The organism is Azohydromonas lata NBRC 102462 (assembly GCF_001571085.1).
GTDB classification, from domain to species: Bacteria; Pseudomonadota; Gammaproteobacteria; order Burkholderiales; family Burkholderiaceae_C; genus Azohydromonas; species Azohydromonas lata.
Genome location: NZ_BCTC01000011.1, coordinates 1 through 55,003, shown reverse-complemented (window position 1 = coordinate 55,003; position 55,003 = coordinate 1). Strand labels below are relative to the sequence as shown.

At 70.1% G+C, this 55,003-nt stretch carries 57 protein-coding genes (1 of these 57 cut by a window edge); 33 read left to right on the top strand and 24 right to left on the bottom strand.

What is annotated here, in order from left to right; translation table 11 throughout:
- The 18 genes from ALA01S_RS06380 to ahpF form a co-directional block, all read left to right on the top strand.
- Window positions 1-739, top strand: partial view of a response regulator transcription factor gene (locus tag ALA01S_RS06380; protein ID WP_066333649.1) — the 3' portion only. 11 nt of this gene lie to the left of the window's left edge; 739 of the gene's 750 nt are visible here — the last part of the coding sequence; the start codon falls outside the window, past its left edge; the stop codon is at window positions 737-739.
- A gap of 93 nt (window positions 740-832) precedes the next feature.
- Window positions 833-1,258 carry a response regulator gene (locus ALA01S_RS06375; RefSeq protein WP_066333646.1) on the top strand — a complete coding sequence of 142 codons (426 nt, stop codon included), beginning with the start codon at window positions 833-835 and terminating at the stop codon, window positions 1,256-1,258.
- Window positions 1,259-1,715: 457 nt separating this feature from the next.
- Entirely contained in the window at window positions 1,716-1,895 is a 180-nt protein-coding gene (locus ALA01S_RS06370) for a Flp family type IVb pilin (RefSeq protein ID WP_066333644.1), read from the top strand.
- A 175-nt stretch (window positions 1,896-2,070) separates the two neighbouring features.
- Window positions 2,071-2,622: an A24 family peptidase gene (locus tag ALA01S_RS06365; RefSeq protein ID WP_066333636.1), complete on the top strand. Its 552-nt coding sequence runs from the start codon at window positions 2,071-2,073 to the stop codon at window positions 2,620-2,622.
- 22 nt (window positions 2,623-2,644) lie between these two features.
- On the top strand, window positions 2,645-3,505 hold the full coding sequence (gene cpaB, locus ALA01S_RS06360) for a Flp pilus assembly protein CpaB (RefSeq protein WP_066333633.1): 861 nt from the start codon (window positions 2,645-2,647) through the stop codon (window positions 3,503-3,505).
- Window positions 3,506-3,525: 20 nt separating this feature from the next.
- Window positions 3,526-5,292 carry a type II and III secretion system protein family protein gene (locus ALA01S_RS06355; protein ID WP_238455708.1) on the top strand — a complete coding sequence of 589 codons (1,767 nt, stop codon included), beginning with the start codon at window positions 3,526-3,528 and terminating at the stop codon, window positions 5,290-5,292.
- Between the two features lie 11 nt (window positions 5,293-5,303).
- A complete protein-coding gene (locus tag ALA01S_RS06350; protein WP_157118790.1) occupies window positions 5,304-5,594 on the top strand; it encodes a hypothetical protein in 291 nt (96 codons plus the stop codon).
- A gap of 16 nt (window positions 5,595-5,610) precedes the next feature.
- Complete coding sequence (locus ALA01S_RS06345; protein ID WP_157118789.1) at window positions 5,611-6,165, top strand: pilus assembly protein TadG-related protein; 555 nt, start codon at window positions 5,611-5,613, stop codon at window positions 6,163-6,165.
- 12 nt (window positions 6,166-6,177) lie between these two features.
- Entirely contained in the window at window positions 6,178-6,759 is a 582-nt protein-coding gene (locus tag ALA01S_RS06340; protein WP_169805857.1) for a TadE/TadG family type IV pilus assembly protein, read from the top strand.
- 32 nt (window positions 6,760-6,791) lie between these two features.
- Window positions 6,792-7,190, top strand: a complete 399-nt coding sequence (locus tag ALA01S_RS33885; RefSeq protein WP_066333618.1) for a hypothetical protein — start codon at window positions 6,792-6,794, stop codon at window positions 7,188-7,190.
- A gap of 23 nt (window positions 7,191-7,213) precedes the next feature.
- Window positions 7,214-8,368, top strand: a complete 1,155-nt coding sequence (locus ALA01S_RS06330) for a CpaE/TadZ family protein (RefSeq protein WP_066333617.1) — start codon at window positions 7,214-7,216, stop codon at window positions 8,366-8,368.
- 29 nt (window positions 8,369-8,397) lie between these two features.
- Window positions 8,398-9,774, top strand: coding sequence for a TadA family conjugal transfer-associated ATPase (locus ALA01S_RS06325; protein WP_066333615.1), 1,377 nt, complete (start codon window positions 8,398-8,400; stop codon window positions 9,772-9,774).
- A 5-nt stretch (window positions 9,775-9,779) separates the two neighbouring features.
- Window positions 9,780-10,754, top strand: a complete 975-nt coding sequence (locus ALA01S_RS06320; protein ID WP_066333613.1) for a type II secretion system F family protein — start codon at window positions 9,780-9,782, stop codon at window positions 10,752-10,754.
- A gap of 9 nt (window positions 10,755-10,763) precedes the next feature.
- Window positions 10,764-11,693 (top strand): type II secretion system F family protein, encoded by a 930-nt coding sequence (locus tag ALA01S_RS06315; protein ID WP_066333606.1) that lies wholly within the window; start codon window positions 10,764-10,766, stop codon window positions 11,691-11,693.
- Between the two features lie 10 nt (window positions 11,694-11,703).
- Window positions 11,704-12,792, top strand: a complete 1,089-nt coding sequence (locus ALA01S_RS06310) for a LytR C-terminal domain-containing protein (protein ID WP_066333603.1) — start codon at window positions 11,704-11,706, stop codon at window positions 12,790-12,792.
- A gap of 54 nt (window positions 12,793-12,846) precedes the next feature.
- Complete coding sequence (locus tag ALA01S_RS06305) at window positions 12,847-13,227, top strand: COG4315 family predicted lipoprotein (protein WP_066333601.1); 381 nt, start codon at window positions 12,847-12,849, stop codon at window positions 13,225-13,227.
- A 420-nt stretch (window positions 13,228-13,647) separates the two neighbouring features.
- Window positions 13,648-14,211 carry an alkyl hydroperoxide reductase subunit C gene (gene ahpC, locus ALA01S_RS06300; RefSeq protein ID WP_066333600.1) on the top strand — a complete coding sequence of 188 codons (564 nt, stop codon included), beginning with the start codon at window positions 13,648-13,650 and terminating at the stop codon, window positions 14,209-14,211.
- 187 nt (window positions 14,212-14,398) lie between these two features.
- Window positions 14,399-15,970 (top strand): alkyl hydroperoxide reductase subunit F, encoded by a 1,572-nt coding sequence (gene ahpF / locus ALA01S_RS06295; RefSeq protein ID WP_066333599.1) that lies wholly within the window; start codon window positions 14,399-14,401, stop codon window positions 15,968-15,970.
- Between the two features lie 94 nt (window positions 15,971-16,064).
- Here ahpF and ALA01S_RS06290 read toward each other — a convergent pair whose 3' ends face one another.
- The 7 genes from ALA01S_RS06290 to ALA01S_RS06260 form a co-directional block, all read right to left on the bottom strand.
- The gene (locus ALA01S_RS06290) at window positions 16,065-16,736 is read right to left on the bottom strand and encodes a 3'-5' exonuclease (RefSeq protein WP_084267266.1); all 672 of its coding nucleotides are present in this window, start codon (window positions 16,734-16,736) and stop codon (window positions 16,065-16,067) included.
- A complete protein-coding gene (locus tag ALA01S_RS06285; RefSeq protein WP_066333598.1) occupies window positions 16,733-18,568 on the bottom strand; it encodes a DUF294 nucleotidyltransferase-like domain-containing protein in 1,836 nt (611 codons plus the stop codon). The genes ALA01S_RS06290 and ALA01S_RS06285 overlap by 4 nt, the downstream gene beginning before the upstream one ends.
- A gap of 127 nt (window positions 18,569-18,695) precedes the next feature.
- Complete coding sequence (locus tag ALA01S_RS06280; RefSeq protein WP_066333596.1) at window positions 18,696-19,337, bottom strand: 2-hydroxychromene-2-carboxylate isomerase; 642 nt, start codon at window positions 19,335-19,337, stop codon at window positions 18,696-18,698.
- Window positions 19,334-19,609: a DUF1289 domain-containing protein gene (locus ALA01S_RS31495; protein ID WP_238455707.1), complete on the bottom strand. Its 276-nt coding sequence runs from the start codon at window positions 19,607-19,609 to the stop codon at window positions 19,334-19,336. Before ALA01S_RS31495 ends, ALA01S_RS06280 begins: the two co-directional genes overlap by 4 nt.
- A gap of 11 nt (window positions 19,610-19,620) precedes the next feature.
- Window positions 19,621-20,115, bottom strand: a complete 495-nt coding sequence (locus tag ALA01S_RS06270) for a YbaK/EbsC family protein (protein WP_066333592.1) — start codon at window positions 20,113-20,115, stop codon at window positions 19,621-19,623.
- Window positions 20,116-20,180: 65 nt separating this feature from the next.
- Window positions 20,181-20,576, bottom strand: a complete 396-nt coding sequence (locus ALA01S_RS06265; RefSeq protein WP_066333589.1) for a rhodanese-like domain-containing protein — start codon at window positions 20,574-20,576, stop codon at window positions 20,181-20,183.
- A 25-nt stretch (window positions 20,577-20,601) separates the two neighbouring features.
- Window positions 20,602-21,207, bottom strand: coding sequence for a 2-hydroxychromene-2-carboxylate isomerase (locus tag ALA01S_RS06260; RefSeq protein WP_066333587.1), 606 nt, complete (start codon window positions 21,205-21,207; stop codon window positions 20,602-20,604).
- Window positions 21,208-21,314: 107 nt separating this feature from the next.
- Here ALA01S_RS06260 and ALA01S_RS06255 point away from each other — a divergent pair, with 107 nt between their 5' ends.
- Window positions 21,315-21,938, top strand: a complete 624-nt coding sequence (locus tag ALA01S_RS06255; RefSeq protein WP_157118788.1) for an energy-coupling factor ABC transporter permease — start codon at window positions 21,315-21,317, stop codon at window positions 21,936-21,938.
- A 79-nt stretch (window positions 21,939-22,017) separates the two neighbouring features.
- On the opposite strand, the gene ALA01S_RS06250 is transcribed toward ALA01S_RS06255, so the two are convergent.
- The 5 genes from ALA01S_RS06250 to ALA01S_RS06230 all read right to left on the bottom strand — a co-directional run bounded on the left by ALA01S_RS06250 (window position 22,018) and on the right by ALA01S_RS06230 (window position 27,209).
- Window positions 22,018-22,683 carry an SDR family oxidoreductase gene (locus ALA01S_RS06250; RefSeq protein ID WP_066333582.1) on the bottom strand — a complete coding sequence of 222 codons (666 nt, stop codon included), beginning with the start codon at window positions 22,681-22,683 and terminating at the stop codon, window positions 22,018-22,020.
- 44 nt (window positions 22,684-22,727) lie between these two features.
- A complete protein-coding gene (locus ALA01S_RS06245) occupies window positions 22,728-23,906 on the bottom strand; it encodes an acetyl-CoA C-acyltransferase (protein WP_066333575.1) in 1,179 nt (392 codons plus the stop codon).
- Window positions 23,907-23,968: 62 nt separating this feature from the next.
- Entirely contained in the window at window positions 23,969-25,816 is a 1,848-nt protein-coding gene (gene aceK, locus ALA01S_RS06240; protein ID WP_066333572.1) for a bifunctional isocitrate dehydrogenase kinase/phosphatase, read from the bottom strand.
- Window positions 25,817-25,884: 68 nt separating this feature from the next.
- Window positions 25,885-26,649, bottom strand: a complete 765-nt coding sequence (gene can / locus ALA01S_RS06235) for a carbonate dehydratase (protein ID WP_084267264.1) — start codon at window positions 26,647-26,649, stop codon at window positions 25,885-25,887.
- A gap of 104 nt (window positions 26,650-26,753) precedes the next feature.
- Window positions 26,754-27,209: a PaaI family thioesterase gene (locus tag ALA01S_RS06230; protein WP_066333570.1), complete on the bottom strand. Its 456-nt coding sequence runs from the start codon at window positions 27,207-27,209 to the stop codon at window positions 26,754-26,756.
- A gap of 67 nt (window positions 27,210-27,276) precedes the next feature.
- Between ALA01S_RS06230 and ALA01S_RS06225 the strand changes: the two genes are divergently transcribed.
- The gene (locus tag ALA01S_RS06225) at window positions 27,277-28,347 is read left to right on the top strand and encodes an MBL fold metallo-hydrolase (RefSeq protein ID WP_066333567.1); all 1,071 of its coding nucleotides are present in this window, start codon (window positions 27,277-27,279) and stop codon (window positions 28,345-28,347) included.
- Between the two features lie 386 nt (window positions 28,348-28,733).
- On the opposite strand, the gene ALA01S_RS06220 is transcribed toward ALA01S_RS06225, so the two are convergent.
- The 7 genes from ALA01S_RS06220 to ALA01S_RS06190 all read right to left on the bottom strand — a co-directional run bounded on the left by ALA01S_RS06220 (window position 28,734) and on the right by ALA01S_RS06190 (window position 36,549).
- Window positions 28,734-29,519 (bottom strand): M48 family metallopeptidase, encoded by a 786-nt coding sequence (locus ALA01S_RS06220; RefSeq protein WP_066333565.1) that lies wholly within the window; start codon window positions 29,517-29,519, stop codon window positions 28,734-28,736.
- Between the two features lie 2 nt (window positions 29,520-29,521).
- Window positions 29,522-30,307 carry a lysophospholipid acyltransferase family protein gene (locus ALA01S_RS06215; RefSeq protein ID WP_066333563.1) on the bottom strand — a complete coding sequence of 262 codons (786 nt, stop codon included), beginning with the start codon at window positions 30,305-30,307 and terminating at the stop codon, window positions 29,522-29,524.
- Window positions 30,308-30,309: 2 nt separating this feature from the next.
- Window positions 30,310-30,918, bottom strand: coding sequence for a D-glycero-beta-D-manno-heptose 1,7-bisphosphate 7-phosphatase (gmhB, locus tag ALA01S_RS06210; protein ID WP_066333561.1), 609 nt, complete (start codon window positions 30,916-30,918; stop codon window positions 30,310-30,312).
- Window positions 30,915-33,056, bottom strand: a complete 2,142-nt coding sequence (gene glyS / locus ALA01S_RS06205) for a glycine--tRNA ligase subunit beta (RefSeq protein ID WP_084267270.1) — start codon at window positions 33,054-33,056, stop codon at window positions 30,915-30,917. Before glyS ends, gmhB begins: the two co-directional genes overlap by 4 nt.
- 14 nt (window positions 33,057-33,070) lie before the next feature.
- A complete protein-coding gene (glyQ, locus tag ALA01S_RS06200) occupies window positions 33,071-34,000 on the bottom strand; it encodes a glycine--tRNA ligase subunit alpha (RefSeq protein ID WP_066333557.1) in 930 nt (309 codons plus the stop codon).
- Between the two features lie 120 nt (window positions 34,001-34,120).
- Window positions 34,121-35,656, bottom strand: coding sequence for an apolipoprotein N-acyltransferase (gene lnt, locus ALA01S_RS06195; RefSeq protein ID WP_066333555.1), 1,536 nt, complete (start codon window positions 35,654-35,656; stop codon window positions 34,121-34,123).
- Complete coding sequence (locus ALA01S_RS06190) at window positions 35,653-36,549, bottom strand: CorC family transporter (RefSeq protein WP_084267263.1); 897 nt, start codon at window positions 36,547-36,549, stop codon at window positions 35,653-35,655. Before ALA01S_RS06190 ends, lnt begins: the two co-directional genes overlap by 4 nt.
- 123 nt (window positions 36,550-36,672) lie before the next feature.
- Between ALA01S_RS06190 and ALA01S_RS06185 the strand changes: the two genes are divergently transcribed.
- From ALA01S_RS06185 to ALA01S_RS06155, 7 genes are all read left to right on the top strand, one after another.
- On the top strand, window positions 36,673-37,707 hold the full coding sequence (locus tag ALA01S_RS06185; RefSeq protein WP_066333552.1) for a CobW family GTP-binding protein: 1,035 nt from the start codon (window positions 36,673-36,675) through the stop codon (window positions 37,705-37,707).
- An 82-nt stretch (window positions 37,708-37,789) separates the two neighbouring features.
- The gene (dksA, locus tag ALA01S_RS06180) at window positions 37,790-38,425 is read left to right on the top strand and encodes an RNA polymerase-binding protein DksA (RefSeq protein ID WP_238455706.1); all 636 of its coding nucleotides are present in this window, start codon (window positions 37,790-37,792) and stop codon (window positions 38,423-38,425) included.
- A gap of 26 nt (window positions 38,426-38,451) precedes the next feature.
- On the top strand, window positions 38,452-39,966 hold the full coding sequence (locus ALA01S_RS06175) for an STAS domain-containing protein (protein WP_066333547.1): 1,515 nt from the start codon (window positions 38,452-38,454) through the stop codon (window positions 39,964-39,966).
- Between the two features lie 66 nt (window positions 39,967-40,032).
- Window positions 40,033-40,575 carry an ATP-dependent protease subunit HslV gene (hslV, locus tag ALA01S_RS06170; RefSeq protein ID WP_066333544.1) on the top strand — a complete coding sequence of 181 codons (543 nt, stop codon included), beginning with the start codon at window positions 40,033-40,035 and terminating at the stop codon, window positions 40,573-40,575.
- 59 nt (window positions 40,576-40,634) lie between these two features.
- Complete coding sequence (gene hslU / locus ALA01S_RS06165) at window positions 40,635-41,972, top strand: ATP-dependent protease ATPase subunit HslU (protein ID WP_066333540.1); 1,338 nt, start codon at window positions 40,635-40,637, stop codon at window positions 41,970-41,972.
- Between the two features lie 196 nt (window positions 41,973-42,168).
- Window positions 42,169-43,455, top strand: a complete 1,287-nt coding sequence (egtB, locus tag ALA01S_RS06160; protein ID WP_066333537.1) for an ergothioneine biosynthesis protein EgtB — start codon at window positions 42,169-42,171, stop codon at window positions 43,453-43,455.
- A 56-nt stretch (window positions 43,456-43,511) separates the two neighbouring features.
- Complete coding sequence (locus ALA01S_RS06155) at window positions 43,512-43,793, top strand: DUF427 domain-containing protein (RefSeq protein ID WP_066333535.1); 282 nt, start codon at window positions 43,512-43,514, stop codon at window positions 43,791-43,793.
- Window positions 43,794-43,847: 54 nt separating this feature from the next.
- On the opposite strand, the gene ALA01S_RS06150 is transcribed toward ALA01S_RS06155, so the two are convergent.
- The 4 genes from ALA01S_RS06150 to minC form a co-directional block, all read right to left on the bottom strand.
- Window positions 43,848-44,615 (bottom strand): type III pantothenate kinase, encoded by a 768-nt coding sequence (locus ALA01S_RS06150; protein WP_066333533.1) that lies wholly within the window; start codon window positions 44,613-44,615, stop codon window positions 43,848-43,850.
- A 112-nt stretch (window positions 44,616-44,727) separates the two neighbouring features.
- Window positions 44,728-44,988, bottom strand: a complete 261-nt coding sequence (gene minE, locus ALA01S_RS06145; RefSeq protein WP_066333531.1) for a cell division topological specificity factor MinE — start codon at window positions 44,986-44,988, stop codon at window positions 44,728-44,730.
- Window positions 44,989-44,994: 6 nt separating this feature from the next.
- A complete protein-coding gene (minD, locus tag ALA01S_RS06140) occupies window positions 44,995-45,810 on the bottom strand; it encodes a septum site-determining protein MinD (RefSeq protein WP_066333529.1) in 816 nt (271 codons plus the stop codon).
- Between the two features lie 62 nt (window positions 45,811-45,872).
- Window positions 45,873-46,607, bottom strand: coding sequence for a septum site-determining protein MinC (minC, locus tag ALA01S_RS06135; RefSeq protein ID WP_066333525.1), 735 nt, complete (start codon window positions 46,605-46,607; stop codon window positions 45,873-45,875).
- 126 nt (window positions 46,608-46,733) lie between these two features.
- Here minC and ALA01S_RS06130 point away from each other — a divergent pair, with 126 nt between their 5' ends.
- From ALA01S_RS06130 to fusA, 6 genes are all read left to right on the top strand, one after another.
- On the top strand, window positions 46,734-48,221 hold the full coding sequence (locus ALA01S_RS06130; RefSeq protein WP_066333732.1) for an AMP nucleosidase: 1,488 nt from the start codon (window positions 46,734-46,736) through the stop codon (window positions 48,219-48,221).
- 142 nt (window positions 48,222-48,363) lie between these two features.
- Window positions 48,364-48,531, top strand: coding sequence for a hypothetical protein (locus tag ALA01S_RS32605; RefSeq protein WP_157118787.1), 168 nt, complete (start codon window positions 48,364-48,366; stop codon window positions 48,529-48,531).
- A gap of 14 nt (window positions 48,532-48,545) precedes the next feature.
- On the top strand, window positions 48,546-49,427 hold the full coding sequence (locus ALA01S_RS06125; protein ID WP_066333522.1) for an endonuclease/exonuclease/phosphatase family protein: 882 nt from the start codon (window positions 48,546-48,548) through the stop codon (window positions 49,425-49,427).
- Window positions 49,424-50,674 (top strand): cardiolipin synthase ClsB, encoded by a 1,251-nt coding sequence (gene clsB / locus ALA01S_RS06120; RefSeq protein WP_066333519.1) that lies wholly within the window; start codon window positions 49,424-49,426, stop codon window positions 50,672-50,674. Before ALA01S_RS06125 ends, clsB begins: the two co-directional genes overlap by 4 nt.
- Window positions 50,674-51,681 carry a lysylphosphatidylglycerol synthase transmembrane domain-containing protein gene (locus tag ALA01S_RS06115; protein ID WP_084267262.1) on the top strand — a complete coding sequence of 336 codons (1,008 nt, stop codon included), beginning with the start codon at window positions 50,674-50,676 and terminating at the stop codon, window positions 51,679-51,681. The genes clsB and ALA01S_RS06115 overlap by 1 nt, the downstream gene beginning before the upstream one ends.
- A 269-nt stretch (window positions 51,682-51,950) precedes the next feature.
- Entirely contained in the window at window positions 51,951-53,999 is a 2,049-nt protein-coding gene (gene fusA, locus ALA01S_RS06110; protein WP_066333517.1) for an elongation factor G, read from the top strand.
- 1 nt (window position 54,000) lies between these two features.
- Here the strand turns inward: fusA and ALA01S_RS06105 are convergent, their stop codons facing one another.
- Window positions 54,001-54,948 (bottom strand): esterase/lipase family protein, encoded by a 948-nt coding sequence (locus ALA01S_RS06105; protein ID WP_066333515.1) that lies wholly within the window; start codon window positions 54,946-54,948, stop codon window positions 54,001-54,003.
- Window positions 54,949-55,003: the final 55 nt, after the last annotated feature.

The window sequence follows — 55,003 nt, the reverse complement described above, 5'->3', positions numbered from 1 at the left end:
CAACAACACCGGGCCCATTCGCGTGCTATTGGCCGATGACCACACCGTCGTCCTGTGGGGGCTGCGCCAACTCATAGACAGCAACCAGCCGCTCATGCGCGTGTGCGGCACCGCCTCCAACCGGCGCGAGCTGCTGGCGCACCCGGCATTGGCCGAGACCGACGTGCTGCTGCTGGACCTGGGCCTGGCTGACGGCGACGCGCTGGACTGCATACGCCAGGTCAGCGCCGCGGGGGTCAAGGTGATCGTGCTCACCGGCAACCTCAACGCCGCGCAGCACCTGCAGGCGGTGATGCAGGGCGCGCGCGGGGTGGTGCTCAAGTCCCATCCCACCGACATGCTGCTGCGCGCCATAGAGCGCGTGCACGCCGGCGAGGTGTGGGTGGAGCGCGCGCTGATGGCGCAGGTGCTGGGCAACGTCTCCGGCCTGGCCGCCAACGGTACGGCCGCGCACGCCCCGGCCGTGCCCAGCGAACACGCGCAGCGCATTGCCTCGCTCACGCCCAAGGAGCGCCAGGTGGTGCAGGCCGTGGTGCAGCACCGCGGCGCCAAGGGGCTGGTGGTGGCCGAGACGCTGGGAATGAGCGAGCACACGCTGCGCAACCACCTCACGGTCATCTACAGCAAGCTCAACCTGCACGGGCGGCTGGACCTCTATGCCTTCGCGCTGGAGCACGGACTGGCCACGCTGAGCACCAGCACCTCGCGGCAGTCGCTCAAGGATTTCGACCCGGCCTGAGCCTGCTTGCGGCGGCTCAAGGACAAACATCCCACGCCATTACGGGCACTTCCGCTCTGTGCAAGCCCGCGGGCGCGGCCTAGCCTGCAACGCATGGAAACCATTGCATCCGCCCCCGCAAATGCCAGCAAATCCGTGCCGGCACGCTTCGTATCGGTGCTGGTGGTGGACGACCAACCCGGGCTGCGCCTGGGGCTGACGCTGCTCATAGACGCCGAGCGGCCACGGCTGCGCAGCGTCGGCTCCGCGGCCAACGGCGAGCAGGCGCTGGCCCTGGCCCGCCAGTTGCAGCCCGACGTGGTGCTGCTGGACGTGAACCTGGGCCACGAGGACGGCCTGGCGCTCATCCCGCTGCTGCAAGGCATCGCGCCCTGCTGCCGCGTGCTCGTCCTCACCTCCATGGCCGACGAGCAGGTGGCGCAGCGTGCGCGCCGCCTGGGTGCCCACGGCTTCATGCTCAAGACTGCGCCCGCCACAGAGTTGCTTGAGCAACTTGTCAGCCTCGCCCGTAGGGGCTGAGCGCCCCGCACCGGCGCCCTGGCCGGCCGTCCCACGCGCCCAGGCCACGCCCTCGCTCCACGTCTTCCCCAGCCTCGCCGGCCCACGCGGCCTTGGCGGCTCGCCCAGCTCGCCAACAGCCAAAAGTCCACGCTCACTGCGCGTCAAGACGGCACAGGCCTTGAGCGTCCCCTGAGCTGCGGGGGGCTGTTTTGTACCGGCCGCCTAGGGATAGGACACCCACTGCGACTAGTTCAAGGGTCCGATGGCGCCCCCTGGGGTGGCTGCCTACATTGATACCCATGGCAACGCAACACACACACCGCAAAGCTCCCCGCTGCCATGGGGTGCTCAACGGCCGGGGCGTTGTCCATGAGGCCCGTCATCCCGGCACTTCACAAAGCGCCGTGGACCCACAAAGACAGGCCTGACCCGCGCCGGCAACGGCATCTGTCTTGTTCACCAGAGAGGAAAGACCATGAACTTCATCAACTCCATCAAGCGTTTCGTTCGTGACGAAGACGGCATCTCCACCGTCGAATACGGCCTCGTGCTGGCGCTGGTCGGTGTGGTGGTGGCCGCTGGCCTCAAGACTTTGGGCGGCAATATCAACGGCGGCATCGAAGCGCTGGCCGAAACCGTGAGCACCCTCTTTTAAGCAGAGACAGGCGACGGCCACGCCGCCAGGGCGCATGAAGCTCGCATGCCGGCGGACTCTGCCTGCCGGCATGCTTGATGCCGCAACCATGTGTCCATGATCCGCTTGGAACCTTGAGGCCTCACGCTTGGCCGCTGCTCCCTGCCGCACAACGCCACGTCCACGGACCCGCACCATGAGCCTGCAACTGCTGTCGCTGTCCTTTCTCGCCGCACTGCTGCTGGCGGCAGTGGCTTGCGACCTGCACCAGCGCCGCATTCCCAATGCGCTGGTGCTGTACGGCATGGCGCTGGGCCTGGCGTTCCAGGCCTTTGCTGCCGCAGGCCAGGGGCTGCTGCAGGATGGCAGCCAGGGTGTGGCGGCGGCGCTGCTGGGCGGCGTGGCCGGCCTGGCGTTGTTCCTGCCTTTCTACGCCCTGCGCATGCTCGGCGCCGGCGACGTCAAGCTGCTGGCCATGGTGGGCGTGTGGCTGGGCGCCACGGCCGTGCTGCAAGTTGCTTTGTGGACGGTGCTTGCCGGCGCGCTGCTGTCGCTGGGCGTGATGCTGGCCACCGGTTCGCTGCGCACGGTGGGCCGCAACCTACGCACCCTTTTCACTCTCGCGTCCTTGCGTTGTGCAAGCGGCGCAACGCCGCAGGGCACGGCCGCTACCGGCCGGCTGCCCTACGGCTTGGCCATCGCCGCGGGCAGCGGCGTAGAGATGGCCCGCCTGCTGCTGTCAGCCTGAACCAGGCCAGGAGTTTTTCACCATGACCAAGCGCACCCGCGGAATTCTCGTGCTCTTGCTGGCGCTGCTGGTCGGCCTGGCCTCGGTACTGGTCGCGGCGCGGTGGATGAACGGACGGGCCGCGGTCAGCCATCGCATCGCCGTGGTCCGTGCCGACATGGACACCGGCGCCAAGCTTTCGGCCGAGGCCGTGGAACTGGTGGACTGGCCCCGCACCAGCGTGCCCCCGGGGGCGTTCACGGACGTCAAGGCCTTGGAAGGCCGCGTGACCCGCACGGCCCTGGCGCACGGCGAGCCCGTTCTTGAAGCCCGGCTGGCGCCCGTCGGCACCAAGGGCGGTCTCTCCGCCGTGGTGGGCGAAGGCAAGCGCGCCATGACCGTGCGCGTCAACGACGTCATCGGCGTGGCCGGCTTCGCGCTGCCGGGCACTTACGTGGACATCATGGTCAACACCCGCAGCCCGGGCGCGCGGCACGAGGACGACCAGGACCGCTCCATCAGCAAGATCGTGCTGGAGCGCATCCTGGTGCTGGCCGTGGCCCAGGAAGCCAACCGTGACGAAACCAAGCCCAAGGTCGTCAACGCCGTGACGCTGGAGCTCTCGCCCGCGCAGGCCGAGGCGCTGGACCTGGCCCGCAGCGTCGGCACCCTGTCGCTGGTGTTGCGCAACCAAGTCGATCCGCAACCCAGCAGCACCGCCGGCGCCACCAAGGGCAGCTTGCTGGGCGTGCAGGTGCAGCCCGTGTCCACGGCAGCGCCCATTGCCGCTGCGGCGCCGGTGCGGCGCATGGCGGCAGCCCCCGCCGCGCAGCCCACGCCCGCTCCCAAGCAGGACTGCGTGGACGTGATCCGGGGCGTCACCAAGACCCGCGAATGCTTTTGATGACGGCGCAGTACACCCCCATGAGTACCCTCACGCACACCTGCCGCAGCCGCCGGCACGCCGTACTGCACCAGGCAGCCTTGGCCGGCATGGTGCTGACGCTGCTGTCAGGGCAGGCCGCCGCGGCGTCCGGCGCGGCAACGGCAGCGAGCACGGCCGCACCGGCGCGCTGCAGCCGGCTGGAGATCGCACCGCCGGTGCAGATCAGCGTGGGCAAGTCCACCGTGCTGCGCCCGGCCGGCCCCATCAGCCGCATCCTGCTGGGCAATGCCGAAGGCTCGCGCGGCGGCGCCCCGCGCGAGACCGCCGCCGACACCAGCCATGAGGCCAAGCCTGCGGCGGGCATGACCCCAGCCCAGGAGCGCCAGCGCCCGGGCGTGGCCGATGTGGACGTGCTGCTGCTGGGTCCCACCGAGGTGTTCCTGCTGGGCAAGACGCTGGGCTCGACCAACGTGGTGCTGCAGGAACAGTCGGGCCGCTGCACGGCGGTGGACGTGGTGGTGAGCCTGGATGTCACGGGACTGCAGTCGTTGCTGGCTCAACTAATGCCCGAAGAGAAGGACGTGCGCGTGACCGCGGCCTTCGAATCCCTTGTGCTCTCGGGCACCGCCAGCACCGCCGCCGCGGCCGCGCGCATCTACGAGCTGGCCAACGCCTACGTGCGCGGCCCGGGCCACGGCACGGCGCCGCCGCCCAGCCTCTACGGCGTCAACCCTCGCATCATCAACCTGATGGGCACGGGCGCGCCGCAGCAGGTGATGCTGGAAGTGAAGGTGGCCGAAGTGTCCAAGTCGATACTGGACCAGTTCGGCATCGACTTCTCGCGCGCCTACGCCAGCGCCGACGGCTCCACGATCCGCTTTCTCTCAGGCCTGCTGGGCGGGGGCGCCGCCACGCTGGGCCAGATCGCCGGTGCCGGTGGCACCGGCACGCCGCTGAGCTCGGTAGGCTCGGTGGTGGGCGGCTCCATCCCGTCGAGCATCGGCAGCGCAGGCAACGTCACGCAGACGCTGACCACCATCAACGGCCAGGTCGTCCCGGTCTACACCACCACCTACGGCACCGTGCCCGCGCGCGGCGTGACCAACCTGAGCGTCAATGCCCAGAAGACCGACGGCGTGGTCAAGATCCTGGCCGAGCCCACGGTGATGGCCATCAGCGGCCAGAAGGGCAGCTTCCTGGCCGGGGGCAAGATCTTCATTCCCGTGGCCGTGGACAACGGAAGCGGCGGCCGCACCGTGACGCTGGAGGAAAAGGAGTTCGGCGTCTCGGTGGGCTTTCTGCCCACGGTGCTGGACGGCGGGCGCATCAACCTGGAAGTGGCCTCGGAAGTCTCGGAGCTCAACCGCGAGGGCGTGGGCCTGACCGTGCCGGGCGCGTCGGGCCTGGCCGTGCTGCCCTCGTTCACCTCGCGCCGGGCCAAGACGACGGTGCAGTTGGCCGACGGCCAGAGCTTCGCCATCGGCGGCCTGATCAAGAACAACATGACCACCAACGTGCGCGCCTTCCCGGTGCTGGGCGAGCTGCCGGTGATCGGTGCGCTGTTTCGCAGCACCGACTACCAGACCGACAAGTCGGAGCTGGTGTTCGTGATCACGCCGCGCCTGGTCAAGCCGCTGCCGCCGGACTACGCGCTGCCCACCGACCGCTACGTCCCCCCCAGCCGCACCGACGTGCACCTGCACGGCCGCCTGGAAGGCAGCCGCCGCGAGGAGGAAGCGCCAGGCACGGCGGCCCCGTCCGAGCCCGCCGCCGCCACGCCTGCCGCCGGCTTCCAGCTCAAGTGAGGACACCCGCCATGAAAAGCCCCGCGATGCTGCTGCCGCCCCTGCTGGCCGTCCTGGCCGGCTGCGCACAGACCACACCCGGCTGGGACGAGCGCTTTGGCGACAGCGTGCGCCAGGCACGCGCCCAACAAACCATAGACCCGGCCGCCGGCCAGCGCGCCGCCGCGCTGGCCGGCCTGGACGGCAAGGCCAGCGTGGGCGTGATGCGCGCGCTGGGCATCTCCTACGGCTACTCGCTGCGCGAACCGGCACCGCCCGCGCCGGTCATCACCCTGGTGCCCGGCGCCCCCGGGGGCCAATGAACGCGGGAGAGCGCTGGTGCGACGGCATCCATCCCTTGCAGTGCGCCGCCAGGCGCAGCGCGGCGGCATTGCGCTGCTGTTCGCGTTGCTGATGGTGCCGATCATGGGTTTCATGGGGCTGGCGCTGGACCTGAGCCGCATCTACATCAACAAGACCGAGCTGCAGGGCGCCGCCGATGCCTGTGCGCTGTCGGCAGCCTGGCACCTGCAGACCACCCCCGTCACCGCTGCGGCCTTCACCGGCGCCACCAACGGCGGCAGGTGGATTGCCGCCATCAACAAGTCCAATCTGCAGGCCACGGCCATCCCCACGAGCAGCGTGACCGTTGAGTTCGGAACGTCTCTTTCGAGTGGCGTCTGGAACACCGCGGCGTCGGCCGTTCCCGGCGCCTCGCTCGTGCGCTGCAAGATCAGGCGAGCAAACATCGAAAGCTGGTTCCTGCAAGTCGTGGGTGGGCTCGACCATTTCCAGATCAGCGCAGAAGCCACGGCCGCCATCCCGGCTGCCGGCTCCACCAACTGCGGCGCATCCACAGGCAACTGCAACCAGGCTCCCAGCCTGGTGTTCTAGAAGGCCATGGCCATGCATCGTGTTGCAAGCCCCCGCTCCAGCCAGCGACATTGGCGCGGCAGTGCCCTGCTGGAGCTCGTGGCCGTGGTGCCGATACTGGCACTTCTGGCGGGCCTGTCGGTGGAGTTCGGCCGTGTGCTCTACACCTACAACACGATCACCAAGGCCGTGCGCAGCGCCACGCGGCACCTGGCCCTGACCGACAGCAGCAACGCCTCCAGCGCTGCGTGGACGCAGGCCCGGCAGGAAGCCTGCCAGCTGGCGCTGTTCGGCACCCTTGCCGGCGGCAGCACGCCGCTGCTGACCGGGCTGACCAGTTCCATGGTGCAGATCGACACCAGCGGCAGGCTGGTCAGCACCGTCTACGGCAACAGCGGCAGCGGCTGCGGCACCAACTGCGGCATCAGCTGGGTGAGGGTCACCATCAGCGGCTACCGCTACACACCCCTGTTGGGCAGCGTGTTGCCCGCCTCGGTACTGCAAGGCGGCCAACTGGCGCTGGAGCCCATCAGGCTCACGATGCGCGGCTGGCCTTTTGCGACCGCAACGCCCACCTTTGCGTCAACGAGCACATCATGCGCCGCGCTCATCTGAAACCTTCGTCAAATCGCACTGGCACCCGTGGCATGGCCGCGCTGGAACTGGCCGCGGCCATGGTGCCCTTCATGGTGCTGGTGCTGGCGCTGCCCGAGTTCTGCAAGCTGGCCTGGGCATGGAATGCCGCCAGCGAGGCCACGCTGTTGGGCGCGCGCAAGGCGGCCGTCTGCGGCCTCAATTCCGCGGCCATCAAGACGCGCATGCGCGAAGTCATGCCCTGGCTGCAGGACGACAACATCGTGATCGCCTACGAGCGTCCCGGCGCCACGAGCTGCACCGCCAGCGGCGCCACCGCGTGCCGCGTGGTGCAAGTGTCGCTGTCGGGTTACCAGCAGACGGTGGCGCTGCCGATGCTGCCAGCGCTGACCGTGCCCTTGCCTTCCTTCACGACCTCGCTGCCGCGCGAGTTCATGGACAGCAGTTGCTGAACCCTCTCACACCGGCCACACCCATGAAGATCCAGGTCATCTCCCCGGACCCCAAGCGCACGGCCCAGGCTGTGCAGATGCTCAACGGCATGGATTTGCTGGAGGTTCAAGGCAGCACGGCAGCGCTGCACGCCCTGCCCCAAGCCGTCAACGCCAGCATGGCTTCGTTGCTGGTGCTGGACGGCGTGGACGCCTCGGCGTTGGGCGCCGTGAGCCGCTTCACGCACGAGCACCCGCAGGTGGACACGCTGGTGTTGTCGGCCGAGATATCGCCGGACTTCCTGCTGCAGGCCATGCAGGCCGGCGTACGCGAAGTGCTGCCCGCCACGGCCGACGCCGCGGCACTGCGCGCGGCGGTGCAGCGCGCCCTGCACCGCCGCGCGCCGCCTGCGGCTTCCTCGACGACGCCGGCGCAGGTGCTGTCCTTTCTCGGCTGCAAGGGCGGCAACGGCACCAGCGTGCTGGCGGCCAACCTGGCGTACCGACTGGCCGGCAACGGCGCGCGCCGCGTGGCCCTCATAGACCTGGACCTGCAAAGCGGCAACTCGCTGCTGCTGCTGAGCGACCAGCGCGCCAGCAGCGACGTGGCCGAGGTCGCGCGCAACGTGCAGCGGCTGGATGCCGACCTGCTGCGCGCGGCCATGGTGCAGGTGGACGAAACGCTGTTCGTCCTGCCCGCGCCGGAGGACATCGGCCAGGCGCTGGAGGTCAAGGCCGCGCAGGTCAAGGCCATCGTCCAGCAGGCGCGCCAGATGTTCGACTTCGTGGTGCTGGACCTGGGCGGCCGCATAGACCCGCTCACGCTGCAGGCCCTGGACCTCTCAGCGCACATCTACGCCGTGCTGCAGCTCAAGCTGCCGCAACTGCGCGACGCCCGCCGGCTGCGTGCGCTGCTGAACTCGCTGGAGGTGCCCCCACACAAGGTGCACTGGATCGTCAACCGCTACGACCGGCATGGCGAGCTGCCGCTGCAGTCTCTGGTGCAGGCCCTGGACGGCACGCCGGTGAGCACCGTGCCCAACCACTTCGACGCGGTCTCCACCGCGGTGAACCAGGGCCAGCCCATCGCGCGCAACAGCCCGGTGGCCCGCGCGCTCGACGACATGGCCCGCACGCTGCTGCCCCAGGAAGCACCGCGCAAGGAAGGCTGGCTGGCGCAACTGCTGGGCAGCCGCTGAAGAACGACATAACGCCGCAAGGAAGGCCCATGAACCTGCGACAACAGTTCGCTTCACTGCTGTCCGTGGAGCAGCCCCAGGTACCGGCTGCCGCCGCACCGGCGGCGCCCATGGAAGCGCCGGCGCACGACCAGCAGGCCTACCATCGCATGAAGTCCGACGTGCACCGGCTGCTGCTGGGCCGCATGGACCTGCAGGCCCTGGAAACCATGGCCCCCGAGCGGTTGCGCCAGGAGCTCAGCGTGCTGGTGGAGCGCGTGCTGGGAGAGGAAAATCTCGTGCTCAACGCCGCCGAGCGGCGCCGCCTGGTGCGCGACGTGCAGCACGAGATGCTGGGACTTGGGCCGCTGGAGCCGCTGCTGGCGGACCCGACCATCTCCGACGTCCTGGTCAATGGGCCACGCCAGGTCTGGGTGGAGCGCCGCGGCAAGCTCAGCCTCACCGACGTGGTGTTCGCCGACGACGAGCACCTCATGCGCATCATCGACAAGATCGTCTCGCGCGTGGGCCGCCGCGTGGACGAGTCCTGCCCCATGGCCGACGCGCGGCTGCCCGATGGTTCCCGGGTCAACGTCATCATTCCGCCGCTGGCGCTGGACGGGGCACAGATGTCGATACGGCGCTTCGCCGTGGTGCCGCTGACCCTGGACGACCTGGTCGAGTACAAGACGCTCACGCCACCCATGGCGCAGATGCTGCAGGCCCTGGCCAACGCCGAGGTCAACCTGCTGATCTCCGGCGGCACGGGCAGCGGCAAGACCACGCTGCTCAACATCCTGTCAGGCTTCATCGACGCAGGCGAGCGCATCGTCACCATAGAGGACGCGGCCGAGCTGCAACTGCGCCAGCCCCACGTGGTGCGGCTGGAAACGCGCCCGCCCAACATCGAGGGCCGCGGCGAGGTCTCGCAGCGCGATCTGCTGCGCAACGCGCTGCGCATGCGCCCGGACCGCATCATCCTGGGCGAGACCCGCGGTCCCGAGGCCATGGACATGCTGCAGGCCATGAACACCGGCCACGAGGGCAGCATGACCACCATCCACGCCAACACGCCGCGCGACGCGCTCTCGCGGCTGGAAGCCATGCTCTCCATCGCGGGCTTCAATGCGCCGCCGCGCGTGGCGCGCGCGCAAATCGCCTCGGCCATAGGCGTGGTGGTGCAGGCCAACCGCCTGAGCGACGGGCGGCGCAAGGTCACCAGCATTGCCGAGATCACCGGCATGGAGGGCGACATGGTGTCCATGCAGGAAATCTTCACCTACAAGCAGACGGGCGTGGAAGCCGATGGCAGCGTCAAGGGCCACTTCCAGGCCAGCGGCGTGCGCCCGCGCTTTGCCGAGCGGCTCAAGGCCCGCGGGCTGGTGCTGCCGGAGACGATGTTCGACCCCTACACACGCTGGGAGTAAGCACCATGGACCAGGGCTTCATCCTCTTCGGCGTGCTGCTGTTCGTGGCCGTCGTCCTGGCGCTCGAAGGCCTCTACCAACTCTGGGCCACGCGCCACAGCGCCGAAGCCAAGCGCTTGGCGGCTCGACTGCGCAGGCTAGAAGGCGCGCCGCCGCAGGCCCCCCTGAGCCTGGACCGCCGCGATGCGGCGCAGCAGCAGGGCTGGCTGCATGGCGGCGCGCTCGGGGAATTCCAGCCCCTGCAGCGGCTGCACGACTGGGTACGCAGCGCGGGCACCCGGCGCACGCTGGGACAGTTGCTGCTGGCCAGCGTGGCGCTGTTCCTGGCCGGTGCTCTCGTGCCTTTGCTGCGCGGCGCGGGCGGCATGGTCGCGCTGGCCTGCGCTCCCACGCTCGCCGCCCTGCCCTGGCTGTGGGTGTCACAGCGCCGCGCCAAGCGCATCGAGCGGTTGCAGCAGCAACTTCCCCTGGCGCTGGACCTCATGGGCCGCGCTTTGCGTGCCGGCCACACCTTGTCCTCGGCGCTCAAGATGGTGGGCGACGAAGTGGCCGACCCGCTGGGCAGCGAGTTCCGGCAGCTTTGCGACGAGGTGAATTTCGGCATGTCCATGCCGGAGGCGCTGTCGCGGATGGCGCAACGCGTGCCCCTGGACGACGTGCGCTACCTCACCGTGGCCGTCATGATCCAGCGCGAGGCGGGGGGCAACCTCACGGAGTTGCTGGACAGCCTGGCGGCACTGGTGCGCTCGCGCTTCAAGCTCTTTGGGCAGGTGCGCACCTATTCGGCCGAGGGGCGGCTGTCGGCCTGGATCCTGGGCGTCATGCCCTTTGCCGTGTCCGGCTTCATGCAACTCGCCAACCCGGAGTTCATGGCCACGCTGTGGACCGATCCGACGGGGCGCAAGCTCGTGGGCAGCGCCCTGGTCATGATGGCGCTGGGCGCAGTGTGGATGCGGCAAATCATCCGCATCCGTGTCTGAGGAGATCTCATGGACATCATGGAAATCAGCCTGCTGGTCGGCGTGTTCGTGGCCTCGTCGGCACTGGTGCTGCTGGTCGGCCGGCTCATCGCCAAACCGCCCGTGGACCAGCGCGCCCGGCAACTGCTGGAGGAGGCGGGCGCCGCACCCGGCAAGACGCACTGGATAGAGCGCATGGCGCGCAGCACCAGGACACTGGCCAAGCTGTCCGCCGAGGAGGGAGGCGACAACTCGGCGCTGCGCCGGCGGCTGTTCAACGCGGGCTTGCGCCATCCCATGGCACCCACGGCGTTCTTCGGCATGAAGACGGCGCTGGCCATGGTGCTGCCGCCGCTGTTGCTGGCGGCGCTGTCCCTGTCGGCGCACCCGCCGCAAGGCCAGGCGCTGATGAGCATGCTGCTGGCCGCCGCCGCCCTGGGCTACTACCTGCCCAACGCCGTGCTGGCGCGCCTGGTGGCGCAGCGCCAGCGGGAAATCTTTGAAAGCTTTCCCGATGCGCTGGACTTCATGATCATCTGCGTGGAGGCCGGGCTGGGCATAGAGGCGGCGCTGCAGCGCGTGACCGAGGAATTGGTGCACCGCAGCCGCGTGCTGGCCGAGGAGTTCCAGCTCGTGGCCCTGGAGATGCGCGCGGGCGCGCCCCGCGAGCGGGCACTGCACAACCTGGCCCTGCGCACCGGCGTGGAAGAGGTGGAAGGCTTCGTCTCCATGCTCGTGCAGGCCGAGCGCTTTGGCACCAGCATCGGCCAGGCGCTGCGCGTGCACGCGGACATGCTGCGCACGCGGCGGCGCCAGCGCGCCGAGGAAACCGCCGCGCGCGTGGGCACCAAGCTGCTGGCGCCGCTGGTGTTCATGATCCTGCCGGCGCTGCTGCTGGTCATGCTGGGCCCGGCCATGCTGCGCATCATGGCCACACTGCCCACGCTTTTCAAACACTGACGCGACGGGCATGAACCCCACCGCATCACACCGCGCAGCCCTGCCGCTGTCCCTGGCGCTGCTGCTGGCCCTGGGCGGTTGCGCCACCAAGCCGGTCAAGACCGCCTGGCGCATCGAGCCGGTGCAGACGGTGTCGCACGGAGCGCCTTCGGCCGACGGCTACTACGCCATAGGCCGCCACATCGAGCGCTCGCGCGACTGGGCCCGCGCCGCCGACGCCTACCGCCAGGCGCTGCAGGCCGATCCCGCACACGTGGACGCGCGCAACGCGCTGGCCGTGGCGCTGGCGCGGCTGGGCCGCCTGGCCGACGCCGAAGCGCAACTGCGCCAGGCGCTGGCCGCCGCGCCGCAGCGCGCCGACCTGCACAGCAACCTGGGTTTCCTGCTGCTGCTGGCACAGCGCCCGCAGGAGGCGCAAGCCGCGCTGCACACTGCACTGGCGCTGGACCCGCAAGACCGCGTCGCGCAGGCCAATCTTCAACTCGCCCAGGGACGCGCCCCCGCGACGCCCGCGCTTTCCACGGCGCAGGCCGCGGCCACGGCGCCTGCCGTCACGGCAGCGGCGAAGCCAACGCCAACGGCGGCGGTCCCGGCCGCCGTGGCGCCACCGCACACACCGACCGGCCTGGTCCTGCAGGTCACGGACCAGCCCACGCTGGCGTCCCTGGTACGCCAGGAAAGCGGCACGCCAGCGGCACCCACTCCCCAGGCGGACGCATCCCCGTCCAAGGTGAACGCCACCGCGCCTGAGCCGCCCTTGACCGCCTTCACCCTGGAGATCAGCAACGGCATGGGGCGCCGCGGCGTGGCGCAGCAGTTGCTCCAGCAACTACAGCGCCAGGGTTTGGCGGTGCAACGCCTGGGCAACCAGCCGCCCTACCGCCAGCCGCACACGGTGGTGAGCTACCGGCCCGGCCACGAGGCGGCGGCACGCCGCGTGGCGCGGGCGCTGCCGCTGTCGGCGCCCCTGATGCCGGACGCCTCGCAGCGCAGTGGCGTGCGCGTGCTGCTGGGCCACGACTGGCCCGCTGCCGTGCAGGCGCCCGGCACCACCGTCGCCACGGCGGCTGCCGCCCAGGCCAGCACCGCCCGGGAATAAAACCGGCGCGCCGCGCGTACACGGCCTGTCCCTTAGCCAAGAGGAGAGGACGTGATGAAGCTGAAATTCCTGGCCGCGCTGTCACTGACGGGCCTGCTGCTGCAGGGTTGCGCTACCGCAGGCGGCACCGCGCCGGCCAAGGTGGCCGACGGCGCCCTGGTGGGCTCCAACGGCATGACGCTCTACACCTTCGACAAGGACGCTGCCGGCAGCGGCAAGAGCGTGTGCAACGGCCCCTGCGCCACCAATTGGCCGCCGCTCATGGCCGCGGCCGACGCCAAGGCCGATGGCGACTGGAGCGTGGTCACCCGCGACGACGGCTCCAAGCAGTGGGCCTACAAGGGCAAGCCGCTGTACTACTGGACCAAGGACGGCAAGCCCGGCGACCGTACCGGCGACGGTTTCAATCAGGTCTGGCACACGGCCACGCCCTGACGGCCACGCCTTGATCCCATGGTGAGCCGGCGCCCTGCCGGCTCCCTCCCCGGCGCGCGCCGGGCTCCCGGCCGCCGCGGCCGGGGCACCCCAAGGGCCGCGGCGCCCTGGTCATCCGCCTGTCGCAGGGATGCGGTTCCCTGGCGGATGCTGCGGACAATCCGGCGCCGCCAAAGCCTTGTGGCGGCAGCCGCAGTGACCCAGGTCAGGCCGCCGCCTTGCCCGCGCTGCAAGACCCGGCCGCCTGCGCTAACGTAGCCGGGATGTCCAGCCCTCGGTTGGGCATCGCCCATCGCCCAACCCTCGCTAACGGGGGCGATAGGCGCAGTCAATCGGCCCCATTTGATTAACTTTTCCAAACGGAAGGTCGATGACTATAGTATTCAACCCGTCCCTTCAACCACCCACAGGAAATACGCAATGTCCCTGATCAACACCGAAGTCAAACCTTTCAAGGCCACCGCTTTCCACAACGGCAAATTCGTGCCGGTGACCAATGAGGACCTGAAGGGCAAGTGGTCGGTCCTGATCTTCATGCCGGCTGCGTTCACCTTCAATTGCCCGACGGAAGTCGAGGACGCCGCGGACAACTACGCCGAGTTCCAGAAGGCCGGTGCCGAGGTCTACATCGTCACCACCGACACCCACTTCTCCCACAAGGTGTGGCACGAGACCTCGCCGGCCGTGGGCAAGGCCCAGTTCCCGCTGGTGGGCGACCCCACGCACCAGCTGACCCGCGCCTTTGACATCCACATCGAGGAAGAAGGCCTGGCCCTGCGCGGCACCTTCGTCATCAACCCCGAGGGTGTGATCAAGACGATGGAAGTGCACGACAACGCCATTGCCCGCGACGTCAAGGAAACGCTGCGCAAGCTCAAGGCGGCCCAATTCGTGGCCTCCCACCCGGGCGAAGTCTGCCCCGCCAAGTGGCAGGAAGGCGCCCAGACCATCAAGCCGTCGCTGGACCTCGTGGGCAAGATCTAAGTCGGAGAAGCGGGCGGTCTTCGCCCGCCCTTCTCTGTATCGCGGCAGCCCTGCTGCCGCGGTCTATCCAGCCGGGCCTCCCGGAAAGCGCCACCCGCGCACACGCCCCCAGGGCGCTTTCCATGCGGCCACGAGCCCGCAAACGAACCCCTATAGCCAACGCTTTCGATCCGAAGGACACACCGCCATGTTGGACGCCGATCTCAAGGCCCAGTTGAAGGGCTACCTGCAGCGCCTCACGCAGCCCATCGAGCTGGTGGCTTCGCTGGACGACTCCAAGGGCTCGCAGGACATGCTGGCGCTGCTGCGCGACGTGGCCGAGCAGTCCGACAAGGTGACGCTGGTCGAGAGCCGCGGCGACGCCGAGCGCAAGCCCTCCTTCCTGATCCGCCGCGTGGGCACCGACATCGGCGTGCGCTTTGCCGGCCTGCCCATGGGCCACGAGTTCACTTCGCTGGTGCTGGCGCTGCTGCAGGTGGGCGGCTACCCGCCCAAGGTCGAGCGTGAAGTCATCGAGCAGATCGCCTCGCTCGACGGCGACCTGCACTTCGAGACCTACATGTCGCTGTCCTGCCACAACTGCCCGGACGTGGTACAGGCGCTCAACCTGATGGCGGCCGTCAACCCGCGCATCAAGCACACCGCCATCGACGGCGGCCTGTTCCAGAAGGAAGTGGAAGAGCGCCAGATCATGGCTGTGCCCATGGTCTTCCTCAACGGCAAGCTCTTCGGCCAGGGCCGCATGAGCGTGGAGGAAATCCTCTCCAAGGTGGACACCAAGGCCGCCGAGCGCGATGCCGCCAAGTTCAGCGCCAAGGCGCCCTACGACGTGCTCATCGTCGGCGGCGGCCCCGCCGGCGCGGCCGCGGCCGTGTACGCCGCGCGCAAGGGCATACGCACCGGCGTGCTGGCCGAGCGCTTCGGCGGCCAGACCCTGGACACCCTGGGCATCGAAAACTACATCTCCGTGCTGGAGACGGAGGGGCCGAAGTTCGCCCAGGCGCTGGAGCAGCACGTCAAGGCCTACGACGTGGACATCATGAACACGCAGCGCGCCGAGCAGCTCACGCCCGCCGACGCTTCCGGCCTCGTCCAGGTCAAGCTGGCCAACGGCGGCGTGCTCAAGGCCCGCTCGGTCATCCTGTCCACCGGCGCGCGCTGGCGCAACGTGGGCGTGCCCGGCGAGCAGGAGTACCGCAACAAGGGCGTGGCCTACTGCCCGCACTGCGACGGCCCGCTGTTCAAGGGCAAGCGCGTCTCGGTGATCGGCGGGGGCAACTCCGGCGTGGAAGCGGCCATCGACCTGGCCGGCATCGTGGCCCACGTGACGCTGGTGGAGTTCGCCGACCAGCTCAAGGCCGACGCCGTGCTGGTCAACAAGCTCAAGAGCCTGCCCAACGTGCAGATCTTCACCAACGCCCAGACCACGGAGATCACCGGCGAAGGCGGCAAGGTCAACGGCTTGCGCTACAAGGACCGCGCCACCGGCCAGGAGCACCTGGTGCCGCTGGAAGGCGTGTTCGTGCAGATCGGCCTGGTGCCCAACACCGAGTGGCTCAAGGGCACGTTGGAGCTCAACCGCTTCGGCGAGATCGTGATCGACGCCAAGGGCCAGACCAACGTGCCCGGCGTGATGGCCGCGGGCGACTGCACCACGGTGCCGTACAAGCAGATCGTCATCGCCGCCGGTGCCGGCGCGGCCGCCGCGCTCAGCGCCTTCGACCACCTCATCCGCACCCCGGCGCCCGCCGCGGCCTGAGGCGATGAGCCAGGGGCTGCAAGGCCCCGGCCCTCACCCCAGGAAAAAGCCCGCCGCAGCGGGCTTTTTTACGTCCGCCGTGCAGCGTGGCTGTTCAGGTATGGCCCAGCAGCCGGCGCAGCTTGGTAAAGGCCAGGGCCGCCATGACGGCGTCGTTCATCGCGTCGTGGGCCTCGTACTGCGGCAACTCCAGGTCGGCCAGCATGGTGGAAAACCGCAGGTCCACGTTGCGGTTGCCCCGCTCGTGGGCCGGGAGCTGGCGGTTCTTCCACTCGTAGTACAGGGCCGAGACCTCGATCTTGGGCTGCGGCAGCCGCAGGCCCAGCATGGGCCAGACCACGCGGTTGAGCATGGCCACATCGAACTCCAGGTAGTAGCCCACCAGCGGGCGGCTGCCTATGAAGCGCATGAGCTGCGCCATGGCCGCCTCCGGCGCCATGCCCTGCGCCACGTCCTGCTCGCGCAGCCGGTGCACCTTCACCGCCGCGGCCGACACCTGGCGCTTCTCCGGCCGCACCAGCAGCTCCAGCCGCTCGCTGGTGAGCACGCGGCTGCCGGCGATGCGCACCGCGCCTATGGAGACGATCTCGTCGCGCCGCCGGTCCAGCCCGGTGGTTTCGCAGTCCAACGACACCCATTCGTCGGGCGGCGGCGGCTCGAACATGAAGCGGTAGTTGTCGTCGGCCAGGTGGTAGAGCAGCCAGCCCTTCTTGAGCTTGCCCAGGGGCGCGGCCAGCGGCCCAAGGAGATTGACGGTGGACTTCACTGCAGCGCGTCCAGGTGGTAGCGCAGCCGCAGCGTGGCCTTGAAGCGCTTGACCACGCCCAGCGTGTCCTTCAGCAGGTCGCGGTCCAGGCTGTTGAGCTGGTCGGGCTTCACGCCACCGCTGACGTCACGGCCCAGCTCGATGTCCTGCAGCCCCGCCTTGAGCTTGAGGCCCATGAAGAAATGCAGGCTCTGCACCACGTCCGAGCCGATCTCCGGCGCCATGTGGCCCGCGGCCACCAGCGCCTGCACGCGCTCGGCCGTGCCGCACTCGCGTATGCGCTTGTCCATGGCCAGGCTGCGCACACCGTGCACCAGCGGGAAGATGCCGGCCTTCTTGAGGTCCAGCCGGTCGGGGTCGTTGTCGCCCAGGGTGAGCAGCCGGTTCCACCAACCGCTGTGCTCGTCGAACAGCGTGATGGCCGCGGCGAAGCGGGCCTTGAAGGCGTCGCTGTCGGCGGCCAGGGAGAACACCTCGTCGCGCAGCGGCTCCAGCAGCGCCGCGTCGCCGCACACGGCATGCGCGTCCAGGAAGATGGCCAGCGACATGAGGCTGTCGGCGTTGGGCATGAGCATCCAGCGCCGCACCGTCTCGCGGAAGGTGGACTGCGGCTGCCGCCAGGCCGGGTTGTTGATCATGATCCCGCCCGCGCACGGCGGGTAGCCGAAGTCGATGAGCGCCTGCGTGAAGCGCGTGCAGATGTCCTCCAGCTCCGGCGGCGGCGCGTAGCCGTCGCGCAGCACCAGGCCGTTGTCCTGGTCGGTCTTGAGCAACTGCTCGCCGCGGCCCTCGCTGCCCATGACGAAGAGGCAACTGTTGGCGATGAGCTCCTTGGGCGCCACCATCTGCCAAGTGCGCTCGAACAGCTTGGCGTTGAGCTCGCTCACCAGGCGGGCAATCATGCCCACGCGCGTGCCGCCGCGGTGCAGGATGGCGATGAGCTTGGTGATCTGCCGCGCCGCCTCGGCCAGCCCCTGGAGGTCGCGCGCCTGCGCGATCTGCACGCCCACCAGGTAGGAGTGGTTGGAGAGGAAGCTGAACACCTCCAGCGCCTCCAGCACGCCCTGCACGCTGCCGTCGTCATCGCGCACCACCACGCGGTGCACGTTGTGGCGCAGCATCAGCGCCAGCGCCTCGCCCACCGGGTCCGACAGCTTCATGCACACCAGCGTGAACGTGGCCAGCCGGCCCACGGGCAGCCGGTCCAGCGGCGTGCCGTCGAGGATGGCGCGCTGCAGCCCGGTGTTGGTGAAGATGCCCAGCCGCGGCGGCGTGGCCTGGTCGTCATGAACCAGCACGCTGGAAATCTTGCGCTCCTGGAACACGCGGGCCACATCGATGATGGACGTCGAGGCCTCCACCATCACCGCCGGACGCACACCGGCCTCGGACACGCGCGCCATGGTCAGCGACTGCATCTCGTGCTGGCTGCGCCGCTGCGCCAGCGCCGAGAGCTTGTTGGAGAGGTCGGAGAACAGCAGCGCGCCGAAGGTGGCGTTGCGCGCGATGAGCTCGTTGACCGCCTTGCGCGCGAGCTGGTAGGCCAGCACCTCCTCCTGCGCCACGAAGCGGTTGGTGACGCGCCCGGCCACGAGGGCGCGGCCATCGAAGGTGTCGTCGGGGCCGTAGGTGGTGATGACCTGCTGTTCCTCGTCGAACTGCTGCACGTGCCCCTTGATGAGGACGAACAAATGGCCGGGCGCTATGCCCGGCTCCAGGATGGCCTCGCCCGCCCGGAAGTAGGCGATGTCCACGCTGTTGCGGACGAGCTGGCGTTCCTCGGCGTCGAGGCAGTCGAAGGGGGATGCGTCGAAGTTGAAAGCGCTAGGCATAGCCGGCCATTTTGTGCAGCGCCGGCTGACGCGGACTTGATCCAGCACGCCTCACCCCGCGGCCCAACCGGACATGCGCGACGCCCGCTTCCCGCACGGGACGCGGGCGCGGCGAGTGTGGCGTCCCTCAGCGCCGACGCACCCCCGGCTGGGGCCGCGCCACCTCGTTCCACGGGCCGTCGAACCAGGCGTCGCCCAACATCGCCGCGCGCAGCATGGGCAGCGCGTCCAGCCCCCAGAACAGCTTGCCCTCGAAGGCGATGGTGGGCACGCCGAAGAGGCCCAGCGCGATGGCCTCCTCGGTCAGCGCGCGCAGCCGCTGTTTGACCTCGTCGCCCTGCGGGTCCAGGGCCGGGCGCAGCTCGGCCTGCAGCGCCTGCAGCCGCGCCGGGTCGCTGACGTCCGCCCCGCCGCCGCGCCAGACGTGGTGGAACAGCGCCTCCACCACGCGGCGGTTGGGCAGGCCATCCACGTCGCCGCAGGCCAGCGCCAAGCGCTGCAGCGCCAGCGGATTGAACGGGTGCTGCGCCGGCAAGGCGAGCTCCACGCCCAGCTCGCGCGCCTGCCAGTGCACCTGCCGCAGGGTCCAGGCGCGCTTGGGCTCGAACTCGGCCGGGCCGAGCTGCCCCCAGTGCTTCAACAGCGCCCCGAACAGCAGCGGGCGGTAGCGCACGCTGTAGGACAGGCCTTCGAGCGCCTGCGGCAGCCGCTCGAAGGCCAGGTAGGCGTAGGGCGAGACGGTGTCGAACCAGAAGTCCAGCGTCTTCATCGCGTGCTCCGCGGCGGTGGCGGCGGCAGCTCGCCGTGCAGCGTTCTCAACTGCGCCTGCCGCGCCGGCAGCAGTGCCCACACGGCGCGCTTGGCGGGGTCGTCCAGGCGCGACCACGAAGCGATTTCGTCGATGCTGCGGGCGCAGCCCAGGCACCAGCCGGTGGCCGCGTCCATCTTGCACACGCCGGTGCAGGGCGAGCCCACGGGCGCGGGCGCCGCCGGGGCGATGTCCCCGGGCTGGGCCTGGGCGGCGGCGGCGGGAGTGTGCAAAGGCGGCGGCGTCACGGCTGCTGCACCACGTCGGCCACCGGGGCGCCGGTGAGCACTTCCAACTGTCCCGGACTGAGCCGGAACACGCCGTTGGGATGGCCGGCGGCGGCCCAAATCTCGTCGAAGCGGAACAGCTCGCGGTCAATGAGCGTCAGCGGCGGCGTGGCATGCGCCACCGGCGAGACACCGCCGATGGAGAAGCCCGTGCGGGCCTTGACGAAGTCCGCATCGGCCCGGCCCACGGGGCCCACCAGCGCGGCAACCTTCTTCTCGTCCACGCGGCGGTCGCCGGACGCCACGACGAGCACCGCGCGCTCGTCGGCGCGCAACTTGAAAATGACGCTCTTGGCGATCTGGCCGACCGACACGCCCAGCGCGTCGGCCGCCTCCTGCGCGGTGCGCGCGGCCGTCTCCAGGTACAGCGGCAGATGCGGGTGGCCCTGCGCCGCCAGGGCCTGCGCCACGCGTTGGAAGCCCTCGGGGCGCTGCTTGAAATCGTCGTCCATGTCGTCCTCGCGCCGCTGCGGGTGGCGGCGAGCGCAGGACTATAGCCAGCGCCGGCAGCCCCTTTTCAGCGCTTGGGCGGCAGCGGCGCCACGGGGCCGCCGCCCTCCTTCCAGGCCTTGAAGCCGCCGTCCACGTGGGCCACGTTGTCGAAGCCCATCTCCAGCAGCGTCTTGGTCGCCAGCGCCGAGCGCCAGCCCGCGGCGCAGAACAGGACGAGCTGCTTGCCCTGGGCGAACACGGGCTTGTGGTAGGGGCTCTCGGGGTCGGCCCAGAACTCCAGCATGCCGCGCGGCGTGTTGTAGGCGCCGGGGATGGTGCCCTCGCGTTCCAGCTCGCGGATGTCGCGCAGGTCGATGAACTGCACGTCCTCACGGCCGTGCAGCGCCAGCGCCTCGTCCAGCGTGCAGGTGCGCACCAGCGCCATGGCCTCCTCGACCATTTGTTGGGCGGTCTTGCTCATGTCTCGTTCTCCAGGGTGGTTCTTGTCAGAAGGGCGATGCCAGCCAGCGCTCGATGTGCGCTCGGCGGTCGTTGCCCCAGAAGGGCTCGCCGTCCACGACGATCCAGGGCGCGCCAAAGATACCCGCGGCAATGGCCTGGTCGTTGACCTGCTTCAGGTGCGCCTTCCATTGCGGGTCGGCGCAGGCGGCCTGGGCCTGCGCCGGGTCCAGGCCGCAGCGCCCGGCCAGCGCCAGCAGCGCGGGCATCTCGTCGAGTTGCACGCCCTCGGCGAAGTAGGCGGCCAGGGCGCGGCGGGCCCAGCCGGCGGCGCGGGATTCGTCCTGCGACTGCAGCCACCAGAAGATGCGCGCCGCGTTCTGCGTGGCGATGGGAAAGCGCGGCGGCGGCCGGTAGGGCACGCCCTCGAAGCGCGCCGAGCGCTCGAAGTCGCGGCGCATGTAGTCGCCCTTGAGCGGGTAGGCCACGGGCGGGCGCAGCTCGGCCGCGGCCAGCGTGGCGCCCAACAGCATGGCGTGCCAGCGCACGCGCCGGCCATGGCGCGCGGCCAATGGCTCTATCCACGTCGAGGCCAGGTAGGCATACGGCGAGGAAAAGTCGAACCAGACATCGATGGGGGTGGGGAAGCTCATCCACGCATGCTGGCGGCAGGGAAAGCCCGCCCGCAACAGCGCATTCCCTTGCGCTGCGGACAAGGTGCCACGCAAAAACACGGGCACGATGGATGCCGGATATGAACATGCTGCTCGAACTCGCCGTGCTGCTCGCCGCCTGTGGCGTGGCCTTGTGCTTCAGGCCATGGGCGACGCTGCGCGCCGACGAGTTGCGCAACCCCTGGCTGGCCGCGCTGGTGGTGCTGCCCTGGGTGTGGTCGCTGCAGGGCTCGCTGCCGGACGGCCCGCCGCTGCAGCTTTCCTGCGCGGCGCTGCTGGTGCTGATGTTCGGCTGGCCGCTGGCCGTGCTCACCTGCGTGCCGGTGGCCGCGTGCACGGCGCTGATCGACGGTAGCGGCGCCCTCGCCGCCCTGCACCAGGCCGTGTGGAACGGCGTGCTGCCGGCCACGATGGGCCTGGGCCTGGGCCTCGTGACGCGGCGCTGGCTGCCGCAGCACCTGATGGTCTACATCCTGGCCCGGGGCTTTGGCGCCACGCTGCTGGCCATGGCCCTCACCGGCGGGCTGTGGGTGCTGAGCCACCCGCTGCCCCCGAACAGCGACGTGGCCATCGTGCTCACCGGGCGCTGGCTGGTGGCCTGGAGCGACGCGGTGCTCAGCGGCATGATCTGCGCCATCTTCGTGGCCTGGCGGCCGCAGTGGATGGCCACTTATTCCGACCGGCGGTATTTGCCGGCGGCGCCGCGCTGAAGGCGCCCGCGGCCCAGGCTGCCCGTCCACGCTTTCCACGAATAAAGGGCCGCTCACCGAGGCGGCCCTTGTCACGTCATCACCAGGGAATCGCCTCCCCTTGCGGCCCAAGGAACCCGCCGTGGTCCTTGTCGGACAGCCCGGCCAGCACGCGGCGCTGCGCGGCCACGCTCTCCTGCACCGACAGCGAGGCCGCCGGCCCGCCCATGTCCGTGCGCACCCAGCCCGGGTGCAGCGCCACGCACAGCGCGCGGCCCTGCAGCGCCAGCGCCGCGTCCTTGAGCACGGAATTCAGCGCCGCCTTGGAGGCGCGGTAGAGCCAGCCGGAAGTCGATGAGCGCCCGCCTATGGATGCCATCACCGAGGACAGCACCGCCAGCGTGCCGCCGGGCTTCAGCCCCTCGGCCATCGCCGGCAGCAGCCGCATCGCGCCCAACACGTTGACGTGCATCACCGTGTCGAAGTCGGCCTGCGTGGGCGGCTCCAGCCCGGCCGTGTCCGGCCCGTACAGGCCGGCGCAGTAGATGGCCGCATCCAGGTTCAATCCGTCCAGCCGCCAGCTCAGCGAGGAGGCGCTGGCGGCGTCGGCCACGTCCAGCTCCCAGCAGGTGGCGCCCAGGGCCTGCACCGCCGCGCAATGCTCACCGCGTGCCGTGGCCCAGACCTGCGCGCCCGCCTCGCGGTACTGGCGCACGAACTCCAGGCCAATGCCGCGCGAGGCGCCAATCACCAGAACCTTTTGCATCTGTGTTTCCTCGGTGGTATTTCGTTCGGGGCGCGCAGGCGTGCTCAGAGCAGCTCCAGCGCCAGCGCCGTGGCCTCGCCGCCGCCAATGCACAGCGACGCCACGCCGCGCTTGAGGCCGCGCTGGCGCAGCGCGCCCAGGAGCGTCACGACGATGCGCGCGCCGCTGGCGCCAATGGGGTGGCCCAGCGCCACGGCGCCGCCGTGCACGTTGACGATGTCGTGCGGCAGCTCCAGCGCCGACATCGCGGCCATGGTCACGGCGGCAAAGGCCTCGTTGACCTCCCACAGGTCCACCTGCTCCTTGCGCCAGCCGGCCTTCTTCAAGACCTTCTCGATGGAGCCCGCCGGCGCCGTTGTGAACAGCTCCGGCGCCTGCGCGTGCACGGCGTGCGCGGCGATGCGCGCCAGCGGCTTCAAGCCCCGCTGCGCCGCGGTGGACTCGCGCAGGAGCACCAGCGCGGCGGCGCCGTCGGAAATGCTGGAGGCGGTGGCGGCGGTGATGGTGCCGTCCTTCTTGAACGCCGGCTTCAGCCCGGCGATCTTGTCCAGCTTGGCCTTGAAGGGCTGCTCGTCGTGCTTGAAGACGGTGTCGCCGCCGCGGCCGGCCACGGTCACCGGGGCAATTTCCCAATCGAAACGGCCGTCCTCGTTGGCCTGCCTGGCGCGCTGGGTGGAGGCGACGGCGTAGGCCTCCATGGCCTCGCGGGTGAAGCCGAACTGCGACACGCAGGTCTCGGCGAACACGCCCATGGCCTTGCCGCGGTCGTAGGCGTCTTCCAGGCCGTCCAGGGCCATGTGGTCGTACAGGGCGGCGGCGCCGTACTTCACGCCCTTGCGGGCGAACATCAAGTGCGGCGCGTTGGTCATGCTCTCCATGCCGCCGGCCACCAGGGCGTCGGCGCTGCCGGCCAGGAGCATGTCGTGCGCGAACATCATGGCGCGCATGCCCGACCCGCACATCTTGGAGAGGGTCACCGCCCCGGTGGCGTCGGGCAGGCCGGCGCGGCGCAGGGCCTGGCGCGCGGGCGCCTGGCCCTGGCCGGCCATGAGGCAGTTGCCCATGAGCACCTCGTCCACCGCGTCGCCGGGCAGCCCGGCGCGCTCCACGGCGGCGCGTAGGGCCACGGCGCCCAGCTCCCAGGCCTGCAGCGATGCGAAATCGCCCAGCAGCCCCCCAATGGGCGTGCGGGCCGCGGAGACGATGACGACGGAATCAGCCATGGTTGCGCTCCTCTTCTCTCGGTCAGTCCGTGTGGCGGCGGCGGGACGCAAGCCAGGCGGGCTCAGCCCCGTTGGGCTGCGCCGGTGTCCGTGCCGGCCTCGGCGGCGGCGCGCGCCGCGCGCTGGTGGATGAAACGCTTGTGCGGCTCGTAGGGGAACACGTCGTGCACGTGCCCGGCCAGGATGCGCTGCTTGTGCGTGTTCCAGAAGTCTGCGTCGAGCAGGTCGGCGTGGTGCTTCATGAACACCTCGCGCACGCTGGCGTTGCCCAGCAGGAAGGGTTCGAACGTTTCCGGGAACACGTCCTTTGGGCCGACGTGGTACCAGATCTCGCCGGACATCTCCTCCTCCTCGTTGCGCGGCGTGGGCACGCGGCGGAAGTTGCAGTCGGTGAGGTACTCGATCTCGTCGTAGTCGTAGAACACCACCTTGCCGTGGCGCGTCACGCCGAAGTTCTTCCACAGCATGTCGCCGGGGAAGATGTTGGCGGCCACGAGGTCCTTGATGGCGTTGCCGTACTCGATCACCGCGTGCTCCAGCTGCTGGGGCGTGGCCTCCTGCAGGTAGATGTTCAGCGGGATCATGCGGCGCTCGATGTAGACGTGCTTGAGGATGACCTCCACCTGCCCGTCGCCGTCGCGGTCGGAAATTTCCACCTGGCTTGGACAGTGGTGCAGCAGCTCCTGCACCAGCGCGTCCTCGAAGCGCACGCGCGGGAAGGCCACGTTGCTGTACTCCAGCGTGTCGGCCATGCGGCCCACGCGGTCGTGCGTCTTCACGAGCTGGTACTTGCCCTGCACCAGCTCGCGCGTGGTCTCCTTGGGCGCCGGGAAGAAGTCCTTGATGGCCTTGAAGACGAAGGGAAAGCTCGGCAGGTCGAACACCAGCATCACCATGCCCTTGATGCCCGGCGCGATGCGGAACTTGTCGCCGGAATGGCGCTGGTGATAGAGGAAGTCCCGGTAGAACAGGTTCTTGCCCTGCTTCTGCAAACCCAGCGCGCTGTAGAGCTCCGAGCGCGGCTTGCGCGGCATGAGGCTGCGCAGGAACTGCACGTAGGCCGCGGGAATCTCCATGTTCACCATGAAGTAGGCGCGCGCGAAGCTGAACAGCAGCAGCAGCTCCTCCTCACCGAAGAGCGCCGCGTCTATCGCCAGCGACTGGCCCTCCTGCGCGTGCAGGATGGGCAACACGAACGAGGTCTCGTGGAAGCCGTTGACGATCTTGCCCACGATGTAGCCGCCCTTGTTGCGGAAGAACATCGAGGACAGGACCTGGATCTGGAAATTGGTGCGCCAACGCACGTCGCCCAACTGGCGGCGCAGCGCCTCCAGCACGTCGTCCAGGTCGCGCTGGAAGTCCTCGAAGGGCAGCGCGAGCTGGAAGTTGTGGACGATGCGCTGCAGCGTCTCGCGCAGCGTCGCGGGCGTGGGGTAGTAGGCGCGGTAGGTGGGCGCCGCGGCGGGCTCGTCGTTCTCGATGTACTCGGTGGAAACGGCCGGGCGGACGAAGATGAAGTCGTTGTGGAAGTAGTTGTGGTGAAGGATCTTGGTCGTGACCGAGTTGAAGAAGGTCTCGGCCAGCTCGGGCTGGTGGTGGTTCACCAGCAGTCCGATGTAGTGGAGCTTCACCTGCTGCCAGGTGTCCATGGGCAGCGAGGAGGCCTGGAACTCGGTCTGCAGCCGTTCGGCGGCCTCCTCCACGCGCACGTCGTAGAACTCGATGCGCTCGCGCTGCGCGCGCTGCTGGCCGTGCCAGTCCGCCTGTTCGAAGCGCTGCTTGGCCGCGGCGCTGGTTTCTCGGAACAGCCGGTAGTGGCGGTTGAAACCCTCCAGCAGCGCACCGGCGATGGCGTAGGCACGGCCATCGTCCAGCACGCGCGGAAAGAGGCTGGGGGGGTTGTGGGTCACGGCCTTGTCTCCTGGGATCTTGTGTCTTGTGCAGGGCCGACCTGCCGCGGGGCTGGCCCGCCGCCCCGTCAGGAGCTCAGCGGGCCGAGGTCGGCAGCGCCGCTGCCGGTCTGGGCGTCGGCGACCGGGGCCGGTGCGGGAGCCGGCGCGGGGGCCGGGGCGATGTCGGCCTGCTGCGCCGCCGCGCGGGCCTTCACGGCGCGCAGCGCCTGCTCGTAGGCCGGGGCCACGTCGTCGGGGCTGCCCACGGTCATGCGCAGGTCCTGCAGCAGCCCGTTGTGCAGGCCGTACACCCAGCCGTGCACCACCACGCTCTGGCCGCGCTGCCAGGCGTCCTTGACCACCGTGGTCTGGCAGACATTGAGCGCCTGCTCCAGCACGTTGAGCTCGCACAGCGCGTCGGTGCGCAGATCGGCCGGAATGCTGAACAGCCAGTCGCGGTGCTTGTCGCGCACGTCCTGCACGTGGCGCAGCCAGTTGTCCACCAGGCCCACGCGCAGGTCGTGCAGCGCGGCCTTGACGCCGCCGCAGTTGGAGTGACCCACCACGATGACGTGCTGCACCCGCAGCGCGTCCACCGCGAACTGCAGCACCGACAGGGAGTTGAGGTCCGAGTGCGCCACCACGTTGGCCACGTTGCGGTGGACGAACAGCTCGCCCGGCAGCAGCCCCACCAGCTCGTTGGCCGGCACGCGCGAGTCGGCGCAGCCTATCCACAGGTACTGCGGCGTCTGCTGCTTGAGCAGCCGGGAGAAGAAGCCCGGCTCGCGGGCCTCGGTCTCGTCGGCCCACTGGCGGTTGCGCTCGAAGAGGTCTTTCAGTTCATTGGACATGGCGGGGAGTCATTTCTTATGGAACGGGGGAAATCTTCTGGCGGCGCGATCCGGGGCCGCGCACAGCGCTTGCGAGCGCACCGGCGGCGGGCGGTGAGGCGGCGTCAGCCCTGGACGTCGGGGCGGCCCTGCACGGTGAACATGGTGGCGGTCATGGTGGCCACGAGCTTTTCGGGGCCGCCGCCGTCGTGCTGCAGCGCGCGGCCCTCGACCACGCTGATGGTGCGCCCGGCCTTGAGCACGCGGGCCTCGCAACGCAGCCAGGGGCCCTGCGCGGGCGCCAGCAGGTTGACCTTGAACTCCACCGACAGCACCGAGGCCTCGGCCGGCATGAGCGAGAAGGCGGCGTAGCCGCAGGCGGAGTCCAGCGCGGTGGTGAGCATGCCGGCGTGCATGAAACCGTGCTGTTGGGCCAGCTCCGGCTTGTGGCGCACGACGATGACCACATGGCCCGGCTCCACCACCTCCAGCGAGGCTCCGAGCGTGCGCATGGCGCCCTGGCGGGCGAAGTTGTCGCGCACGCGCTGTGCATAGCCGGCGTCTGCGGGAACGAAGCTCATCAATCCTCCTCCGGGTACTCGGCGCGAATCCCCGGATTTTAAGGGGGGGTCACTACACTGCCCGCGCATGACCGCCCCGCAGCACCGCCCCCAGCCTTCTCCGTTGACTTACCCCCTGGGCGACCGGTTGCCCGCGCCGGGCCAGGCCCTGGACATCGCCCCGGGCGTGCGCTGGCTGCGCATGGGGCTGCCCTTCGCGCTGGACCACATCAACCTGTGGCTGCTGCGCGACCGCGTGGACGGCCGCGAGGGCTGGACGGCGGTGGACACCGGCATCGCCAGCGACGCCACCCGCGCCGCCTGGGAACAGGTCTTCGAAACCGGGCTGGACGGGCTGCCGCTGCTGCGCCTGGTGGTGACGCACATGCACCCCGACCACATCGGCCTGGCGCAGTGGCTCACCGCGCGCTGGGGCTGCCGCCTGTGGATCAGCGCCACCGACTACCTCGCCGCCCAACACGGCAGCCGCAGCAGCACGGGCCATGGCGGCGACAGCGCCGCGGCCTTCTTCGGCAGCCACGGCCTCACGGACCCGGACGCGCTGGAGAAGGTGCGACAGCGCGGCAGCTACTACGCCAGCATGGTCCCCGAGGTGCCGGCGCAATACGCGCGGCTGCTGGACGGCCTGCGGCTGCCCATGGGCGGCCACGACTGGCACTGCATCGCCGGCTACGGCCACGCGCCGGAGCACATCAGCCTGCACTGCCCGGCGCTGGGCGTGCTGATTTCCGGCGACATGCTGCTGCCGCGCATCTCCACCAACGTCAGCGTGCTGGACGTGGAACCGGAAGCCAACCCGCTGCCGCTGTACCTCGCGTCGCTGGAGCGCTTCACGCCGCTGCCGGCCGGCACCCTGGTGCTGCCCTCGCACGGCAAGCCTTTCACGGGGCTGCATGCGCGCGTGGCGCAACTGCGCGAGCACCACGACGAGCGGCTGGGCGAAGTGCTGCAGGCCTGCGCCGAGCGGCCCATGGACGCCGCCGCGCTGCTGCCCGTGCTGTTCCGCCGCCCGCTGGACCTGCACCAGACCACCTTCGCCATGGGCGAAGCCATCGCCCACCTGCACGCGCTGTGGCTGGACGGCCGGCTGCGCCGCCAGGCGGATGCGGACGGCGTCTGGCGGTTCACCAAGCCCTGAGCGGGCCTCCTATAAGGCGGACAAGGCACTTTTCCGCCGGCCGCATTGTTCAGAAATCTGAACGATGAAGCCCATTCAATGGGGGCTCACCGGGCACGAAACTGAACACTGGCCCGCCATGACTTCGCCCAAACCCTGCCCTGAACCGTCCGCCAAGAAGAAGGGCCTGTCACGTGAGTAACAGGCCCTGCCCGTGCACCGCCCTTGCCGTCGAACGCGGCGCCTCCCGCGGTGCACGCCGTCATGGACAGCGAAGGGCCAGTCTGCAGCAACCCCCCTCATTTGCAGGGCCCCCGAATGGGTGACAAATTGTGACTAATGCACGGCTCGCCCTGCCGGCGTGAGGGCCGGGGCCGAGAACCTGACGGGCGCTGACGCCGGCTTGCTCAGTCCAGCGAGGGCAGCACCGCGGCGCGCAGCGCGGCGCGGCGGGCGGCGAAGTCCGGCAGCACGGCGCGCACATGAGCCCAGAAGGCGGCGCTGTGGTTCATCTCGCGCAGGTGGGCCAGCTCGTGCACCACCACGTAGTCGATGAGCGCGGGCGCCAGGTGCACCAGGCGCCAGTTCAGGCGGATCACGCCCGCGGCGCTGGCGCTGCCCCAGCGCGTCACGGCGGCAGACAGCGCCACGCGCGACGGCCGCACACCCATCAGCGGCGCATGGAGGGCGCAGCGCTCACGGAAATGCGCCAGCGCCCGCGCGCGCAGCCACTCGCGCAGCGCGGCGGCCCATTGCGCCGGCGGCGCCTCGGCGGGCAGCGGCGCGTGCAGCAGCGCGGCGGCGGCGTCGAGCTGCCAGGCCGCGGCCTGCGGCCGCAGCGACAGGCGCTCGCCCAGGAAGGGAAGCTCGGCTTCGGGGCCCCACACCGGCTGCACCTCGCGGCGGCGCAGCGACTGCTGCCGCTGCGCGGCGAGGTGGCGCAGTATCCAGGCCGCCTTGGCGTGCAGCGCCTGCTCCACCTGCGCCAGCGTGGCGTGGCGCGGGGCGGCCACGCGCAGGCCCTGCGCGTCCACCACCAGGCCGATGCTGCGGCGGGCGCTGCGCCGCAGCGCGTAGCCCACCTCGGCGCCGGACAGGTGCACGGCGTGGCGCGCCTCGGGGTGGCGCCACACGCTGCCCTGCGGCACGGCGCCGGCCGGCGCCGCATCGGCCACGAGCCGGGGCGCGGCCATGCTCAGGACTGCGCGGCGGTGGCGGAGCGCTGCGGCTGGCCGCCGGCGTAGGCCTCGGGGTCCAGGCGGCGCATTTCGCCCTCGATCCAGGCTTCGACCTCGCGCGTCACCGCGTCGGCGCTGCGGCCCTGCGTGGCGATGGGCGCGCCCACGGAGATGTCGATCACGCCAGGCTTGAGCAGCCAGCTCTTGCGCGGCCAGCAGCGCGCGGAGGTGACGGCAATGGGCACCACCGGCACGCCCGCGGCCATCGCCAGCCGTGCGGCGCCGCTCTGGTAGCGCGCCTGCTCGCCGCGGGGCACGCGCGTGCCCTCGGGGAACATGATCACCCACGTGCCCTGGGCCATGAACTTGCGGCCCTGCGTGGCGACCTTGTTCCAGGCCTCGGTGCGCTTGGCGCGGTCGATGTGGATCATGTCCAGCCGCGCCATGGCCCAGCCGAAGAACGGGATGTAGAGCAGCTCGCGCTTGAACACGTAGGCCAGCGGGTGCGGCATCAGCGCCGGGAAGGCAAAGGTCTCCCAGGTGGACTGGTGCTTGGCCGCCAGCAGCACGGCGTCGCGCTTGCCCTTGGGCAGGTGGTCCATGCCCTGCAGCCGCCAGCGCACGCCGCAGATGAAGCGCGCGCCCAGGATGGCCGTGCGCAGCCAGCCCGCGCACATCCAGTACACCGGCTCGCCGCGCAGGAAGATGGACACCACCACCACCGACAGCGCCCACGGAACCACCGTGACGGCCAGGAACACGATATAGAGCGCCGAGCGCAGCGCCGAAAGCAGTCGTCCCATAGTCAGCGGCTCCCCTCGCCGTCCGTGGCCGCCGGCGCGTCAGGTTGCTCGCGCTGCAGCAGGTAGTCGGCGAAGGCCGACAAGTCGTCATGAACCTGCAGCCCCGGCACCTGGACCGCGAGCTGCTGAAGCTGGGCCTCGTCCAGCAAGGCGCCGCGGCCGCTGCGCAGCAGGTGCGGCTGGCAGCCCGCGGCGCGGGCGGCCAGCATGTCGCGCGGCGTGTCGCCCACCATCGGCACCTGCGTGAGGTCGGCGCCGTAGCGCCGGCCGATGTCCAGCATCAGCCCGGGCAGGGGCTTGCGGCAGTCGCAGTGCTCCTCCGGCGTGTGCGGGCACAGGAAGACCGCGTCCAGCCGCCCGCCCTGCATCGCCAGCGTGCGCATCATGTGCGCGTGCACGGCGTTGAGCGAGGCCATGTCGATCATCCCGCGCCCAATGCCGGCTTGGTTGGTGGCGATGACCGTGTGCCAGCCCGCGTGGTTGAGCCGCGCCACGGCCTCCAGCGCGCCGGGCACGGGCGTCCACTCCGAGGGCTCCTTGACGTGGTCCTCGCGGTACTGGTTGAGGATGCCGTCACGCCCGAGGATGACGAGCTTGGGAACGGGTGTCATGCCGCCAGCCGCGACAGGTCGGCGACCCGGTTCATCGCGCCGTGCAGCGCACCCAGCAGCGCCAAGCGGTTGGCGCGCAGCGCGGCGTCCTCGGCGTTGACCATGACGTGGTCGAAGAAGGCGTCCACCGGCGCCTTGAGCGCGGCCAGCGCCTGCAGCGAGCCCTGGTAGTCACCAGCCTCGAACGCGGAGTCAGCCTTGGGCGCCACGGCCTGCAGGGCCTCGAACAGCGCGGCTTCGGCACTTTCCTGCAGCAGCGCGGTATCCACCGCCGCGGCGGCGCCGCCCTCGCTCTTCTTGAGGATGTTGCCCACGCGCTTGTTGGCCGCGGCAAGCGACGCGGCTTCCGGCAAGGCCGAGAAGGCGCGCACCGCGGCCAGCCGCTTGGGCACCTGGCCCAGGCGCTCGGGGCGCAGGGCGAGCACGGCGTCCACTTCCTGCGCGCTGTAGCCCTGCTCGCGCAGGCTCACGGCCAGGCGGTCGTAGAAGAAGTCCAGCAGCGCGGCGCCCGGGTTCGCGATCAGCTCGCCGAAGGGCGGCACGGCCTGCGCCACCAGCTCGTGCAGCGACAGCGGCAGGTTCTTCTCGACCAGCAGCCGGATCACGCCCAGGGCGTGGCGGCGCAGGGCGAACGGGTCCTTGTCGCCGGTGGGGAGCTGGCCGATGCCGAACAGGCCCACCAGCGTCTCCAGCTTGTCGGCCAGCGCCAGCACGGTGCCGGTGTGGTTGCGCGGCAGCGCGTCGCCGGCAAAGCGGGGCTTGTAGTGGTCCTCGATGGCGATGGCCACGCCGTCGCGCAGGCCCTCGTGGCGGGCGTAGTAGGCGCCCATGATCCCTTGCAGCTCGGGGAACTCGCCCACCATGTCGGTGAGCAGGTCGGTCTTGGCCAGCAGCGCGGCTTCCTTGGCCTTGCTGTCGAGCACGTCGAACTCGTCCTTGGCGTCCACCGTGTAGGGCACGGTGGCCAGGCGCAACTGGTTGACGATGGCGTGGGCGATGGCCTGCACGCGCTCGGCGCGCTGGCCCTGCGTGCCCAGCTTGCCGTGGTAGACGACCTTGGCCAGGCCGGGGACGCGCGAGGCCAGCGTCTTCTTGCGGTCCTGGTCGAAGAAGAACTTGGCGTCGGCCAGGCGCGGGCGCACCACGCGCTCGTTGCCCTGCACCACGGCGCCCGCGTCCTCGGGGCTGATGTTGCTCACCACCAGGAAGCGGTTCGTGAGCTTTCCAGCCGCATCCAGCAGCGGGAAGTACTTCTGGTTGGCCTTCATCGTGAGGATGAGGCACTCCTGCGGCACGTCCAGGAACTCCTTCTCGAACTGGCAGGCGAGCACGTTGGGGCGCTCGACCAGCGCGGTCACCTCGTCCAGCAGCGCGGCGTCCTCGATGGGCTTGAGGCCTTCGCGGGCGGCTGCGGCCTGCAGCTGGCGCTCGATCTCGGCGCGGCGCGCGTCGAAACCGGCAATCACCGCCCCTTCTTGCTGCAATTGCTGCGCATAGCTGTCGGCGTCCAGCACCACCACCGGGTCCACGGCGGCCTCGAAGCGGTGGCCATGGGTGGCGCGGCCGGCCTGCAGGCCCAGGGTGGCCACGGGCACCACGTCGGCGCCGTGCAGCGCGACCAGCGCGTGCGCGGGGCGGACGAAGTGCACGCTGCTCCAGCCATCGGCGAGCTGGTAGCTCATGACCTTGGGGATGGGCAGCTTCGCCAGCGCCTCTTCCAGCGCCTTCTGCAGGCCGTCAGCCAGCGCGGCGCCGCGCAGCGTGCTCTGCAGGAACAGCGCCTCGGCCTTGCCGTCGGGGCGGCGCTGCAGTTGCGGCAGCACGGAGGCGTCGGCGCCCAGCGCGGAAAGCTTCTTGAGCAGCGCGGGCGTGGGCTGGCCTTCGGCGTTCAGCGCCACGGCCACCGGCATGAGCTTCACGAGCTGCTCGCGGTCGGGGGCTTGGGCCGCTACCGCCGTGACGTGCGCGGCCAGGCGGCGCGGCGAGGCGTAGGGCGTGGCCACGGCGTCGGCGCCGGCCAGGCCCTGGGCCTGCAGGCCCTTGAGCAGTGCCTGCGTGAAGGCGTCGCCCAGGCTCTTGAGCGCCTTGGGCGGCAGTTCCTCGACGAACAGTTCGACGAGCAGGTTCTTTGGGTTCATGTCCGAAGCCGCCATCACGCCGCCTTCTTCTTCAGTTCGAGTTGTGCCGTGACCTCGTCGGCCCAGGCCTTGGGCGCCATGGGGAAACCCAGGCGCGCGCGGCTGTCCACGTAGCCCGCGGCCACCGAGCGCGCGAGGTTGCGGATGCGGCCGATGTAGGCCGCGCGCTCGGTCACGCTGATGGCGCCGCGCGCGTCCAGCAAATTGAAGGTGTGCGCGGCCTTGAGCACCTGCTCGTAGGCCGGCAGCGCGAGCTGCTGCGCGATGAGGTGCTGCGCCTGACGCTCGTGCGCGCCGAAGGCGGTGAGCAGGAACTCCACGTCGGAGTGCTCGAAGTTGTAGGTGCTCTGCTCGACCTCGTTCTGGTGGAACACGTCGCCGTACTTCAGCCCCGGCGTGTATTCGAGGTCGTAGACGTTTTCCACGCCCTGCAGGTACATGGCCAGGCGCTCCAGGCCGTAGGTGATCTCGCCGGTGGCGGGCTTGCAGTCGATGCCGCCGACCTGCTGGAAGTAGGTGAACTGCGTCACCTCCATGCCGTTGAGCCACACCTCCCAGCCCAGGCCCCAGGCGCCCAGGGTGGGGTTCTCCCAATCGTCCTCGACGAAGCGGATGTCGTTCTTCTTGAGGTCGAAGCCCAGGGCCTGCAGCGAGCCCAGGTAGAGCTCCAGGATGTTGGCCGGCGCGGGCTTGAGGACGACCTGGAACTGGTAGTAGTGCTGCAGCCGGTTGGGGTTGTCGCCGTAGCGGCCGTCCTTGGGGCGGCGGCTGGGCTGCACGTAGGCGGCCTTCCAGGGCTCGGGCCCCAGCGCGCGCAGGAAGGTGGCGGTGTGGCTGGTGCCGGCGCCGACCTCCATGTCGTAGGGCTGCAGCAGCGCGCAGCCCTGGGCGCCCCAGTATTCCTGCAGGCGAAGGATGATTTGCTGGAAGCTCAGCGTGGCCATGGAGTGGATGTTGCGGACGTAAACCCTTGATTCTAGGGTGGCGCCCGCGTGGCCCTGACGCCGGCAAGGGCCGCCCTTGACCCGCGCCAAACCCCGGGCGCCGGCGCCCGCCCCGCCGCCTCAGGCGCGGCGCACGCGCGCCACCACCAGCACGATGGTGCCCAGCGCCGCCGCCAGCAGCGGCCACAGCCCGGCACGCGCGGCCCACCACGCAAAGGGCGTGACGCCTTCGCGTGCCTGCACCGGCGCCTCCAGCGTGCCGCGGCTGTAGGCGGGCAGTTGCGCGGTGACGCGGCCGGTCTCGTCGATGACGGCGGTCACGCCGGTGTTGGTGGCGCGCAGCATGGGAATCTGGAACTCCAGCGCCCGCAGGCGGCTGATGTTGAGGTGCTGCGGCAGCGCCACCGTGTGGCCGAACCAGGCGATGTTGCTGACGTTGACGAAGAGCGTGGGCGAGTGCGCCGGCTCGCGAAAGCGCTGCGCCAGCTCCTCGCCGAACAAATCCTCGTAGCAGATGTTGGGCGCCAGGCGCTGGCCCAGCGTGGCGAAGGACGGGGCATTGAGCGGGCCGCGGTCGAAGTCGCCCAAGGGGATTTCCATCAGCCGCGTGAACCAGCGAAAGCCCGTGGGGATGAACTCGCCGAAGGGCACCAGGTGCACCTTGTCGTAGCGGTAGGGGTCCTTGCCCGCCGTGTGCGAGGACAGGCCCAGCACCGCGTTGGCGTAGCCGCTGTCGAAGTCGCCCAGCGGCACGCCCACCAGCGCGGCCTGCGGCGAGTGCTCGAAGCGGTCGCGCAGCGCGCTCCAGTAGGTGGGGTCGAAATCCTGCAGCTGCGAGGGCAGCAGCGGGATGGCCGTCTCCGGCGCCACCACCAGGTCGCCCTGGGCCTGGTCCAGCGCCTGGCGCAGCCAGGCCAGCGCGCCGGGCAGGTGCTCCGCCGCGAACTTCTCGTCCTGCGCCACGTTGGTCTGCACCAGGCTCACGCGCAGCGTGCCGTGGCCCAGCGTGAAGGAGGCCGGCCCAAGCACGTCGGCCACGGTGAGCACCGCCGCCATGCCGGCCAGCGCCAGGCCCAGCACCCGCCAGCCCGCGCGCGCCGCGGCCACCAGCAGCGCCGAGATCAGCGCCACGGCCGCGCCCATGCCGTACACGCCCACCCAGGGCGCGAGCACGGCCAGCGGGGCGTCCACCTGCGCGTAGCCGCTGGCCAGCCAGGGAAAGCCGGTGAAGAGCGCGCCGCGCGCCAGCTCGGCCAGCAGCCACAGCGCGGCCCACAGCAGCGCGTCCGGCATGGCGCGGCCGCGCCGCAGGCGCGCGTACAGCCCCATGGCCAGCGCCAGGTAGGCACCCATGGCCAGCGCCAGCGCTGCCACGGCGGCCACGGCCAGCGGCGCGGGCAAGCCGCCGTAGCGGTGCATGCTCACGAACAGCCACCAGGTGCCCGCCCCCACCCACACGCTGCCGAAGGTCCAGCCCAGCAGCGCCGCGCGGCCCGGTGCGGCGCCCTGCACGCGCCAGGCCAGCAGCGCCACGCACAGCAGTTGCAGCGGCCAGGCGCCGGTGTGGGCAAAGGTGAGCGCGTGCAGCGCGCCCACCGCGGCCAGGAGCGGCAGCTCCAGCCGGCGGGTCCAGCCCGGTACAGCTTTGAAGTTCAAGATGCGTCGGCGGCTTCGCCGGCAGGTATGCGCGTGACCTTGAACCAGCGCACGGCACCGCCGCGCGTGAGCATGACGGTGAAGCGCAGCGCTCCCACGTCCACCACCTCGCCGCGGCGCGGCACGCGGCCGGCCTCGTGCGCGACCAGGCCGCCTATGGTGTCGAAGTCCTCGCGCGGCAGCGCGATGGCGAAGGCCTCGTTGACGTCGTCGATCTCGGCGTCGCCGGCCACGCGGTAGCTGCCGTCGGCCAGGGTGTAGACGGCGCTCTCGGCGTCCTTGTCGTCGAACTCGTCCTCGATCTCGCCGACGATCTGCTCCAGCACGTCTTCGATCGTGATGAGCCCGGCGGTGTTGCCGAATTCGTCGATGACGATGGCCAGATGGTTGCGGTTGCTGCGAAAGTCGCGCAGCAGCTCGTTGAGCCGCTTGCTCTCCGGGACGAACACGGTGGGCCGCAGCAGCGTGCGCAGGCTCAGCTCCGGCGCGCGCTGCAGCTTGAGCAGGTCCTTGGCCATGAGGATGCCGATGATGTTGTCGCGCCGCCCGTCGTACACGGGAAAGCGCGAGTGCCCCGCGGCGATGACCTGCTCCAGCAGCGCTTCGTACGGGCTCTCGATGTCGAGCAGGTCCATGCGCGGCGCCGCGACCATGACGTCGCCGGCGCTCATGTCGGCCATGCGCAGCACGCCTTCGAGCATCAGCCGCGACTCGGGCTCTATGAGCTCGCGCTGCTCGGCGTCGGCCAGCGTCTCCATCAGCTCGGCCTTGGAATCCGGCCCCGGCGAGATGAACTCCACCAGGCGCTCGAACAGGCTGCGCTTTTCGGCCGGCAGGCGCAGCGACGAGGGCCGCGCCGGCGGGGTCTTGACGGATTGAGGAGGTTCTGACACGGCAGGTGTCGACAGTGGGAAGGCGGCAAGAATACCTGATCGGCTTGACAGGGCACGGAGCTTGCATGACAGTCCGTCGCCCTTATCAGACCCCCCTGGCGCTTTGGGCCAGGCTGCAAGCCCATGTCCAACGGACTGATTCCCGCCACCATCCTCACCGGCTTCCTCGGCAGCGGCAAAACCACGCTGCTCAAGCGCGTGCTCAGCGAGCCGCACGGCCAGAAGATCGCCGTGATCGAGAACGAGTTCGGCGAAGAGAACATCGACAACGAGATCCTGGTGGCCGACACCGAGGAGCAGATCATCCAGCTCTCCAACGGCTGCGTGTGCTGCACCATCCGCGAGGACTTGCGCTCCACCTTGTCGGTGCTGGCGGCCAAGCGCCGCCGCGGCGAGCTCAGCTTCGACCGCGTGGTGATCGAAACCACGGGCCTCGCCGACCCCGGCCCCGTGGCGCAGACCTTCTTCATGGATGACGAGATCGCCGAGAGCTTCCTGCTCGACTCCATCCTGACCCTGGTGGACGCCAAGCACGCCAACAGCCAGCTCGACACCCGCCAGGAAGCGCGCCGCCAGGTGGGCTTCGCCGACCAGATCTTCATCAGCAAGTCCGACCTGGTGCCGACGGCCGAAGTCGATGAGCTCTCGCACCGCCTCAAGCACATGAACCCGCGCGCACCGCAGCGCCGGGTGCACTTCGGCGAGGTGGCCATCAGCGAGGTGTTCGACCTGCGCGGCTTCAACCTCAACACCAAGCTGGAGATCGACCCGGAGTTCCTCAACGACACGCCGCACGATCACCACCATCACGACCACGAGCACGGCGAGCACTGCGACCACCCGCATCACCACCATCACGACGACGACGTCAAGTCCTTCGTCTTCCGCGCCGATAAAGCTTTCAATCCGGCCAAGCTGGAAGACTTCCTGGGCGCCATCGTGCAGGTCTACGGACCCAAGATGCTTCGCTACAAGGGCGTGCTGTATATGAAGGGCAGCGACCGCAAGGTCGTCTTCCAGGGCGTGCACCAGATGATGGGCAGCGACCTGGGCCCCAAATGGACTCCCGGCGAGAAGAAGCAGAGCAAGATGGTGTTCATTGGAGTGGACCTGCCGCGGGACATCCTGCTGCAGGGTTTGGAGCAATGCCTGGTGTAAGCGGCTGCAAGCAGGGCGCTGGCTACAATGCCGCGCGCTGCGCGCCCCCCGTGCGGCGCCCCGTCGATTCGAGGAGAGCGATGTGAGCAAGACCCCGGTCAAGAGCGCGGCTGCCGCCGGCCCGTCATCCCCGATCGAGACATCCGCCGCCGCGGCGGCCCCGACCGCCCCCAGCCGCTTTGCTGAGCGCTTCTCCCCTTCTCCTCAACCCGCCGCCAGAACCTATCCCGACCCCGCCATGGAAACCCTCAAGCCCCCCGTCAAGGCGGACCCCAAGCTCGCCAATGCCTGGAAGAACAAGTCCGGGAGCGAACTCACCGAAGAAGAACTGCTGTCCATGCCGGACAGCGAGTACATGAACGACAAGCAGCTGGAGTTCTTCCGCACGCGACTGAGCGCGCTCAAGGACGACCTGCTGTCCAACGCCGGCGAGACCACCGAGCACCTGCGCGAGGACACCTCCATCGTCCCCGACCCGGCCGACCGCGCCACCATCGAGGAAGAGCACGCGCTGGAGCTGCGCACGCGCGACCGCGAGCGCAAGCTGCTCAAGAAGATCTCGCAGTCGCTGGCGCGCATCGACGCGGGCGACTACGGCTACTGCGACGAGACGGGCGAGCCCATCGGCTTGGGCCGGCTGCTGGCGCGTCCGACGGCCACGCTGTCGCTGGAAGCGCAGCAGCGCCGCGAGCTCAAGCAGAAGATGTTCGGCGACTGAAGCAGCGCCGCCGCCCGCCGCAGCCCATGGCCGACCCCAAGGAAGGCGCAAGCTTCCTGCGCAAGGTGGCGGCCCGCTTTGCCGCCGCCTCCGGCGCCGAGGCCGAGGGCCCCGCGGTGGACAGCACCCTGCTGGGCCTGGAGCGCTCCGAGCTCAAGGCCATGATCGAGCGCAAGCGCCGCAACGACTTCGTGCGCAAGCGCGAGTTCGACATGCTGCGCAAGCTGCGCCGCGACGGCGTGGCCAGCCCCGCGGCGCTGGAAGCGCTGCACCTGGACACCGAGCCTCGCAGCGCCGACACCACCCCCGGTGCCCTGCCCACCGACACTTGCGTCAAGGCCAAGATAGACGCCATAGAGCAGCAGATGGTGGGCGACGCCACGCCGGCCAGCCGCCTGCTGGATCGCCCGCTGCCCCGCCCCCTCACGCTGGACCCCATTCCGCCCAGCGCCGCCTGCGCCTCCAGCAGCGAGGTGGCGCAGGACCCGCTGCTGGACGAGGCCGTCATCGCCTTCGCCAACGGCGAGTTCGTCCGCTGCGAGCAGCTCCTGGCCGACCTGACCAGCCCCGAGGGCGTGCGCGCCCACCATGCCGACACCTGGCTGGTGCGGCTGGACCTCTACCGCGCCACCGGCGCGCAGGCCGCCTTCGAGACCCTGGCCGCCGAGTTCGCGCGGCGCTTCCACCGCTCGCCGCCGCAGTGGTTCTCGCTGCCGCAGCGCCTGGCGCAGATGCCCCCGCTCACCACCACGCCCGCGCGCCCCGGCCAGGGCTGGACCTGCCCGGCCGTGCTGGACGCCGCGGCCGTGCAGCGGCTGCAGGACTACGCCAAGCAGACCGCGCAGCCCTGGACCATGGACTGGTCCGGCTTGCAGCACGTGCTGGCCGACGCGCCCACGCGGCTGGCGCCGCTGCTGCAGCATTGGGCGCGCCAGTCCATGGAGCTGTACTGGCTGGGCAGCGAAACACTGCTGCAGCGCCTGCGCGAGGCCACGCCCGCCGGCGTGCGCGACACCGACCCCGCGCTGTGGCTGCTGCGGCTGCAGGCGCTGCGGCTGCTGCACCGCGCCCAGGCCTTCGACGAGGCCGCCATCGACTACTGCATCACCTACGAGATCTCGCCCCCGGCCTGGGAGGAGCCGCTGTGCCGCGTGCGCCTGACCCGCGACGGCGGCGGCGCCAGCGTGAGCACGCCCGCCTCCTCGCTGTTGCCGCTGGACGTGATGGTGCCGGACTCGCTGCTGCCTGAAGGGGCCGACGCCGTGGCCGAGGTCGAGCTCGCCGGGCAACTGGTGGGCGACATCGGACCGACCCTGAGGCGGCTGCAGCAGCAAGTGGGCAACGCCACGCGCGTGGACGTGCGCTGCGCACGGCTGGTGCGCGTGGACTTCAACGCCGCGGGCGACCTGCTCAAATGGGTGCAGGCGCGGCGCCAGGAGGACCGCAGCCTGGGCTTCTCGGACGCCCACCGGCTCGTCGCGCTGCTGTTGGGCGCGATGGGCATCACCGAGCACGCCCGCGTGCGCGTGCACAACACCTGAACCCTGCCGTCCGGCTGAAGTCGTACGGTGTTTTTCGCGGCACCCCGCCGCTCAAGGCAAGACCCCATGGAACCCTTTCACGGCACCACCATCGTCAGCGTGCGCCGCGGCCCGCTCGTCGCCCTGGGCGGCGACGGCCAGGTGACGCTGGGCCACATCGTCGTCAAGTCCAGCGCCCGCAAGGTGCGCCGGCTCTACCGCGACCAGGTCCTGGCCGGCTTCGCCGGCGCCACGGCCGACGCCTTCACGCTGTTCGAGCGCTTCGAGGGCAAGCTGGAAAAGCACCAGGGCCACCTGGTGCGCGCGGCCGTCGAGCTGACCAAGGACTGGCGCACCGACCGCGTGCTGCGCCGCCTGGAGGCCATGCTGGCCGTGGCGGACAAGGACGCCTCGCTCATCATCACCGGCAACGGCGACGTGCTGGAGCCCGAGCACGGCATCATCGCCATCGGCTCCGGCGGAGCGTATGCGCAGGCCGCGGCCCGCGCGCTGGCACAGCACACCGAGATGTCGCCCGCCGAGATCGTCAAGCAGTCGCTCACCATCGCCGGCGACCTCTGCATCTACACCAACCAGAACCACACCATCGAAACCCTGGGCGGCGCCTGAGCCGCGGCCCAGCGGGTTGCACACACACCGTTGTTCCCAACTTTTTCCCAAGGCACGCCATGAGCGCCATGACCCCCCAGGAAATCGTCTCCGAGCTCGACCGCCACATCGTCGGCCAGGCCCAGGCCAAGCGCATGGTGGCCATCGCGCTGCGCAACCGCTGGCGTCGCCAGCAGGTGGACGAGAAGCTGCGCACCGAGATCACGCCCAAGAACATCCTGATGATCGGCCCAACCGGCGTGGGCAAGACCGAGATCGCCCGGCGCCTGGCGCGGCTGGCCGACGCGCCCTTCATCAAGGTCGAGGCCACCAAGTTCACCGAGGTGGGCTACGTCGGCAAGGACGTGGACACCATCGTCCGTGACCTCGTGGACGTGGCCGTCAAGCAGGAGCGCGAGCGCCAGATCCGCACCAAGCGCACCCAGGCCGAGGACGCCGCCGAGGAGCGCGTGCTCGACATCCTCGTCCCGCCGCCCCGCGCCGCGGGCTTTGGCCTGGCCACCCACGAGCCGCCGGCCGACAACGCCGCCCGCCAGGGCATGCGCAAGCGGCTGCGCGAGGGCGCGCTGGACGACAAGGAAATCGAGATCGAGGTCGCCGACCACCGCCCCGCCCTGGAAATCCTGGGCCCGCAGGGCATGGAGGAGATGGCCGAGCAGCTCAAGGGCCTGTTCTCCCAGTTCGGCCAGGCCAAGCGCCACACCCGCAAGCTCAAGATCGCCGAGGCCTTGAAGCTGGTGGTGGAGGAGGAGGCGGCCAAGCTGGTCAACGAGGACGAGATCAAGACCGCGGCCGTGGCCAATGCCGAGGGCAACGGCATCGTCTTCATCGACGAGATCGACAAGGTCGCCGGCAGCGGCGAGTCGCGCGGCGCCGACGTCTCGCGCCAGGGCGTGCAGCGCGACCTGCTGCCGCTGGTCGAGGGCACCACCGTCAACACCAAGTACGGCATGGTGCGCACCGACCACATCCTCTTCATCGCCTCCGGCGCTTTTCATCTCGCCAAGCCCAGCGACCTGATTCCGGAGCTGCAGGGGCGCTTTCCGATCCGCGTGGAGCTGGGCTCGCTGTCGGTGGACGACTTCGAGTCCATCCTGAAGTCCACCCATGCCAGCCTCGTCAAACAGTACCAGGCGCTGCTGGCCACCGAGGGCGTGACGCTGGAGATCACGCCGGAAGGCATCCGGCGCCTGGCGCAGATCGCCTACGACGTGAACGAGCGCACCGAGAACATCGGCGCGCGCCGCCTGGCCACGGTGATGGAGCGGCTGCTGGACGAGGTCAGTTTCGACGCGCCCAATCTCTCCGGCCAGACCGTGAGCCTGGACGCCGCCGCCGTGGACGCCAAGCTCGGCGAGCTCTCGCGCAACGAGGATTTGTCGCGCTTCATCCTCTGACGCCCTGACGGAGCGAGCCGGGATTCCCTCGAAAACCGAGGAGATCCTCGCAGGTTTTTTCAAACAGCATTTGAAAATCCTGCGGCAAGCGGCGGCGGTGCCTGGCCGGGCCGCCCGCTTGCCGACAGCCGGCGCGACGCGCGGCGCCTCTTGCCGGTGCCGCCTCCCATTCCCGCAGCGAAAGGACCTCCGCACGATGGACCGCCCTCGCCTGCTGCGCCGCCTGCAGGCGGTGCGCGCGCACAGCCTGGCTTTGTCCGAACCCTTGTCGGCCGAGGACTGCGCACTGCAGTCCATGCCGGACGCCAGCCCCGTCAAGTGGCACCTGGCGCACACGAGCTGGTTCTTCGAAACGCTGGTGCTTGCGCCCAACGCCGCCGGCTACCGCGCTTTCAACGAGCGCTTCGGCTTTCTCTTCAACTCCTACTACGAGGCGCTGGGCCCCCGCCACCCGCGCCCGCAGCGCGGCATGTTGTCGCGGCCGGCGCTGTCGGAGGTGCTGGACTACCGGCGCCACGTGGACGCGGCGCTGTGCGAGTTCGTGGAAGCCGGCGACGAGGCGGCGCTGCGAAGCGCGGCGGCGCTCATCGAGCTGGGCCTGCAGCACGAGCAGCAGCACCAGGAGCTGATCGTCACGGACGTGAAGCACCTGCTGTCGCTCAACCCGCTGCAGCCGGCGTATCTGGCGGGCGATGCGGCACGCGGGGCCGGCGTGGCCACCGCCGCCACGCCGCCGCTGCGCTGGCTGGGCTTTGACGGCGCCCTGGTGGACATCGGCCACCAGGGCGACGGCTTCGCCTTCGACAACGAGACGCCGCGCCACCGCGTCTGGCTGCAGCCCTTTGAGCTGGCCAATCGCCCGGTGAGCTGCGGCGATTACATGGAATTCATGGCCGACGGCGGCTACCGGCGACCCGAGCTGTGGCTCAGCGACGGCTGGGCCTGGGTGCAGGCCAACGCCGCGACGGCCCCCATGTACTGGCGCGCCGAGCGCGAGGGCGGGCCCTGGACGCAGTTCACCTTGAGCGGCGAGCGCCCCGTGGCGCCGGCCGAGCCGGTGTGCCACGTCAACCTCTACGAGGCCGCGGCCTACGCCCAATGGGCGGGCGCGCGGCTGCCCACCGAGGCGGAATGGGAGGCCGCCGTGGCCGCGCAGGCGCCGCCGCCGTCCGCCACCACCGCGCCCAAGGCGCTGGCGGACCACCTGCACCCCGCCCCAATCACCGACGGTCCCGGGCTGCTGCAGGCGGATTCGGCCGTGTGGCAGTGGACACGCTCGGCCTACGAGCCCTACCCGGGCTTCAGGCCGCTGGCCGGCGCCGTGGGCGAGTACAACGGCAAGTTCATGGTCGCGCAAAGCGTGCTGCGCGGCGGCAGTTGCGCCAGCCCGGCCGGCCATGTGCGGGCGAGCTATCGCAACTTCTTCCCGGCGGCGGCGCGCTGGCAATTCAGCGGTCTGCGCCTGGCACGCGACGGCGCCTGACCTCCCCGCGCCGCGCCTGCAGCCGGCGACCTTGCAACGACGAAAGACGCACAGCCATGAAAGCAACCTGGAACGGCACCGTGATCGCCGAGAGCGACGACACCGTGCTGGTGGAAGGCAACCACTACTTCCCCGAGAGCGCCGTCAAGCGCGAGTACCTCGTGAGCAGCAACCACAGGACGAGCTGCCCGTGGAAGGGCCAGGCGCACTACTGGTCGCTGCTGGTCAACGGCGACCTCAACCCCGAGGCCGCCTGGTACTACCCCGAGCCCAGCGAAGCCGCGGCCGAGATCAAGGGCCGCATCGCCTTCTGGAAGGGCGTGAAGGTCACCGAGTAAGCGAAATGGGGCCCCTGCGCGGGGCCTCATCGCCAGGACGGATGGCGTGGCGGCTTACAGCGCCAGCCGGTGCGCCTGCAACGCCAGCAGCCCGTCGAAGATGAGCGAGTCCACCAGCTCGTGCTGGATGTCCAGGTAGGGCGCCACCTTCCAGCCCGCGCCGCCCGTCATGAGCATGATGGGTGAGCGGCCGCAGTGGCGCTGCAGCCGCCGGTGCATGTGCTCGATGGCGCCGGTGATGGCGAAGGTGCCGCCGCTGGTGAGGGCGTCCGAGGTGTTGGTGGGGAAGTCGCGCACCTCGCCCGTGGGCACGTGCAGCCCGGCCGTGCCGCTTTCCAGCGCGCGCAGCATGATGCCGTGGCCGGGCAGGATGAGGCCGCCCAGGAAGCGGCCCTCGCCGTCCAGCGCGTCCACCGTCACGGCCGTGCCCACCATCACCACCAGCACCGGCCCGTCCACGCCGCGTGCCTGCGCATGGGCCCATGCGCCTATGAGCGCCACCCAGCGGTCGGCACCCAGGCGGCCGGGATGGTCGTAGCCGTTGCGCACGCCACCGTCGCGCGCGTTGGAGACGGCCCAGCGCGGCGTGAGGTCCCACAGCTCCAGCTGTTCCTCCACGCGGCGGCGCACGGCATCGCCGGCGACGTTGCAGCCCAGCATGCTGCGCGGGGGCTGCAGGCCGCGCCACTGCGAATCGGCCAGCTCGTCAATGGTTTCCAGAAAGGCCGCGCCCTGGGCCAGCACGGCAGCGCCGGGCTGTGGTGCGGCGTACAGCGCCCATTTCAGCCGCGTGTTGCCTATGTCTATGGCCAGAAAACTCATGGCGGCAGGGTATCAGGGTGAAACGGGCATGCCGCTGCGCGGCGTCAGTACGGCGTGCCGCAACGCATGGCACGCCTCGCGCGTACCCGCCTGCGGCTCAGGCCGCACGCCTTCAGCGCGCAGCCTCGGGCAACTCGATCTTGACTTCCAGCACTTCCAGGTTGTCCTGCCGCTCCAGATGCACCTTGATGTCATCAGAGCTGATGGACACGTACTTGGTGATGACGGCCAGCAGCTCGCGCTGCAGCGCCGGCAGGTAGTCGGGGCTGCGGCTGCGGCCGTTGCGCTCGTGCGCCAGGATGATCTGCAAGCGCTCTTTGGCAACGTTGGCCGAGCGCTTCTTCTCACCCAACAGGAAGGACAGAAAGCTCATGACGCGTTACCTCCCGCCAAAGAGTCGCTTAAAGAAGCCGGGTTTGACCGCTTCGGTGAAGCGCATGGGCTTTTGCTCACCGAGGAAGCGGTCCACCACGTCCTTGTACGCCTCGGCAACGTCCGTGCCATTCATGTGAACGACAGGTACGCCTTGGTTGGACGCCTGCAGCACCACTTCGGACTCCGGGATCACGCCGATCAGGTCAATGCGAAGGATGTCCTGAATGTCCTGCAGCGACAGCATCTGGCCGTCTTCCACGCGCAACGGGTTGTAGCGGGTGATGAGCAGGTGCTCCTTGATGGCCGTGTCGCCCTCGATGGCGCGGCGCGTCTTGGAGCCCAGCATGCCCAGGATGCGGTCGGAGTCGCGCACCGAGGACACCTCGGGGTTGGTCACCACCAGCGCCTCGTCGGCGAAGTGCATGGCCAGCATGGCGCCGCTCTCGATGCCCGCGGGCGAGTCGCAGACGATGTACTCGAACCCCTGCTCGGCCAGGTCGGCCAGCACGCGCTCCACGCCTTCCTTGGTCAGCGCGTCCTTGTCGCGCGTCTGCGAGGCGGGCAGGACGAAGAGGTTTTCGCAGTGCTTGTCCTTGATCAGCGCCTGGTTGAGGTTGGCCTCGCCGTTGATCACGTTGATGAGGTCATACACGACGCGGCGCTCGCAACCCATGATGAGGTCCAGGTTGCGCAGGCCAACGTCGAAATCGATCACCGCCGTTTTGTGCCCGCGCAGGGCGAGGCCAGTGGAGAAGCTCGCGCTGGTCGTGGTCTTGCCGACCCCGCCCTTGCCGGAGGTCACGACGACGATTCTGGCCATCTCAGGTACATCCTTTCAGCTGTTCGGTTCGGTGTGCATTGCAGGCGCCGCATCGTGCGGCGCTAGATCTTGATCGGCTCGATCACCAGCTTTTCCCCCTCCAGCCTCACCATGGCAGGCTTGCCCAGCACGTCGGGCGGCAGGGGGTTCTCGGCGGTGCGGTAGGTACCGGCGATCGAGATCAGCTCGGGTTCCAGGCAGGTGGTGAAGATGCGCGCGGCGGTGTCTCCGCGGGCGCCGGCCACCACCTTGCCGCGCAGCGGCGCGTACACGTGCACGCTGCCGTCGGCAATCACTTCGGCGCCGCAGTTGACCTGCGCCAGCACCACCAGGTCCCCGCCCCGGGAATAGACCTGCTGGCCTGAGCGCAAAGGCTTGTCGACGAGCAGCGCCGTGCCGCCCACGGGCACTTCGCGGACCACTTCGCGCACGACCTCGCGCACGTTCTCCGTGCGCGGCGCCATGGAGACGGCATCCGGCGAGTCGCCCAGACCGGCGGCGGCGGCGGCTTCCATTTGCGCGGGGCTGCCGCCGCGCGCGGCCACGGGCAGCATGCGGTGGCGGCGCAGCAGCGCCACCAGGGCGTGCATGTCCAGCGGACTGGGGTCGTCGCGCACGGCCGCCAGGTCCACCATGACCGGTTCCTGGTTGAAAAGCTCAGGCGTGTCCGCCAGACGCTGCGTCAGCTCCGCCGTCAACAGCTCCAGGTCGGTGGTCTTGAGCAGCAGCGCCAGCAGCGTCAGCGAAGCGCTCCTGAGATCGAAGGGAGAGGTCACTCCGGCGGAAACAGCGGCCATGGGGCGGAACGAGCCTAAAAGGGCGGCAGTTTACCGGGCCGGCATGGCGCCGGGCTTGCATCGCGGCAAGTGTTCGGCAAGTGTTTGCTGCGATGCAGCAGCATTGTGAGCAAGCCACAATGGCTCATGCCCACCCTCATCGCGACCCAATCGTTCACCAGCGCCGAGGCGGCGCTGGCGCATGCCCGCCACATCTACGACATCGGCATCACGCACCTGCGCCAGTCCCTGCAGGAATTCGTGGCCGGCACCGACCCGGCGCGAAGGGTGCGCGCCTGCTATCCCTTCGTCCGCGTACACACAGACACCGTTGCGCGCGCCGACTCGCGCCTGGCCTACGGCTTCGTGGCCGGACCGGGCAGCTACGAGACCACGCTCACGCGCCCGGACCTCTTCGGCGACTACTACCTGGAGCAGTTCGAGCTGCTGCTGCGCAACCACGGCGTGGCGCTGGAGGTGGGGATGAGTACTCAACCCATTCCCATCCACTTCTCGTTCTCGGAGCACGACCACATCGAGGGGACCATGAGCGCCGAGCGCCGCCAGCGCATGCGCGACCTCTTCGATTTGCCCGACCTGGCGGCCATGGACGACGGCATCGCCAACGGCACGCACGAGACGCCGCCGGGGCAGCCCATGCCGCTGGCCCTCTTCACCGGGCCGCGCGTGGACTACTCGCTGCACCGGCTGCGCCACTACACGGGCACGGCGCCGGAGCACTTCCAGAACTTCCTGCTCTTCACCAACTACCAGTTCTACATCGACGAGTTCGTCCGCTTGGGCCGCAGCCTCATGGCCGCGCCCGAGGGCGACGAGGCCGCCGACGGCTACTGCGCCTTCATAGAGCCGGGCAACGTGGTCACGCGCCGTGCCGGCCACGCCGCGCAACCCGGCGACGCCCTGGGCGCCGCGCCGCCGCGGCTGCCGCAGATGCCCGCCTACCACCTGGTGCGGCCGGACCGCGCCGGCATCACCATGGTCAACATCGGCGTGGGCCCGGCCAACGCCAAGACCATCACCGACCACGTGGCCGTGCTGCGCCCGCACGCCTGGATCATGCTCGGCCACTGCGCAGGCCTGCGCAACACGCAGCAGCTCGGCGACTACGTGCTGGCCCACGGCTACGTGCGCGAGGACCACGTGCTCGACGAGGAAATGCCGCTGTGGGTGCCCATCCCCGCGCTGGCCGAAATCCAGGTCGCGCTGGAACAGGCGGTGGAAGACGTGACGCAACTGCGCGGCTTCGAGCTCAAGCGCATCCTGCGCACCGGCACGGTGGCCTCCACCGACAACCGCAACTGGGAGCTGCTGCCGCATCCGGGTCCGGAGCGCCGCTTCAGCCAGAGCCGCGCCGTGGCGCTGGACATGGAGTCCGCCACCATTGCCACCAACGGTTTCAGGTTCCGCGTGCCCTACGGCACCCTGCTGTGCGTGAGCGACAAGCCCTTGCACGGCGAAATCAAGCTCCCCGGCATGGCCAACCACTTCTACCGCGAGCGCGTGGACCAGCACCTGCGCATAGGCATGCGGGCCATAGACATCCTGCGCCAGCAGCGCCTGGACCAGCTCCACAGCCGCAAGCTGCGCAGCTTCAACGAGGTGGCCTTCCAGTAAGGCGCCCTCTCCCGCACCCGCCGCGGCCCTCGCGGCGGGTAGGCCGCTTCCTACGCACGGATGCGGCCGCCGCCGCCTGACGGCCGCGCCCCTGGGCGCAACCATTGCTCCTGAGCGATCACAAGCACGCAAGGAGCACCCCATGAACGACCTGCAGGAGCGGCTGGACGGCATCCAGCGCTGGTTCTACGGCGGCGAGCCGGGACTGGACGACCTGCCGCCGGACGACGAGGCTTTCCCGCGGCCGGCGGAGGAGCGGCTGTCGTCCCTGGACCTCTGCAACGCCTGCGCGCAGGCCATGCAGGCCTGAGCGCCTTGGCTGCGATGCGACTGCCCGTTCCGCTGCGCCGCGATGAGCCCGCCCTGGACGGCGCCGCGCACATCCGCGTGCTCACGCTCAACCTGCACAAGGGCTTCACGGCCATGAACCGCCGCTACGTGCTCTCGGAAATCCGCGAGGCGGTGCGCGGCACGGGCGCGGACATCGTCTTCCTGCAGGAGGTGGCCGGCGCGGCCTCGCACAAGCACGACCTGCGCGCCGTGCACACCCTGGCCGGCAAGGGCGCGCGGCGCCACGAGCCCCGCCCCCTGCCCGGTGCGGCCGCGGCCGGCGGCGCGGCCCAGGCGCTGGCGCGCATGCCGCAGTACGAGTTCCTGGCCGACACCATCTGGCACCAGCACGCCTACGGGCGCAACGCCGTCTCGCCCTCAGGCCACCACGGCAACGCGCTGCTGTCCAAATTCCCCATCCTGCGCCATCGCAACGTGGACGTGAGCCTGGACCTGGACGGCGTCGAAAAGCGCGGCCTGCTGCACTGCGAGCTGGAGCTGCCCAACTCCGAATACCCGCTGCACGCCATCTGCGTGCACCTGGGGCTGCGCGAGTCGCAGCGCCAGCGCCAGGTGGATTTGTTGGGCCAGTTGCTGCACGACGCCGTGCCGGCGCAGGCGCCGCTGGTGATCGCGGGCGACTTCAACGACTGGCGGCTGTGCGCCCACCAGCGGCTGTTGCGCGAGCTGCACCTGCAGGAGGTGCACGCCCACGCCCACGGCCGCGCGCCGCGCACCTTCCCGGCCCGGCACCCGGTGCTGCGGCTGGACCGCATCTACGTGCGCAACCTGCGCCACGCGCCCATTGGCTTGCCCAAGCGGCCCTGGTCGCACCTGTCGGACCACGCGCCGCTGGCGGCGGAGGTGATGCTGTGAAACTCACTTGGCAAGCGGGCAACCGCATCGAGCTGCTGGAAAACGGCGAGGAGTACTACCCGCGCGTCTTCGAGGCCATCTCCCAGGCCCGGCGCGAGGTGGTGATCGAAACCTTCATCCTGTTCGACGACCCGGTGGGGCAACAGCTCCACGCCGTGCTGCTGGAAGTGGCCGGCCGCGGCGTGCAGGTGGACCTGACGGTGGACGGCTACGGCTCGCCCGACCTCTCGGACGAGTTCATCCGGGCGCTGACCGACGCGGGCGTGCGGCTGCACGTCTACGACCCCCGCCCGCGCCTGCTGGGCCTGCGCTACAACCTCGTGCGCCGCATGCACCGCAAGATCGTGGTGATTGACGGCGAGCGCGCCTTCATAGGCGGCATCAACTTCTCCGTGGACCACCTGGCCATCAGCGGCCCCGAGTCCAAGCAGGACTACGCGGTGCAGATCGAAGGCCCCGTGGTGCAGCAGGTGCATGGCTTCGTCCACCAGGTGCTGGCCCCCGTGCGCAGCGCGCTGGTGCGCTGGATGCGCCAGGGTTTCAAGCGCCAGGAAAAGCCCCGCCCGCCCGCGCCGCTGCCGGCCGTGGGCGACGCCTACGCGGCGCTGGTGACGCGCGACAACGAGCGCCACCCCAACGACATCGAGCGCTGCTACCGCATGGCCATACGCACGGCCAAGCGCGAGATCGTCATCGCCAACGCCTACTTCTTCCCCGGCTACCGGCTGCTGCGCGAGCTGCGCCGGGCGGCGCGGCGCGGGGTGGCGGTGCACCTCATCCTGCAGGGCGAGCCGGACATGGCCATCGTGCGCATAGGCGCGCGCATGCTCTACCACTCGCTGGTCAAGGACGGCGTGCACGTGCACGAGTACTGCAAGCGCCCGCTGCACGGCAAGGTGGCGGTGGTGGACGGCGAATGGGCCACCGTGGGCTCCAGCAACCTGGACCCGCTGAGCCTGTCGCTCAACCTCGAAGCCAACCTGCTCATCCGCGACCCCGGCTTCGCCGCCGAGCTGCGCCGCCGGCTGCAGCGCCTGATGGACCACGAGTGCCGCGAGATGGGCCGCGAGGCGCTGCCCAAGCGGACGATGTGGCGCTACGTCACCGGCGCGCTGGCCTTCCACCTGCTGCGCCACTTCCCCAGTTGGGCCGACATGCTGCCGCGGCAAGGCAAGTTCATTCGCTCCTTCATTGGGCGGCGCCAGGTGGACGTGCACCCCGAGGCGCCCAACCACGCGCCGCACTGATGGAGCGCGCCGTGGCCCGCCACGCGCCGCCGGCCCACCCCTGGGCACATGCCTGGGCCCATGTGCGCCGCCCGCTGCTGGTGCTGGCGCTGCTGGCGCTGCTGAGCTTCATCGCCTGGCGTGCACGCAGCCTGGATTGGGCCGCCGCTTGGGCCGCGCTGCTGGACTACCGGCCCGGCACGCTGCTGCTGGCCGCGCTCACCGTGGCGGCGGCACATGCGCTCTACACCGGCTACGACCTGCTGGGCCGCTTCTACAGCGGCCACCACCTGAGCGCGCCGCGCGTGGCGGCCACGGCCTTCGTGAGCTTCGCGGCCAACCTCAACCTGGGTTCCATGGTGGGCGGCGTGGCGCTGCGGCTGCGCCTCTATGCGCGCCAGGGCCTGCCCATGGCGACCATCGTGCGCGTCTGGGGCATCAGCCTGCTGACCAACTGGATCGGGTACGCGGCACTGGCCGGCGCGGTGTTCGCCAGTGGGCTGGTGCACCTGCCGCCGGACGCGCCCCTGAGCCCGCACGCGCTGCGCCTGGTGGGCGCGGCGCTGCTGGCGGTGGTTGGGCTGTACCTGGCGGCCTGCCGCTGGTCGCGGCGGCGGCTGTGGACGCTGCGCGGCCACCGGCTGGAGCTGCCGCGCGCGGGGCTGGCGCTGGCGCAGGTTGGGCTCTCGGCCCTGCACTGGTCCTTCGTGGCCGGCGTGCTCTACGTGCTGCTGCACGGCGGGGTGGACTACCCCACGGTGCTGGGTGCCTTGATGCTCACCAGCATGGCCGTGATCGCGCTGCGCGTGCCCGCGGGCCTGGGCGTGCTGGAGGCGGTGTTCATGTCGCTGCTGGCGGGCCGCCAGCCCGAGGCCCAGTTGCTGGCGGCGCTGCTGGCCTACAGGGCCCTCTTCTACCTGCTGCCGCTGGCGGTGGCGGCGCTGGTGTACCTGGGGCTGGAAGCGCGGCTGCGCCGGGGGCGCGCGGCCGCCGCACGCCAGCCGCGCACGGCCCGCCCGCAGTCCTGAGCACGGCGCGGGCGAAACGCTTTCGCAGGCCGCATCGTTCAGAAATCTGAACAATGCTGCCCATTTAATGGGGCTCGGCGGGCACGCAGGCGAACGATGTGGCCGCAGCCCACCCAGGCCGCACGCGCCTTGATGGGCCGCAACGGTCTATGACACGCACCACGACATGGCGCAAGGCGCGCGCCTTGTGCGCCCCGGGGCGATCACTTACGCTGGATTTCCACCTCAGCAGCGCGCTTGCCACGGGGCCGGCGCAGAAGGAGACCGCCATGTCGAGCCCATCCCGTTCCGTCGCTGCCATCCGCACGCTTGCCCTCGTCGGCGCGGCGGCCTCCGGCAAGACCTCGCTGGCCGAAGCGCTGCTGCTGCATGCAGGCGCCATAGGCGCCGCGGGCAGCCTGGAGCGCGGCAGCACGGTCAGCGACTTCGATCCCCTGGAGCGCCGCATGCAGCATTCGCTGAGCGCGGCGCTCATGCACCTGGAGCACCAGGACACGCGCATTCACTTCGTAGACACCCCCGGTGCGCCGGACTTCGTCGGCCAGTCGCTGCCGGCGCTGGAGGCGGTGGAGACGGCCGCGGTGGTCGTCAACGCCGCGGTGGGCATAGAGCCCATGACGGTGCGCATGATGGAGTACGCAGCCCAGCGCCGGCTGGACCGGCTCGTCATCGTCAACAAGATCGACGCGCAGGGCGTGGACCTGCCCGCGCTGCTCAAGCAACTGCAGGAGGCCTTCGGCCGCGAGTGCCTGCCGCTGAACCTGCCGGCCGAGGGCGGCGCCAAGGTGGTGGACTGCTTCTTCAACCGCGAGGGCCAGACGGACTTCGGCGCCGTCGAGGACGCGCACCGCGCCCTCGTGGAGCAGGTGGTGGAGGTGGACGGCGACTTCGTCGAGCGCTACCTCAACGACGGCGACGTGGACGCCAGCGAGCTGCACGCGCCGCTGGAGCAGGCGCTGCGCGAAGGCCACCTGATTCCCGTGTGTTTCGTCTCCTCGCGCACGGGCGCGGGCCTGGCGCAGTTGCTGGACGTGATGGTGAAACTGCTGCCCCACCCCGGCGAGGGCAACCCGCCCGCCTTCCTCAAGGGCGAGGGCGACGAGGCGCAGCCGCTGCAGGCGCAGCCCGACCCCTCGCTGCACGTGCTGGCGCACGTCTTCAAGGTCACGGTGGACCCCTTCGTCGGGAAGATGGGCATCTTCCGCATCCACCAGGGCACGCTCACCAAGGACAGCCTGCTCTACATCGGCGACGGCCGTAAGCCCTTCAAGGTCAACCACCTCTTCATGCTGCAGGGCAAGGAGCACGTGGAGGTGAGCAAGGCGCTGCCGGGCGACCTCTGCGCCGTGGCCAAGGTGGACGACCTGCACTTCGACGCCGTGCTGCACGACGCGGCGGAAGACGACCACATCCACCTGCAGCCCCTGGACTTCCCCGTGCCCGTGCACGGTCTGGCCATCGAGCCCAAGCGCCACGGCGACGAGCAGCGCATGTGGGAAATCTTGACCAAGCTGCTGGACGAGGATCCGTGCCTCAAGGTCGAGCACGTGCCCGCGACCAACGAGACCATCGTCTACGGCTTGGGCGAGCTGCACCTGCGCGTGCTGCTGGAGCGGCTGCGCGAGGTCTACAAGTTCGAGGTGCAGACGCGGCCGCCGCGCATCGCCTACCGCGAGACCGTCACCGGCGTGGCCCAGGGCCACCACCGCCACAAGAAGCAGACGGGCGGCGCCGGCCAGTTCGGCGAAGTGATGCTGCGCGTGGAGCCGCTGCCGCGCGGCGCCGGGTTCGAGTTCGTGGACCAGGTCAAGGGCGGCGCGATTCCGGGGCAGTTCATTCCGGCCGTCGAAAAGGGCGTGCGCGAAGTGCTGGCCCTGGGTGCCATCGCCGGCTATCCGGTGGTGGACGTGCGCGTGGTGGTGCTGGACGGCAAGAGCCACAGCGTGGACAGCAAGGAAATCGCCTTCGTCACCGCGGGCCGCAAGGCCTTCATGACGGCCATACGCGAGGCGCGGCCCATCGTCCTGGAGCCCATCGTCAACGTGGAAATCCTGGCGCCGGAAAGCGCCATGGGCGACATCACGGGCGATCTCTCCTCCCGCCGCGGCCAAGTCAGCGGCACGCACAACGGGGCGGCGGGGAGCATGCTGATCCGCGGGCAGGTGCCGCTGTCGGAGCTGAGCAACTACCAGTCACGGCTGAACGCCATGACCAGTGGCCAGGGCCGCTACACGCTGGCGCTGTCGCACTACGACCCGGTGCCGCCCAACACGCAGCAGCAGCTCGTGGGCCAGTTCAAGGTGCGCGACGAGGAGTAAGTCACCGCGCCATGGGCGGGACGGCGCGCCGGGAGGCGACGCTGCCGTCCGGGGCGGCCCCGGCGTGCTGGAGCACGGCGTCCAGCAGCTCGGCCGCCTCCAGCAGGTCCACGTGGGCCCAGCCGCGCAACAGCCGGTTCTCCGCGCCCGGCAGCGTGGCCACCGAGGGCGGGAACACCACGTTGTCGCAGTCGCTGAAGAAGCAATGCATGGGCAGGCCGTGGGGCGCGGCGGCTTCGTCGCGCGCCAGGTTTTTCAACCACGGGCTGCCGAGCTGAAGCTGGCGGGCGTTGGGCGTCGTCCCGAAGCGGGCCAGCCAGGTGCCGCGGTGCGGCGAGGCGATGGTGATGACGCGGGCCACCAGGCTCGCGTCCCCTCCCCCGCGCAGCCAGGCACGCACCGCGAGGCCACCCAGGCTGTGGGCGACGATCAGGACGGGCTCACCCGTGGCGGCGTACAGGCGGCGCACGGCGGCGTCCACGCCGGGCACCCAGCTTTCTATGAGGCCGAAGGGCGGTTCGAAGCTGGGCGCGAGCACCGGGACGCCGTGCTCGCGCAGCACGCGCAGCCAGGGGGACCACACCCCGCGGTTGCAGACCAGGCCGTGCACCAGCAGCACGCCGCGACGGCCGGAAGGCGGCGGCAGGTAGTCCGGTTCGGCCTCATGCTGAAAGGGCTGGCGCAGGCAGAAGACGCGCAGGCCGGTGATGCATTCCGCCGCCCAGGCTTTCAAGAGCGCGCGAACGGATGCGGGCGGGACGGCATCGTGGCGGGAAACAAAATACTGGAGCAGCAGTTCCAGGCCCAGCACGCCGGCATGCAGCGTCGCCAGGAAAACCGTGCCCAGCACGGCCGCCAGCCGATATTCATGTGCCCAGGCCCACCAGAACCAGCCCACGATGGTGAGCAGCCAATTGATGGTCATGAACTGCTGCAGGCGGGCGATCATGGATTTTCAGGCTATTGCTGATTTACGGGGCAAGCGTACCCAAATTCGAGCCCTC

Coding starts and splice junctions, on each gene's coding strand:
- ALA01S_RS06230 (WP_066333570.1), bottom strand. CDS start 27,209: ATGAGCTTCGTTCCCGCAGACGCCGGCTATGCACAGCGCGTGCGCGAC.
- ALA01S_RS06355 (WP_238455708.1), top strand. CDS start 3,526: ATGAGTACCCTCACGCACACCTGCCGCAGCCGCCGGCACGCCGTACTG.
- ahpF (WP_066333599.1), top strand. CDS start 14,399: ATGTTGGACGCCGATCTCAAGGCCCAGTTGAAGGGCTACCTGCAGCGC.
- fusA (WP_066333517.1), top strand. CDS start 51,951: ATGTCGAGCCCATCCCGTTCCGTCGCTGCCATCCGCACGCTTGCCCTC.
- minC (WP_066333525.1), bottom strand. CDS start 46,607: ATGGCCGCTGTTTCCGCCGGAGTGACCTCTCCCTTCGATCTCAGGAGC.
- ALA01S_RS06175 (WP_066333547.1), top strand. CDS start 38,452: ATGGCCGACCCCAAGGAAGGCGCAAGCTTCCTGCGCAAGGTGGCGGCC.
- can (WP_084267264.1), bottom strand. CDS start 26,649: ATGTCCAATGAACTGAAAGACCTCTTCGAGCGCAACCGCCAGTGGGCC.
- ALA01S_RS06285 (WP_066333598.1), bottom strand. CDS start 18,568: ATGCCTAGCGCTTTCAACTTCGACGCATCCCCCTTCGACTGCCTCGAC.
- ALA01S_RS06255 (WP_157118788.1), top strand. CDS start 21,315: ATGCTGCTCGAACTCGCCGTGCTGCTCGCCGCCTGTGGCGTGGCCTTG.
- glyQ (WP_066333557.1), bottom strand. CDS start 34,000: ATGGCCACGCTGAGCTTCCAGCAAATCATCCTTCGCCTGCAGGAATAC.
- ALA01S_RS33885 (WP_066333618.1), top strand. CDS start 6,792: ATGGCCGCGCTGGAACTGGCCGCGGCCATGGTGCCCTTCATGGTGCTG.
- ALA01S_RS06125 (WP_066333522.1), top strand. CDS start 48,546: ATGCGACTGCCCGTTCCGCTGCGCCGCGATGAGCCCGCCCTGGACGGC.
- ALA01S_RS06330 (WP_066333617.1), top strand. CDS start 7,214: ATGAAGATCCAGGTCATCTCCCCGGACCCCAAGCGCACGGCCCAGGCT.
- ahpC (WP_066333600.1), top strand. CDS start 13,648: ATGTCCCTGATCAACACCGAAGTCAAACCTTTCAAGGCCACCGCTTTC.
- ALA01S_RS06260 (WP_066333587.1), bottom strand. CDS start 21,207: ATGAGCTTCCCCACCCCCATCGATGTCTGGTTCGACTTTTCCTCGCCG.
- ALA01S_RS06340 (WP_169805857.1), top strand. CDS start 6,178: ATGCATCGTGTTGCAAGCCCCCGCTCCAGCCAGCGACATTGGCGCGGC.
- ALA01S_RS06130 (WP_066333732.1), top strand. CDS start 46,734: ATGCCCACCCTCATCGCGACCCAATCGTTCACCAGCGCCGAGGCGGCG.
- hslU (WP_066333540.1), top strand. CDS start 40,635: ATGAGCGCCATGACCCCCCAGGAAATCGTCTCCGAGCTCGACCGCCAC.
- ALA01S_RS06215 (WP_066333563.1), bottom strand. CDS start 30,307: ATGGGACGACTGCTTTCGGCGCTGCGCTCGGCGCTCTATATCGTGTTC.
- egtB (WP_066333537.1), top strand. CDS start 42,169: ATGGACCGCCCTCGCCTGCTGCGCCGCCTGCAGGCGGTGCGCGCGCAC.
- ALA01S_RS32605 (WP_157118787.1), top strand. CDS start 48,364: ATGAACGACCTGCAGGAGCGGCTGGACGGCATCCAGCGCTGGTTCTAC.
- minD (WP_066333529.1), bottom strand. CDS start 45,810: ATGGCCAGAATCGTCGTCGTGACCTCCGGCAAGGGCGGGGTCGGCAAG.
- ALA01S_RS06325 (WP_066333615.1), top strand. CDS start 8,398: ATGAACCTGCGACAACAGTTCGCTTCACTGCTGTCCGTGGAGCAGCCC.
- ALA01S_RS06225 (WP_066333567.1), top strand. CDS start 27,277: ATGACCGCCCCGCAGCACCGCCCCCAGCCTTCTCCGTTGACTTACCCC.
- ALA01S_RS06305 (WP_066333601.1), top strand. CDS start 12,847: ATGAAGCTGAAATTCCTGGCCGCGCTGTCACTGACGGGCCTGCTGCTG.
- ALA01S_RS06245 (WP_066333575.1), bottom strand. CDS start 23,906: ATGGCTGATTCCGTCGTCATCGTCTCCGCGGCCCGCACGCCCATTGGG.
- ALA01S_RS06320 (WP_066333613.1), top strand. CDS start 9,780: ATGGACCAGGGCTTCATCCTCTTCGGCGTGCTGCTGTTCGTGGCCGTC.
- hslV (WP_066333544.1), top strand. CDS start 40,033: ATGGAACCCTTTCACGGCACCACCATCGTCAGCGTGCGCCGCGGCCCG.
- ALA01S_RS06265 (WP_066333589.1), bottom strand. CDS start 20,576: ATGAGCAAGACCGCCCAACAAATGGTCGAGGAGGCCATGGCGCTGGTG.
- ALA01S_RS06365 (WP_066333636.1), top strand. CDS start 2,071: ATGAGCCTGCAACTGCTGTCGCTGTCCTTTCTCGCCGCACTGCTGCTG.
- gmhB (WP_066333561.1), bottom strand. CDS start 30,918: ATGACACCCGTTCCCAAGCTCGTCATCCTCGGGCGTGACGGCATCCTC.
- ALA01S_RS06185 (WP_066333552.1), top strand. CDS start 36,673: ATGTCCAACGGACTGATTCCCGCCACCATCCTCACCGGCTTCCTCGGC.
- ALA01S_RS06350 (WP_157118790.1), top strand. CDS start 5,304: ATGAAAAGCCCCGCGATGCTGCTGCCGCCCCTGCTGGCCGTCCTGGCC.
- ALA01S_RS06115 (WP_084267262.1), top strand. CDS start 50,674: ATGGAGCGCGCCGTGGCCCGCCACGCGCCGCCGGCCCACCCCTGGGCA.
- ALA01S_RS06310 (WP_066333603.1), top strand. CDS start 11,704: ATGAACCCCACCGCATCACACCGCGCAGCCCTGCCGCTGTCCCTGGCG.
- ALA01S_RS06155 (WP_066333535.1), top strand. CDS start 43,512: ATGAAAGCAACCTGGAACGGCACCGTGATCGCCGAGAGCGACGACACC.
- cpaB (WP_066333633.1), top strand. CDS start 2,645: ATGACCAAGCGCACCCGCGGAATTCTCGTGCTCTTGCTGGCGCTGCTG.
- ALA01S_RS06315 (WP_066333606.1), top strand. CDS start 10,764: ATGGACATCATGGAAATCAGCCTGCTGGTCGGCGTGTTCGTGGCCTCG.
- ALA01S_RS06370 (WP_066333644.1), top strand. CDS start 1,716: ATGAACTTCATCAACTCCATCAAGCGTTTCGTTCGTGACGAAGACGGC.
- ALA01S_RS06280 (WP_066333596.1), bottom strand. CDS start 19,337: ATGAAGACGCTGGACTTCTGGTTCGACACCGTCTCGCCCTACGCCTAC.
- ALA01S_RS06250 (WP_066333582.1), bottom strand. CDS start 22,683: ATGCAAAAGGTTCTGGTGATTGGCGCCTCGCGCGGCATTGGCCTGGAG.
- ALA01S_RS06220 (WP_066333565.1), bottom strand. CDS start 29,519: ATGGCCGCGCCCCGGCTCGTGGCCGATGCGGCGCCGGCCGGCGCCGTG.
- glyS (WP_084267270.1), bottom strand. CDS start 33,056: ATGAACCCAAAGAACCTGCTCGTCGAACTGTTCGTCGAGGAACTGCCG.
- ALA01S_RS06150 (WP_066333533.1), bottom strand. CDS start 44,615: ATGAGTTTTCTGGCCATAGACATAGGCAACACGCGGCTGAAATGGGCG.
- ALA01S_RS06375 (WP_066333646.1), top strand. CDS start 833: ATGGAAACCATTGCATCCGCCCCCGCAAATGCCAGCAAATCCGTGCCG.
- ALA01S_RS06105 (WP_066333515.1), bottom strand. CDS start 54,948: ATGATCGCCCGCCTGCAGCAGTTCATGACCATCAATTGGCTGCTCACC.
- ALA01S_RS06270 (WP_066333592.1), bottom strand. CDS start 20,115: ATGGACGACGATTTCAAGCAGCGCCCCGAGGGCTTCCAACGCGTGGCG.
- minE (WP_066333531.1), bottom strand. CDS start 44,988: ATGAGCTTTCTGTCCTTCCTGTTGGGTGAGAAGAAGCGCTCGGCCAAC.